The sequence below is a fragment of the Maribacter huludaoensis genome (genome assembly GCF_029350945.1).
In the GTDB taxonomy this organism is placed as follows: domain Bacteria; phylum Bacteroidota; class Bacteroidia; order Flavobacteriales; family Flavobacteriaceae; genus Maribacter; species Maribacter huludaoensis.
On record NZ_JARKMS010000002.1, the window covers coordinates 293,124 to 350,794 of the forward strand.

The 57,671-nt window shown below is 35.6% G+C and carries 49 protein-coding genes and 2 tRNA genes (1 of these 51 only partly in view); 31 read left to right on the forward strand and 20 right to left on the reverse strand.

Translation table 11 applies throughout. The features are described from left to right. Nucleotides 1-213: 213 nt before the first annotated feature. Nucleotides 214-504 (reverse strand): GIY-YIG nuclease family protein, encoded by a 291-nt coding sequence (locus tag PXC01_RS06345; RefSeq protein ID WP_276472114.1) that lies wholly within the window; start codon nt 502-504, stop codon nt 214-216. A 270-nt stretch (nt 505-774) separates the two neighbouring features. Here PXC01_RS06345 and PXC01_RS06350 point away from each other — a divergent pair, with 270 nt between their 5' ends. From PXC01_RS06350 to PXC01_RS06395, 10 genes are all read left to right on the forward strand, one after another. Further along, entirely contained in the window at nt 775-1,521 is a 747-nt protein-coding gene (locus tag PXC01_RS06350) for a cyclase family protein (RefSeq protein ID WP_276471486.1), read from the forward strand. A gap of 2 nt (nt 1,522-1,523) precedes the next feature. Continuing rightward, nucleotides 1,524-1,883 (forward strand): DUF4260 domain-containing protein, encoded by a 360-nt coding sequence (locus PXC01_RS06355; RefSeq protein ID WP_058104020.1) that lies wholly within the window; start codon nt 1,524-1,526, stop codon nt 1,881-1,883. Beyond that, entirely contained in the window at nt 1,876-2,502 is a 627-nt protein-coding gene (locus PXC01_RS06360; protein ID WP_276471487.1) for a DUF4230 domain-containing protein, read from the forward strand. Before PXC01_RS06355 ends, PXC01_RS06360 begins: the two co-directional genes overlap by 8 nt. A 54-nt stretch (nt 2,503-2,556) precedes the next feature. Next, nucleotides 2,557-2,916, forward strand: a complete 360-nt coding sequence (locus PXC01_RS06365; RefSeq protein ID WP_394332428.1) for a Dabb family protein — start codon at nt 2,557-2,559, stop codon at nt 2,914-2,916. Nucleotides 2,917-2,926: 10 nt separating this feature from the next. Then, the gene (locus PXC01_RS06370; protein ID WP_276471488.1) at nt 2,927-3,469 is read left to right on the forward strand and encodes a GNAT family N-acetyltransferase; all 543 of its coding nucleotides are present in this window, start codon (nt 2,927-2,929) and stop codon (nt 3,467-3,469) included. Nucleotide 3,470: 1 nt separating this feature from the next. Beyond that, nucleotides 3,471-3,824, forward strand: coding sequence for an MmcQ/YjbR family DNA-binding protein (locus PXC01_RS06375; protein WP_276471489.1), 354 nt, complete (start codon nt 3,471-3,473; stop codon nt 3,822-3,824). A 128-nt stretch (nt 3,825-3,952) separates the two neighbouring features. Further along, on the forward strand, nt 3,953-4,570 hold the full coding sequence (locus PXC01_RS06380; protein ID WP_276471490.1) for an ExbD/TolR family protein: 618 nt from the start codon (nt 3,953-3,955) through the stop codon (nt 4,568-4,570). A 4-nt stretch (nt 4,571-4,574) separates the two neighbouring features. Further along, complete coding sequence (locus tag PXC01_RS06385; RefSeq protein WP_276471491.1) at nt 4,575-5,057, forward strand: ExbD/TolR family protein; 483 nt, start codon at nt 4,575-4,577, stop codon at nt 5,055-5,057. Nucleotides 5,058-5,142: 85 nt separating this feature from the next. Further along, the gene (locus PXC01_RS06390) at nt 5,143-6,915 is read left to right on the forward strand and encodes a MutS-related protein (protein WP_276471492.1); all 1,773 of its coding nucleotides are present in this window, start codon (nt 5,143-5,145) and stop codon (nt 6,913-6,915) included. Between the two features lie 209 nt (nt 6,916-7,124). Then, nucleotides 7,125-8,126 (forward strand): metal-dependent hydrolase, encoded by a 1,002-nt coding sequence (locus PXC01_RS06395; RefSeq protein ID WP_276471493.1) that lies wholly within the window; start codon nt 7,125-7,127, stop codon nt 8,124-8,126. A 3-nt stretch (nt 8,127-8,129) separates the two neighbouring features. Here the strand turns inward: PXC01_RS06395 and tamL are convergent, their stop codons facing one another. The 6 genes from tamL to PXC01_RS18415 form a co-directional block, all read right to left on the reverse strand. Further along, complete coding sequence (tamL, locus tag PXC01_RS06400) at nt 8,130-10,415, reverse strand: translocation and assembly module lipoprotein TamL (protein ID WP_276471494.1); 2,286 nt, start codon at nt 10,413-10,415, stop codon at nt 8,130-8,132. Nucleotides 10,416-10,461: 46 nt separating this feature from the next. Beyond that, on the reverse strand, nt 10,462-15,438 hold the full coding sequence (locus tag PXC01_RS06405; RefSeq protein WP_276471495.1) for a translocation/assembly module TamB domain-containing protein: 4,977 nt from the start codon (nt 15,436-15,438) through the stop codon (nt 10,462-10,464). 616 nt (nt 15,439-16,054) lie between these two features. After that, nucleotides 16,055-17,158 carry a DUF4407 domain-containing protein gene (locus PXC01_RS06410; RefSeq protein ID WP_276471496.1) on the reverse strand — a complete coding sequence of 368 codons (1,104 nt, stop codon included), beginning with the start codon at nt 17,156-17,158 and terminating at the stop codon, nt 16,055-16,057. Nucleotides 17,159-17,297: 139 nt separating this feature from the next. After that, nucleotides 17,298-19,526, reverse strand: a complete 2,229-nt coding sequence (locus PXC01_RS06415; protein WP_276471497.1) for a M56 family metallopeptidase — start codon at nt 19,524-19,526, stop codon at nt 17,298-17,300. Between the two features lie 2 nt (nt 19,527-19,528). Further along, nucleotides 19,529-19,894 (reverse strand): BlaI/MecI/CopY family transcriptional regulator, encoded by a 366-nt coding sequence (locus PXC01_RS06420; protein ID WP_058104004.1) that lies wholly within the window; start codon nt 19,892-19,894, stop codon nt 19,529-19,531. Between the two features lie 87 nt (nt 19,895-19,981). After that, nucleotides 19,982-20,479: a GldL-related protein gene (locus PXC01_RS18415; RefSeq protein WP_338089451.1), complete on the reverse strand. Its 498-nt coding sequence runs from the start codon at nt 20,477-20,479 to the stop codon at nt 19,982-19,984. 171 nt (nt 20,480-20,650) lie between these two features. Here PXC01_RS18415 and PXC01_RS06430 point away from each other — a divergent pair, with 171 nt between their 5' ends. Then, the gene (locus PXC01_RS06430; RefSeq protein WP_276471498.1) at nt 20,651-21,229 is read left to right on the forward strand and encodes a PhnA domain-containing protein; all 579 of its coding nucleotides are present in this window, start codon (nt 20,651-20,653) and stop codon (nt 21,227-21,229) included. A 123-nt stretch (nt 21,230-21,352) separates the two neighbouring features. Here the strand turns inward: PXC01_RS06430 and PXC01_RS06435 are convergent, their stop codons facing one another. Beyond that, nucleotides 21,353-22,744, reverse strand: a complete 1,392-nt coding sequence (locus PXC01_RS06435) for a dipeptidase (RefSeq protein WP_276471499.1) — start codon at nt 22,742-22,744, stop codon at nt 21,353-21,355. A gap of 128 nt (nt 22,745-22,872) precedes the next feature. Here PXC01_RS06435 and PXC01_RS06440 point away from each other — a divergent pair. The 3 genes from PXC01_RS06440 (at nt 22,873) to PXC01_RS06450 (ending at nt 24,599) form a co-directional block, all read left to right on the forward strand. Then, nucleotides 22,873-22,954 (forward strand) — tRNA-Leu (locus tag PXC01_RS06440). A gap of 136 nt (nt 22,955-23,090) precedes the next feature. After that, entirely contained in the window at nt 23,091-24,296 is a 1,206-nt protein-coding gene (locus PXC01_RS06445) for a bifunctional alpha/beta hydrolase/OsmC family protein (RefSeq protein ID WP_276471500.1), read from the forward strand. Nucleotides 24,297-24,311: 15 nt separating this feature from the next. Further along, nucleotides 24,312-24,599, forward strand: a complete 288-nt coding sequence (locus PXC01_RS06450) for a DUF427 domain-containing protein (RefSeq protein WP_276471501.1) — start codon at nt 24,312-24,314, stop codon at nt 24,597-24,599. A 55-nt stretch (nt 24,600-24,654) separates the two neighbouring features. On the opposite strand, the gene PXC01_RS06455 is transcribed toward PXC01_RS06450, so the two are convergent. Then, a complete protein-coding gene (locus PXC01_RS06455) occupies nt 24,655-24,903 on the reverse strand; it encodes a hypothetical protein (protein WP_276471502.1) in 249 nt (82 codons plus the stop codon). A gap of 243 nt (nt 24,904-25,146) precedes the next feature. Between PXC01_RS06455 and PXC01_RS06460 the strand changes: the two genes are divergently transcribed. Together PXC01_RS06460 and PXC01_RS06465 are read left to right on the forward strand one after the other, a co-directional pair. Beyond that, nucleotides 25,147-27,951, forward strand: coding sequence for a helix-turn-helix and ligand-binding sensor domain-containing protein (locus PXC01_RS06460; RefSeq protein ID WP_276471503.1), 2,805 nt, complete (start codon nt 25,147-25,149; stop codon nt 27,949-27,951). 309 nt (nt 27,952-28,260) lie between these two features. After that, nucleotides 28,261-30,345, forward strand: coding sequence for a glycoside hydrolase family 16 protein (locus PXC01_RS06465; protein WP_276471504.1), 2,085 nt, complete (start codon nt 28,261-28,263; stop codon nt 30,343-30,345). An 878-nt stretch (nt 30,346-31,223) separates the two neighbouring features. Here PXC01_RS06465 and PXC01_RS06470 read toward each other — a convergent pair. Then, nucleotides 31,224-32,471, reverse strand: a complete 1,248-nt coding sequence (locus PXC01_RS06470) for a 3-deoxy-D-manno-octulosonic acid transferase (protein WP_276471505.1) — start codon at nt 32,469-32,471, stop codon at nt 31,224-31,226. Between the two features lie 90 nt (nt 32,472-32,561). On the opposite strand from PXC01_RS06470, the gene PXC01_RS06475 reads away from it, so the two are divergent. The 4 genes from PXC01_RS06475 to PXC01_RS06490 all read left to right on the forward strand — a co-directional run bounded on the left by PXC01_RS06475 (nt 32,562) and on the right by PXC01_RS06490 (nt 36,529). After that, the gene (locus PXC01_RS06475) at nt 32,562-33,716 is read left to right on the forward strand and encodes a DegT/DnrJ/EryC1/StrS family aminotransferase (protein ID WP_276471506.1); all 1,155 of its coding nucleotides are present in this window, start codon (nt 32,562-32,564) and stop codon (nt 33,714-33,716) included. Nucleotides 33,717-33,761: 45 nt separating this feature from the next. Beyond that, nucleotides 33,762-34,778, forward strand: a complete 1,017-nt coding sequence (gene galE / locus PXC01_RS06480; RefSeq protein ID WP_276471507.1) for a UDP-glucose 4-epimerase GalE — start codon at nt 33,762-33,764, stop codon at nt 34,776-34,778. A 76-nt stretch (nt 34,779-34,854) separates the two neighbouring features. After that, entirely contained in the window at nt 34,855-36,129 is a 1,275-nt protein-coding gene (locus PXC01_RS06485; RefSeq protein ID WP_276471508.1) for a metal-dependent hydrolase family protein, read from the forward strand. Between the two features lie 46 nt (nt 36,130-36,175). After that, complete coding sequence (locus tag PXC01_RS06490; RefSeq protein WP_276471509.1) at nt 36,176-36,529, forward strand: hypothetical protein; 354 nt, start codon at nt 36,176-36,178, stop codon at nt 36,527-36,529. A 15-nt stretch (nt 36,530-36,544) separates the two neighbouring features. Here the strand turns inward: PXC01_RS06490 and PXC01_RS06495 are convergent, their stop codons facing one another. Further along, nucleotides 36,545-37,648, reverse strand: a complete 1,104-nt coding sequence (locus PXC01_RS06495; protein ID WP_276471510.1) for an acyltransferase family protein — start codon at nt 37,646-37,648, stop codon at nt 36,545-36,547. Between the two features lie 36 nt (nt 37,649-37,684). After that, nucleotides 37,685-38,200, reverse strand: coding sequence for an alpha-ketoglutarate decarboxylase (locus tag PXC01_RS06500; protein WP_276471511.1), 516 nt, complete (start codon nt 38,198-38,200; stop codon nt 37,685-37,687). A gap of 117 nt (nt 38,201-38,317) precedes the next feature. Here PXC01_RS06500 and PXC01_RS06505 point away from each other — a divergent pair, with 117 nt between their 5' ends. Together PXC01_RS06505 and odhB are read left to right on the forward strand one after the other, a co-directional pair. Further along, the gene (locus tag PXC01_RS06505; protein ID WP_276471512.1) at nt 38,318-41,113 is read left to right on the forward strand and encodes a 2-oxoglutarate dehydrogenase E1 component; all 2,796 of its coding nucleotides are present in this window, start codon (nt 38,318-38,320) and stop codon (nt 41,111-41,113) included. Nucleotides 41,114-41,138: 25 nt separating this feature from the next. Further along, entirely contained in the window at nt 41,139-42,359 is a 1,221-nt protein-coding gene (gene odhB / locus PXC01_RS06510) for a 2-oxoglutarate dehydrogenase complex dihydrolipoyllysine-residue succinyltransferase (RefSeq protein ID WP_276471513.1), read from the forward strand. A gap of 40 nt (nt 42,360-42,399) precedes the next feature. Here odhB and PXC01_RS06515 read toward each other — a convergent pair whose 3' ends face one another. Beyond that, the gene (locus tag PXC01_RS06515; RefSeq protein WP_276471514.1) at nt 42,400-42,849 is read right to left on the reverse strand and encodes a retropepsin-like aspartic protease; all 450 of its coding nucleotides are present in this window, start codon (nt 42,847-42,849) and stop codon (nt 42,400-42,402) included. A 38-nt stretch (nt 42,850-42,887) separates the two neighbouring features. Here PXC01_RS06515 and PXC01_RS06520 point away from each other — a divergent pair, with 38 nt between their 5' ends. From PXC01_RS06520 to PXC01_RS06555, 8 genes are all read left to right on the forward strand, one after another. Beyond that, entirely contained in the window at nt 42,888-43,655 is a 768-nt protein-coding gene (locus PXC01_RS06520) for a TatD family hydrolase (RefSeq protein ID WP_276471515.1), read from the forward strand. Between the two features lie 27 nt (nt 43,656-43,682). Continuing rightward, nucleotides 43,683-44,708, forward strand: a complete 1,026-nt coding sequence (locus PXC01_RS06525) for an asparaginase (protein WP_276472115.1) — start codon at nt 43,683-43,685, stop codon at nt 44,706-44,708. A 71-nt stretch (nt 44,709-44,779) separates the two neighbouring features. Further along, nucleotides 44,780-44,867: transfer RNA gene (locus PXC01_RS06530), tRNA-Ser, on the forward strand. A gap of 77 nt (nt 44,868-44,944) precedes the next feature. After that, entirely contained in the window at nt 44,945-45,694 is a 750-nt protein-coding gene (locus PXC01_RS06535) for a MotA/TolQ/ExbB proton channel family protein (RefSeq protein ID WP_276471516.1), read from the forward strand. 25 nt (nt 45,695-45,719) lie between these two features. After that, nucleotides 45,720-46,151 (forward strand): hypothetical protein, encoded by a 432-nt coding sequence (locus PXC01_RS06540; protein ID WP_276471517.1) that lies wholly within the window; start codon nt 45,720-45,722, stop codon nt 46,149-46,151. A 15-nt stretch (nt 46,152-46,166) separates the two neighbouring features. Next, nucleotides 46,167-46,790 carry an ExbD/TolR family protein gene (locus PXC01_RS06545; protein WP_276471518.1) on the forward strand — a complete coding sequence of 208 codons (624 nt, stop codon included), beginning with the start codon at nt 46,167-46,169 and terminating at the stop codon, nt 46,788-46,790. A 22-nt stretch (nt 46,791-46,812) separates the two neighbouring features. Continuing rightward, on the forward strand, nt 46,813-47,295 hold the full coding sequence (locus tag PXC01_RS06550) for an ExbD/TolR family protein (RefSeq protein WP_276471519.1): 483 nt from the start codon (nt 46,813-46,815) through the stop codon (nt 47,293-47,295). 77 nt (nt 47,296-47,372) lie between these two features. Beyond that, the gene (locus PXC01_RS06555; protein ID WP_276471520.1) at nt 47,373-48,041 is read left to right on the forward strand and encodes a porin family protein; all 669 of its coding nucleotides are present in this window, start codon (nt 47,373-47,375) and stop codon (nt 48,039-48,041) included. Here the strand turns inward: PXC01_RS06555 and PXC01_RS06560 are convergent. The 6 genes from PXC01_RS06560 to pyrH all read right to left on the reverse strand — a co-directional run bounded on the left by PXC01_RS06560 (nt 48,036) and on the right by pyrH (nt 55,490). Beyond that, nucleotides 48,036-48,641, reverse strand: a complete 606-nt coding sequence (locus PXC01_RS06560; RefSeq protein WP_276471521.1) for a hypothetical protein — start codon at nt 48,639-48,641, stop codon at nt 48,036-48,038. The genes PXC01_RS06555 and PXC01_RS06560 overlap by 6 nt on opposite strands. Beyond that, nucleotides 48,641-50,098 carry an RNA polymerase factor sigma-54 gene (rpoN, locus tag PXC01_RS06565; protein ID WP_276471522.1) on the reverse strand — a complete coding sequence of 486 codons (1,458 nt, stop codon included), beginning with the start codon at nt 50,096-50,098 and terminating at the stop codon, nt 48,641-48,643. The genes PXC01_RS06560 and rpoN overlap by 1 nt, the downstream gene beginning before the upstream one ends. Nucleotides 50,099-50,136: 38 nt before the next feature. Then, nucleotides 50,137-51,570 carry an asparagine--tRNA ligase gene (gene asnS / locus PXC01_RS06570; protein WP_276471523.1) on the reverse strand — a complete coding sequence of 478 codons (1,434 nt, stop codon included), beginning with the start codon at nt 51,568-51,570 and terminating at the stop codon, nt 50,137-50,139. Between the two features lie 90 nt (nt 51,571-51,660). Beyond that, nucleotides 51,661-54,051, reverse strand: a complete 2,391-nt coding sequence (locus PXC01_RS06575; protein WP_276471524.1) for an efflux RND transporter permease subunit — start codon at nt 54,049-54,051, stop codon at nt 51,661-51,663. Nucleotides 54,052-54,182: 131 nt separating this feature from the next. After that, nucleotides 54,183-54,737 carry a ribosome recycling factor gene (gene frr / locus PXC01_RS06580; RefSeq protein WP_276471525.1) on the reverse strand — a complete coding sequence of 185 codons (555 nt, stop codon included), beginning with the start codon at nt 54,735-54,737 and terminating at the stop codon, nt 54,183-54,185. 45 nt (nt 54,738-54,782) lie between these two features. Further along, nucleotides 54,783-55,490 (reverse strand): UMP kinase, encoded by a 708-nt coding sequence (pyrH, locus tag PXC01_RS06585; protein ID WP_276471526.1) that lies wholly within the window; start codon nt 55,488-55,490, stop codon nt 54,783-54,785. Nucleotides 55,491-55,645: 155 nt separating this feature from the next. On the opposite strand from pyrH, the gene PXC01_RS06590 reads away from it, so the two are divergent. Continuing rightward, nucleotides 55,646-57,517: a M61 family metallopeptidase gene (locus PXC01_RS06590; protein ID WP_276471527.1), complete on the forward strand. Its 1,872-nt coding sequence runs from the start codon at nt 55,646-55,648 to the stop codon at nt 57,515-57,517. 83 nt (nt 57,518-57,600) lie between these two features. On the opposite strand, the gene tsf is transcribed toward PXC01_RS06590, so the two are convergent. Further along, a protein-coding gene (tsf, locus tag PXC01_RS06595; RefSeq protein WP_276471528.1) for a translation elongation factor Ts crosses the window boundary here: on the reverse strand, nt 57,601-57,671 show its 3' portion. Its footprint extends 895 nt past the window's final position; 71 of the gene's 966 nt are visible here — the last part of the coding sequence; the start codon falls outside the window, past its right edge — the gene reads right to left on this strand; it ends in the stop codon at nt 57,601-57,603.

Below are 57,671 nucleotides of genomic sequence, written 5' to 3' on the forward strand. Positions count from 1 at the left end.
CGAACACGCGAGCTTCTCGATACCCTCCTCAACGGCGGGCAATCAAATTTCCTCGTGCCTCGAAATTCACTCGAAGTGACATTGGTGCTTAAAATAAATTGTTTGTAAAGGTTGAAGTATAACGTACTGTCAGTTCGAGTGGTTTTTTATTGGAGTAAAACGGAAATGAAAAATTGTATCGAGAACAGGTTTGGAACATAAAGGTCTCTCGTTTTACCGAAATTTCTTTTTCGCAAGATTCGGTAATTTTTCATATTCCCCAGCTATCAAGGCTTTCTTCTTCGCTTTAGACCATTTTTTTATTCGTTTTTCGGTCTCTATCGCCAAATTAGGATCAGTGAATTCACAATAATAAACAAGATTTACAGGTCTTCTCTTACTTGTGTAACTATCCTTATATTTTCCAGATTGATGAGATTCTAACCTTTGAGTTAGGTTAGAAGTTATTCCGGTATAAAAGCTGTTGTCAGCACATTCTAATATATAAACATAGTAAGTTAACACATTTTCAATATACGATTTAGATAGTAACAAAAAAGTTCTCGATACAAATTTACTCGTGCCTCAAAAATTCACTCGAAGTAACATGGTAACATTAAATTAAGAAGGTGAAATAAAACGAACTGTCAGTTCGAGTGTTTTCTGCAAGAAAATGTATCGAGAACAGTATTGGAACACGATAACTGCCCTCTTCTATTATCCTTTCTTCATATACCCACAAAAAGTCGTAAATTTCTTATCTCAAAACAACCTTGTAATTTGAGCATAATTAGAATGAAAACTACCATTACCCACAATGCTAACCAATATCAAATTGACCTGTCTAAACCATTGGATATTTCTATTGCCATAACCAGTAAAAAGGATAATGTCAACGCATGGTATATTGATGCTCCCAAAATAGAACCGCATCGGGATAAGGATTTTGTGGGTAGTATTCCTGCAGGTGCCAGTACTAACTTTTATGATATTTGGTTTAATCCCCATTCGCATGGTACGCATACTGAATGTGTAGGGCATATATCAGCTGAACATCAATCTGTAAACAAATATTTACAACAGTTTTTCTTTCTAGCTGAGGTAATTACGATAACACCGATAGAGAAAAACCAAGATTTGGTCATTACTAAAGAACAGTTACAAAAAGCATTAGGGGGAACAGCTCCTAGCGCATTGGTGATAAGAACTTTGCCCAATACAGCTATGAAATTAAACCGACAGTACTCCAATAGTAATCCGCCATACATTTTAGAAGATGCCATGGTGTTTTTGAGAGAACTTGGTGTTGAACATTTACTAATAGATTTACCTTCTGTAGATAAAGAAAAGGACAACGGTGCTCTTTTGGCACACAAGGCCTTTTGGAATTTTAATGGGGAAGTAAGATTAAATGCAACGATTACAGAATTTATTTATGTTCCGGAATCGATTGTTGACGGTTCATACTTTTTAAATCTACAGGTGGCACCTTTTGAAAATGATGCCAGCCCAAGCAGACCTGTGCTTTATAAAATTGAATGATTATGAAAAATCTACTGAAATTAGAGGAACTCGCCTTAATGGTTCTTGGTATTTTTATGTTTGGTCTATTAGGTTATCAATGGTGGTGGTTGCCGGTTTTGATACTTACTCCAGATGTTTCTATGTTAGGTTATTTATTGGGTGCAAAAATTGGGGCAATGTCCTATAACCTATTTCATCACAGGGGTTTTGCCGTGCTTTTATATTTTGTGGGTATTTACTTTATGCTACCCATTGTTCAATTAATAGGTACAATTCTTTTTATACATACGGCTATGGACCGTATCTTTGGTTACGGACTTAAATACGATAAAGGGTTTAAGTTTACGCATTTAGGCGAAATAGGAAATAAAAATGGATAATATTTTTGATACGATTCTAGGTCTGGTTCTAGGGGCCATTGGTATGTATTGGCTCTTTAATTTTTTTAAGAGCAAGAAAAGTAAAGAGATAACAACACACCAATCTACCGTGTTGTTAGAAAAAATGAAAAGCGTTTGCAAATTGATCTCCGTAGAAGGCGAATTTGCCGAAATCTACAAATATGAAAATGTAAAGGATTTCATGAGTTTGGTAAGCAGTAAAAAGAAAGCACTTGTTGTTATAAAAGCGAAGGCCCATATTGGTTATGATCTAAGTAAAATACTAATGCATGCAGATGAGGGTAAAAAAACAATTATTCTTGATAATTTTCCTCAACCAGAAGTTTTGAGTATTGAACCAGAATTGGAGTTTTATGATATTAAAAGCGGATTTTTCAACTTTTTTGCACCTGATGATCTTACAAAGTTGAACGCAGAAGCCAAGAGTCACATTAGAGAGAAAATACCGGAAAGCGGATTGATGGATACGGCCAGAAAAGAAGCCTTGCAAACCGTTTTGATCATGGAAAAAATTGTGGAAACTATTGGGTGGACACTTGATTATACGGCCCTAAAAATTCCACAAAAACAAATAGAACTATTAGAAGAAAAACAGTAATTAAAAATGAATTTTAAAATGAAAAACGTAATTTGTATCCTTGTAATAACACTAATGACCACTGTAACTTTTGGTCAAAATGATGATAAAATGACAGAATTTGATGCTAATTTTTCCCATACTGTATTTTTTTGGTTGAAAAACCCTGATAATCAAGCAGACAGAACCGCTTTTGAAACTTCTTTGCGTAAATTTTTAGATAACTCTGGTTATGCGAAGACAAAATTTATTGGCACTCCTCCAAAGGCTAGTAGAGATGTAGTAGATGGTTCTTTTACCTATTCATTGATCGTAAGTTTTGATTCTGCGGAATCTCAACAAGCCTATCAAGATGAGGCTCCTCATAAACTGTTTATAGAAGAGTCGGAAAAGCTATGGTCCAAGGTAATCGTTTACGATTCCACAGGAATCTAAGATCGATATTATGGTTTTTAGAAAGGCTACTAAAGTTGATGTCGATAACATTGCAACGTTACATTCCGTAAGCTGGCAGCAAAATTATAGAGACTCCTTTAGTGATCATTTTTTAGATCATCAGGCATTCGATAATAGATTGATTGAATGGAAAAAGCGCTTTGAAAATCCGTCAGATAATCAATTTGTTGTTATAGCGGAGGAGGATGACGAGTTTTTGGGTTTTATGTGTGCCTATTTTAATCATGATGCCCAATACGGTACCTTACTGGATAATTTACATGTAAGCTTACATACTCAAGGCAAAGGTGTAGGTACAAAATTAATGGCCGCTTTAGCGGAAGAAATCCTAACGCGGAAAAGTGAAAATGGTTTTTACCTATGGGTTTTAGATACCAACGCCGCTGCGATTTCCTATTATGAAAAAATAGGTGGCGTTGCTATGGAAACTGTTGAGTCTAATGATATTGGAGATAAGACTTTTTTAAAAATCAGATATTATTGGCAAAATGCCTCAGCGTTTTTAGAAAATGTAAAAGCCAAAAAATCATAAAATGAATGTTGAAGAATACCGGGAATACTGCATAGCGAAAAAGGGTGTTACAGAATCTTTTCCTTTTGATGAGGTTACCCTGGTATTCAAAGTAATGGGCAAGATGTTCGCCTTATGTGGTTTGGATCATGTGCCTTTGCGTATTAACCTAAAATGTGATCCTGATAGGGCTATAGAACTTCGTGAAGAACATGATGGTATTATAGAAGGCTGGCACCTGAGCAAAAAACATTGGAATACGGTCTACCTTGATAGCATCTCTAAAGACTTAACAAAAGAGCTTATTGACCATTCGTACGATTTGGTAGTTTCTAAATTGACGAAAAAGATTAAGGCGGAGTTGGAGGGGTTGTAGTCGTTGTTTATTTGACTAAACATTAAACTAGTAGGTCCCATTCCCTCACCCAAAGCAACCATTCCCTCATTCTAACTTTTTAATTTATATTGGTTTGTAGTACTTAATAGTGTTTAAAACCACTGTTTATGAAAAACCATAGATTACCTCAAGAAGTAAATGCCGGGTCAATGGCAGACATCGCTTTTTTATTACTCATTTTTTTCTTGGTCACTACTTCTATAGAAAATGATGCGGGAATTAACCGTTCAATGCCTCCGGATATTACGGACAACACTGTTGATATCAAAGAGCGAAACCTTTTTGAAATCAGTATTAACGATGTTGACCTTATCATGGCTGAAGATGATATTATAAAGCCTACTAATCTTAGAGAGAAAATAATTGCTTTCATTGATAATGGGGGAATGTCAATTGAAAACGAAGGGTATTGTACATATTGCAAAGGTAATCGGCTTGCAAATTCATCAGAGAATCCGGATAAGGCTATCATTTCCATTAAAACACAACGTAATAGTAGCTATCCTGTCTATGTGTCGGTGCAAAATGAAGTAATAGGGGCTTATAATTTTCTTCGTAATAGAGAAAGTCTTCGTTTGTTCAATACCACTTATGAAACCATTTATTCTGATTATTACAATGATGAAATTAGTGAAGATCAAAAGAAGATTTTAAAAGAACGACTTGAAATTATAAGAGCGCTCTATCCGCAGAAAATTTTAGAACCAGAAACCGTAAATAACTAAGACCATGATAAAATTTAACAAATACCGATCTAGTAAAAGCTTACCTCCAGTATCAACAGCATCATTGCCAGATATCGTTTTTATTCTTCTCTTTTTCTTTATGACGGTTACCGTTATGAAGAATCAAAATTTATTGGTTGAGAATACGCTGCCAACGGCAACCGAAACGGAAAAATTGGATAAGAAAGATCGGGTGATTGAAATTTATGTAGGCAAACCTACTTCAGAAGCCAAGACCAATTTAGGTGATGAACCAAGAATTCAAATGGATAATAAATTTATTACCGTAGACGAAGTTGGTGATTATGCGCTACAAGCTTTATCGTCAATGCCACAGCATTTAAGAAGTGTGGCAACAGTTTCTATAAAAGCTGATGTAGGAGTTAAAATGGGTATTATAGAAGATTTGAAAAGTCAACTACGTATGGTGAATCTTCTGAAAATAAATTACACTACTTATGAGGGCGCCGTTACAGATAATCTATAGCAAGAAATGAGTATTATAAAACTACTTTCCATTTATAGAAACCATTTTCTAAGGTTATCTTTACCTTTTTAATAGGTTTATATGAATGAATAATTTACAAGAGTTTTATACCACTAAAGTAAACGGTTTTGAAAAACAGATCGAGGCACTGACCAAACAGTTATATACGTTCAGTATACTTCGTTTGCTTATATTTCTTGGGACCATTGTTGCCATATATTTCGCATCTGTAGATGCTAAATATGTCATTGGTGTATTATGTGTGGGTATACCGTTGTTCTTGTATTTGGTGAGCAAATACACTAATCTTAAACATCAAAAATCAAAATTAGAGGCATTAAAGGAAATTAATGCGGTAGAGTTACAGGTGTTGAATAGGGATTATTCTAACCTTCCCAACGGAAAGGAATTTGCTGACGATATTCATTATTTCAGTCAAGATATTGATCTTTTTGGCGAAGGTTCTTTTTATCAAGTTTCCAACAGAACAAAACTTGCCGAGGGTAGCTTGTTGTTGGCAGATATCTATAAGGAAAATTCCATAAATGAGATAAAGGAAAAACAAGAAGCTATTGCCAAGATAGCGGAGAAAGTAGATTGGAGGCAAGAGTTTTCAGCCATGGCAGCATTGACGAAAACAGAAACTTCTACACATACTATCGCTACTTGGTTAAAGAACTATAAGCCCTTTGTGCCAAAGGCGATGAAATTTATTCCTTCCGTATTTTCTATTATTTCAGTAACTATATTCATAGCGTACTTTTTGGATTACCTACCAGAATCAGTGTTGATAACATGGCTGGTTTTAGGGATGGTCATTGTTGGTTTGTTTACTAAAAAAGTAACCAATTTAGGTCAAAGTGCCACAAAAATGAAGTCTACCTTTGATCAGTACAATCAGCTATTGGCTATGATTGAAGAGACTGAATTCACATCAAATTTATTAAAGAGGCAGAAGGCGAATATTTTAAGTAATGGGGAGCAAAATTCTAAGGTGTTAAAGAAATTTGCTTCGTTATTGAGCAATCTAGACCGTAATAATAATCTATTGTATTTAATATTTGCTAACGGATTTTTTCTTCGTTCGTTAACCGATTGTCTGGCAGTTGAAAAATGGATCGAAGAACACGGTAAAAGCGTGGAAACCTGGTTCAATACTATCGCATTTTTTGATGCTTATAACAGTTTAGGGAACTTTGCTTTTAACCATCCAAATTTTACGTATCCTACAATTACTGATGATGAGGTGGTGTTGAATTCTAAAAACGCAGGTCACCCCTTATTGGATCCCAAGAAAAGTATCTTGAATGATATTACTATAGAGGGCGGACAGTTCTTTATTATCACAGGAGCTAATATGGCAGGTAAGAGTACGTTTTTAAGAACGGTATCCTTGCAGATTATGATGGCGAATGTTGGTTTGCCCGTATGTGCCCAAGAGGTCAGTTATTCCCCTATAAAATTAATAACGAGCATGCGTACTACAGATTCATTGACAGATGATGAGTCTTACTTCTTTTCTGAGTTAAAACGCTTACGTTATATAGTAGATGAAATACAAGTTGACCGTTACTTTATTGTACTGGATGAAATCTTAAAAGGAACCAATAGTACTGATAAGGCATTAGGATCACGAAAGTTTGTGGAACGCTTGGTGAAAAGTAAATCTACAGGGATTATAGCCACTCACGATCTTAGTCTATGTGAAGTCGCCAATGAATATAATGCGGTTAAAAACCATTATTTTGATGCTGAAATCATAGATAACGAATTGTATTTTGATTATACGTTCAAAGATGGTATATGCCAAAATATGAACGCTTCTTTCCTGTTAAAAAAGATGGGGATTATTGAGTAGCTTTTAAATACAAATACAAATACAAATACAAAAAACAAACACAAGCTCAAAATAGAAGTAAATTAGTTGTTTACAATAATGATAAGAAACGTATATATTTCAGGTATTCTATTGTTAGTAGCAACAAACAACAAAAAATGTTTGCGTTTGAACTTGTTTTTTGAGTTTGAACTTGAATATTAATTCCCCCTTTGGGGGCTAGATATCACATGGATTCATTAACACAAATAGTACTAGGGGCAGCCGTTGGTGAAGCCGTGCTTGGTAAAAAAGTGGGTAATAAGGCAATGTTGTATGGAGCTATTGCCGGTACCATACCAGATTTAGATGTTATTACGCGTTATTTCCTTGATACGGTTACAGCAACGGAATGGCATAGGGGTTTTAGTCACTCCATATTCTTTTCTGTGCTTTTTGCTCCTGTGTTCGGGTGGTTGGTCTGGAAGATAAACAGGAAAGAATCTGCTACCTGGAGAGAATGGTCATGGTTAATGTTCTGGGGATTGTTCACTCACCCATTATTAGATGCTTTTACCACTTGGGGAACACAATTGTTCTGGCCCTTTAAAACGCGGTTGGCATTTCAAAGCATTTTCGTAATAGACCCTTTATACACTATTCCTTTTATCATTTTTTTGATTATGGCAATTTTCAAAAAAAGAACTTCCGTTAAACGTCAAAAATATGTTCATTTAGGGCTTGCCATTAGTACAGCATATTTGCTATTTACCCTTGTTTTAAAAGGAATCGCTTTTCAAAGATTTGAGAATGCCTTAATGGAACAAGGTATTGTTTACAGTGATACGAATACACGCCCGGCGCCATTGAATACGGTATTATGGATGGCGAATATAGATACTGAAGATACGTATTTGATGGGAGAGTATTCTTTTTTTGATACTAAGGATGTTTCATTTTCTGCATTTCCAAAGAATCATGAACTGTTGGGTAAATGGGCGGATAATGATAAGATAGTACGACTTATTAAAATAACAGAAGGCTGGTATACCATTACAGAAAGAGAAGGGGACCTTTATTTCAATGATTTAAGATTTGGACTCATAAGTTTAGATGAAAACGAAACCCAATTTGCCTTCAGTTATAAACTGGTGCCCAATGGGGGAGATCTCATTGTGGAAGAAAGACCTAAATTTAAACGGGATGCAAAACGACTGATGACTACCCTTTGGAAGCGTATGTGGGGAAATTAGGTGTTAAAAAGGATAGCCAATAGCAAAGTTTAAGGTCATGTTATTATCGGCATTTCCAAAGAAAGGTACGTTCCATCGCTCGTTTTTAGCTTCGTACGGAATTCTTAATGGAGACGCAAGATCAAGGCGGATAACAAAGTTTTGAACATCTAATCGTAAACCAAACCCTACTCCCGCAGCAACCTCGGTAAGCCAGTCTTTTTCAAATTTACCATCTGTAAAAAGTGTTTCGGAAAAACTGCTGTTCAGTTGGTCTTCTTCTAGTTCAGAGTAATCACCGGTCAGCCACACATTACCCGCATCAACAAAAAAAGCGCCTTTTAGATAGGAAAAAAGTGGAAATCGATATTCTACATTAGCTTCTAGCTTAAGGTTACCGGATTGGTCAAAATAATCGGTAGTGGCATTTTCTGTTTCCGCATTAAAATTACCGGGTCCTAAAGAACGGATGTTAAACGCTCTAACGCTATATGGACCGCCGGAATAAAACTGTTTAACAAAGGGTAATGTTGAACTATTGCCGTATGGAACGCCCCAACCTGCATAAACACGGGATACCAAAGTGCGCTCCTTTTTCCAACGTAGGTACAGTCTTAAATCTGCATCGGCTTTTGCATATTGGGCGTATGTAGAGCCAAAAATAGTTTCTGAACCACCGCTAATAAGATTTAGCATATTACCGGCAATATCAAAGTTGGTTGAAAAGTAAATAGGAGCCTCTTTGCTAAGTTTGGATACTTCGTCATAGGTGAAACTATAGAGCAATCCTGCTATAAAACGCTGCTCAAAACTTTGACTCAAATATTCATTGTCGTCTAAAATTGCCTGAAACTCATCGGTTACATTTGATAGCCTTGAGTAATTTATGCTGATAGGGTCTAGGGTGTGGTATACGTATTGGTTTTCTTGCCAGGTATAGCCAAAAGATGCATTTACAGAACTTAAGGTAAACAATTGGCTACGCTGTAAAAAATCGTAACCTAAAGATATTTTTGTTTTAGGTACGGCATACTGGAACCTACTGGGTGAAAACGGTATGGACCTGGGTATTACTAGATCGGCACTTATACCACCTGCTATACTGCTTAAACTGGAATTACTGCCGCTTGATAATTGCGATTCATAACTAAAATTGGCGGAAACACTAAAGGTTTCACCACCGTTGAACACATTTCTGTTGGTATGGCTTAGAAGAATACCGGGACCGGTGAATCCGTTAGATTTTGATACGGCCTGTATTTCTGCCCTAATGGAGCGTTTGGTCAATGGAGCCAAGTAAATGCTTGCTGCCAATGAACCGCCATTACCATCGGTAGCCGTAGTATCCAGTTCCGTGTATTGTATGTTTACATATTTGTAACTGCCCAATGCAGATAACCTATTGCTTGTTTGTTTGGAAACATCGGCATTGTAAAGGTCGCCCTCATTGAATAATAGATAGGATTCCAAAAGCTTTGGTTTAAAGTATAGCTCATTCTGTACAAAATCAATACTGTCTATTTGGGTTACATTTTCTTCAGTTAAGGGCAGTGTGTCACCTTCAATGGTGTAATTGGGGTAAACGGTAATGGAATCAATAGTGTACGGAATTGATGCCCGCGCGGGAACATCTTTTTTTAGTCTAAGAAAAAGGTCAAATTTTCTGTTTTTATATTGATTGGTATCTGCCTCAAAAATGAGTATATCTTCTTGACTGTTGTAAAACCCTTTTTGTTTTAATCCATTGTTTAATCTTGCTCTTTCGGCCTTCAGTAAATCTAAATCAAATCTATCTCCCTTTGCCAAAGAGGTTTCCGGGAGCATTTTTTCTATTTCTTTATAAATGGGCAATGAGTCAGATTCAAGATGATAGTTTTCCAAAACATAGGGCTGCGGCATACTGGCCGTATAATTGACCGAAGCGAATTTGTCGTTGTTGACTACTTCAGAAGATGATTTGCTATAGAAGAATCCATTATTGTCCAAGCGGTTTAAAATCAATTCTTCTACACGGTCTGTATTTACTTCAGAAAAATATACCGGTTCTTCCCCAAAAGATTTATTCAGAAATTTATATAGAAACCCTGGTTTTTCTCGCTGCGCCTTGTAATGAAAAAATAGGGCAGGCTTCATGCCTAAAAATGTGGTATTCGGGTTAGGTTCAATAAGGTTTAATAATTCGGCCTTTACCTCTTTACTGTCATGTATCTCACCTTCGGAAAGTAACTCAAGCTCGGCACCGGTGTACAGTTGCTCTCCTTCAGGAATATATTTTTCAATGCCGCATGAATATATCAGCAAAAATGCCAAACAAATTAAAGTTCTATATGTGCAGTTGTTCGTTTTCAATGTGCCGTTATTCTTCTTTTTTGTTCGTGTCTTTTTTAGACGGTTTATTCTCTTTTTTCAGCGGACTGAACAATTGACTGAATTTGTTGAACTCGCGATTAAAGATAAAAGCTAAACCCGTTACTATAAGTTGACCGTCAATAATATTTTGATACTCTTGTTTTCTAAACCCCTTTAGTCTGTACGTGCCTTCTTCACTCAATAGGTACTCCAAGGTTACGTTACCGATCAATGGTGTTTCACTTTCGCTGGAATATGCACTTCCTTCAACATCTACTGCGCTACCTGCGGTAACGATCAACCGATCGTTAAATAGTCTTTTGCTGGCATTGATATTCAATTGGGTACGACTTTGGGCGCTTCCGCTTTCGTAATCCTCAAAACTGTCCAAGTCAAAACCGAACTCAAAACCTGTATTGCCCAATAATTTATTGGAAATGGAAGTAAGTTCGTTAGAAAGAACTTTGTTTACGTTGTTTCGGGCTATAGTTACAGCGCCACCACTACTACCATCACTTCCTGTGGTAGGATAAAAACGGTTAAGTGCCAAGAGCGAGAAGACCTGTTTGTTCAATTCGGATTCTTGCTCGTTCAATTGTTGAATACGACTGTACACGGCACCACCAAAGTTACCCTGCGCATTTTCTGGCATGTCCAGGGCGAAGGAGAGTTCTGGTTGCATAAGCTGCCCATCTATGTTTAAATATACCAAGAATGGTGTAGACTGTGCATAGGAGCCAGAAACACTGCTGTCCGTTCCGTAACTAATGGAAGACATTAATGAAGAAGCAGATGTCTCTATTTCATAAATAGCGGTTACGTCCATTTTGGCATCGAATGGGTCACCGCTCCATACAATACTGCTACCTTTTTGTAATTGAAATTCGCGGCTTACCAAGTTGTATAAACTGGTTCTGTAAAAGCCCGAGTTCAATTCTAGTCTGCCCGATAGTCTTATGTCTTGATTTGGATCTATGTTCAAATTCAATGTAGCGTTACCGGATGCCTGCAACTTGTCTTGGGTTTTTTCATCAAGTACAATGGTGAATTTAGCCTCGTTCCCTATTTCTAGAACCGTATTGATATCCATGCCGGCAAAGAAAGAATTCGTAGTTTCTTCATCTGATCTTGTAAGTATGGCATCAGGGTTTTCCCTGTTTACAAAAATGACAACACCGTCTCGCTCCTGAATGTCCAATTGGTCTTGAGGTACAACATAAGTTAGATCGGTAATATCGCGAATGCGTAACCTGCCATCTATAACGGGTAGTTCTAAATCTCCCTGTACTTTTACATCTGCTTTTATACTTGCAATTCCATAGACCAATTCATCATCTCCTTTTTTGGAATCTAACACTCTAAATTGATCTGTTTTCACCGTTAGGTCAAAACTTGGGTTGACAAAACTCTCTGTGTAAACGGTACCGTCTATAGTCAATGCACCTTGATTAATGTCCTCTATGGCAAAGGAATTAAAGCTTACTTCGTCTTGATCAATATCTATGAATTGATCATCTATGGTAAACGTAGACTTATAGGCCGCCAAAGCTAAGCTAAAATCATTAAAGTTTATTCTGCCCGAGTATTTTGGTTCTGCCAGGGTACCCTTTACCAATAAGCTTCCGTCTAGATAACCCTTTGCATTCGTCAATTGTTCGTATGAGAATCCTTCTATTATACTGGCTTCCAGCTTTTGAATATCCAGTTCCATATTCAGGTAGGCGGTATTTTGTTTTGCGGTATAATCTCCGGTTAAATTAAGCTTTGCACCACCGTCTTTTAGGGCGAGGTCAAAGTCATATTCTGATAACGATTTGGAAGTTGCATCAAGGGTAAGGGTGCCTAACGGATTTTGAAGTACCTGAAAATCTTTGATATCTAAATTGGCAACAAGCCCAGACGCGGTGTAGGGATTAATAATTACAAAATCGCCTTCTACCTTACCTTTTGCCAAGGCTTCATCAGGATTGAAAAAACTGAGAAATGTCTGTAACTGAAAATTCTCGAACAGGATTCCAATATGTTCCGTATCCATCTTTGGAAATGTATTGGATATCTCCATCTTTTGAGAATTTCGAGTAAAGATTACTTTTTCAAAATCTGAAAATGATTCACTGATCACTATAGAATTATCCTCTGGAATTTCCCATTGCTTTTTATTAAGGATTAAATCTTCTGGATCAATATGGAGTTTTAAAGTATCTTTTTGGAATACTAGACCAGATGCTATGTGCATGACCTGTACCGTGTCATTTTTTGAATTGAAATCAAGTAATAATTCTTTATTCTTTAAGCTACCTTCTAAATAGGTTTGTTTAAGATGAATGGGTTCGTAAATTAAATCTGCAAGGCCTGCAGAAAATTTCAGGTCTACAGAATCTCCTTTTACATAGGCATTTAAACTATCTACAGAACTACCGGCATACGATATGTGCGGTACTTTCACTTGAGCGGAAATTTTTCTCTTTTTAGAATTAAAACTGGCATCTATATTCAAGGAATCTAAATCTTCTACTCCGTTAAAAAATACTTTAGACAATACCGGTGTTGGTATTATGGCAATCGCCAGTTTTGCTTCAATAGTATCTTCGACCTCATAGACGGTGTCGTCTGTTGAGAAATAGTGTTCCAATTGTTTTTTTAATGCGTTGGTAATACGACTAGGCGATGCATTGGATGCCAACTGACCGTTCAAGAAATTACTTTGTACGGAAACGTCGGTTATGGTATCTTCAACATGTGCCTTTAGAATGATGGTTGACACTTGATATTGCTCGTTATCCGCTACGGCAATACCATCATCAATAGCGGTGTTAATCGTAAAATTGGATGGCGTGCCGGTATAATCACCATTTATATTAGCGGCAACTTTAATGTTTTCCTTTGTAAGTCCAAGCTCTTTTAAATCTGCCCCAATAATATTTGAAGTAAATTGAATATCATTGTCATTAGATGTAAGAAGCAAAGTTGCACCTGCATCCATATTCAAATTGGGGTCGTTGATATTTGCGGATATGTTACCCTTGCCATTATTTAGAATACCGTCAATATCAATCGCCTTATAACTGTAACCGCCGTATTGAAATTGCGAAATGTTACCGGTTATGTTGGCATCTAAATTGCTTGTTTCGTTACCAGAGCCATTAGCATTTATTTGCAATGAAATTTCACCTAACTGATCGTTCTGTAACAGTTGCCCTAGTTGAAGACTGTCTATAGAAACGGTACCATCAAATTTCATGATTTCCCCAAAGTCAACAAGGGCATTTATACTTGCATTCCCTTCTGGAATTTTTAGGGCCATGTTTGGTTTTACCCAGCTAGTTCCACCAGATAAGCTGCCTTCGGCTACAATGGTTTTAGGTATAGAAATTCCTAATTCCTTGGAGGATATTAATTTGTCTATAGCAGTTTTATTGCTTTTAAAGCTAATATTGTTCAAATTATAAAAAAGTATATCTGCTTGGATTAGATTTTCAATACTGCCTTTTGCCACAAGATATGTGTCTGGCCCCCATTGTATTTCTGTACTGAGATCATCAACTTTTCTTAGGTTTCCTCTTGCCTTTAAATGACCGGTAAAAGGATGTTTTGATAAGGAATCTAGATATTGATTTTGGGCAAGCTCCGGTTGAATTTTTAAGAGGTCGCCAAGCTCTAAATTTAGATCGGCAATGTTTGCGGTTAGGGTGCTTTTTTCAGGATTTTCCAATGCATCTTTCAACGAATTGAACTGTACATTAATATCTGCATTTGCAGAACTATTGTTTATTTGAAAAACGACATCTGACAGTGATGCCTTGGTATTGTTTAAGCCAGCTTTAAAGGCTAATTGATTTAAATGTATACCGCTAGGTTCTGAGAAGGAGAATTTAGAAACATCTAAATTGAACTGCTCTGGGCGATATTCTAAATTTTTGGAAAGTAGTTGTAACTGCTCAATTTTAAATGCATTGGGGTTGAAGCTTTCCGTGCTTTGCTGGTTGCCTTTTGTGGAATAACTGAATGTGTTCTTGGCAAGGTCTATATCGTTAGCCGCAATGATGAATTCCGGCCATTCAAATTCAGCTGTATTGGTGGTAGTTATTTCAGTATCTTCACTCCTTAGTTTTATATCTATTTGTGTATCATGAAGAACAAGGTCATCTGTCTCATATCTATTTTTGGATACATCTGCCAGTATTTCTGTAAGTTTAATGGTACCAAGTTTTAACTGGGTCTGTAAACCGCCTGGCTGACTGTTGTAGGTGATATTTACGTTATTTACATTAAAATCTTCCACCTCAATATGTGGTAGAGCTGTACTTGTGGTGTCTTCGGTTATTGGGAATTCATGAGATTGAACGTACTGGAGTTGGGTATTACTCAACTTAAAATCATCCAAAGAGAATTTCATGGAATTCAAGTCGAATTCCGATACGTCAATATCTAATTGACCAAGTATAAGGTTGATATCCGTTCCAAGATAGGCATCGGAATAATTCAATTTCCAATCAGTGATATCTAGGCTGCCAACATTTATATTCATGGGTTCACCAGTAGTAGCGGTCGTATCTGTCGTAGTAGTCAGTGCATCTATTAAGAACGTAAAGTTGAAAACATCTGGGTTGTTCTCCCTAATTATTTTGGCAACAACACCTTTAGATATAACATCATCAATTGAAATTTCATTTTTAAAAATGGCAGGGTATATTGGAATGTCCGCTTGTAACGATTTTGAATAGAATAGGGTATCTCCCTTAACATCTTCCAGATAAACACCTTCTATTTGTATATCACCAGAAAAGGTAATGTACAATTTGCCAACTTCTACTTTAGTATGTGTTTTGCTAGAAATATAATTGGTAACTTTAGATACAATGGCATTTTGTGCCCAAGGTGTCCGTACTATCAGGACCAAAACAAAAAATAGGAAAATTAGCCCAAGGAGAATTTTTCCAATGCGCTTTAGGTATTTTTTGAATTTCAGATTTTCGTTGGCCATAAGGAAAACAATATAATATTGAATACAGTCATTCAATCTTTAAACTAGAACATGTTACGATTCCAGCTGTGCCATAAAACCTGTAGCAATTATAAGCAGTAGGACTATGATGATCATAAGGTTGTAAAACCTTCTTTTCTTCTTCTTGGTTTCTTTAAGTGATGCCATTACTGGACAAAGTTAAATTTACCAGTATATAAAATTAGCTTATTTACTAATAAGATTATCCATAAAACATATGGGATGAATTTATCTTAGCTAATGATTCATGAAATTAGGTAAAATAAAATTAGTTCATCTACACTTTAGGTCCATTGGTCTACACTTTGTTTTATTCTGGCAATTATCAACGATTTAAGCTGCATTGATGAGGTACCTTTGGAGTGTAATTATTGACTAACTCAAAAAATTACTAGTACTCAAACAAATGAAAAAACTAATTCACACAAAAAAGTGCTTCGGTTATTTTGAAACTGTCACCGAGGAAGAAATTTTTGAAATTTGTGCCTATAATGTTACGGGTTCAGAATTAATTTTAGAGGCTGCAGTCGTGTGAAAAAGTTGTTCAGGTAGTTCCCCCAAATCAATGAAGGCCAATAGAAATATTGGTCTTTTCCTATTTTAATCCTTTGGTTTGTACATTATGGAAACTATCTGCCTGTAAGCGCAGCAATTCTTCCGCTTTTTTCTTTTTGTATCCGTATAGCTCTTCTTCACCCTTTAAATCTTCATAAATTTTTTGATTGATTTCACCATCTGTAGCAACTATTAGTTTACGTTGTGCCAACTTTTGGGCAACCCATGAAGCTAATACACTTTCTTCTTCTTCCAATTTAATGTCGTACTCACCTTTAGGAGCCATTAATTTGGCAATTATGGGCGAAGTTTCAATAGCTAAGAAGAGTAGAAATATAAAAAATGATGGCATCCATGGTAATTCATCTAGAGCCGTAATTCGTGCCATTAATCCGTCAAAACCATCAATAATAGGTTGTGAGTTTTTCACCACGTCTGCATAATCTGCATTCAATGCCGTTATTTGGGCTTCTAAATCTGTAATTTTTTCTGCATTAGCGGTCTTTAATGCCTGTAGTTCAGCAAGTGCGGCATCATGTTTTTCGCGCTTCTCCGCATATACAGGTCCTTTGCCCAATAGCTTTGTGCCGGCCGTGCCTTCTGCTTCATTGATATAAATATCATAAAGGGCATTGGTTTCTTTTTCTTTTTCGGCTATTTCAGATTTTAAGTTGGTGATGTCGTTATTTAACTGCGTTATCTTAGGTGTGTACTGTAAGGCAAGTTGATTTTTATTGGAAAGGGTAAGGTCATTCTTTTGCTCTAATAAAACCTGATTGATCTCTTTTTCAAAAATCTTCATTTCCAAAGGTTTTGAAATTACGATAGCAATGATAACGGCAAGAACTATTCGTGGTACTGCCTGTAAAAACTCTTGCCCAAAATTGCCTCGTTTTTTTATGGTCGATACTATAAAACGGTCCAAGTTAAAAATTAGAAGTCCCCAAATGAGTCCGAAAAATACGGCGGCATAGACATTGTCAAATACGGTATACAGAGCATAGCTACTTGCTATAAATGCCATTACCGCAGTAAAGAAAACTGTAGCGCCAATACCTGCGTATTTGTTTTGTTCGCCTTTAGAACATGTTTTTAAAAGTTCTGAGTCGGCGCCAGAACAAAGAATGAAGAAATTTTGAATCATGATGAAAATTCGTTTTTTGACCATCCATACGGCTGGCAAGTTGATGATGATGATGTATACTGGGTGAACGTAACTATTTTGTTTTTGGTACGTAAAAAGCCCTCGAAAAGAGGGCTTTAACATATGTTTGACGTTGTGTCTATCGTATTGTTACAGGTGCGGTAGTAATTCTTACTTCAGTCTTTCCAAGTTTCTTACGAGATTCCATGTTCAATTCTTTGTTCTTTTTAAGTATGTCGATCGCTTTATCAGACGTTATTTTTTCGCCTTCTAAATAAAATATTGCTCCTTTTTTTGCCATGTCTATAGCGTAGTCAAGAGGAGAGGGTGGAGTAGGAGGAGTGGGTGCCGTGGGACTAGTAAGTTCCATAGTCGTTTTTGAGGATGTTCCTTTTATTCCATTGATGTTTAAGTTCAAATGATTATAGGGGTCTTGATTTTCAATGATTTCTTTAATTTGATTATCTGCATAATCTGAAGAATTCGGTGCTTTTGGAGCTTTGGGAGCTGGTGGTGGCTCTGGGAAATCAGGGAATGGCTCTGCATTCTCTTTTTGCTCTTTGGACATTAATTCGTAAATATATTTTAATTGATCTACATCAGATTTCACGATGCGGATATTACCACCATCGGCTATCATACGGTTGTATTTTTTTGCAAGCTCATCATATTTTGACATTTGAACAGATGTTGCTCTTTTTTTTCTTTTATCGATTTTAGGGTTGTATTCCTGAATGTCAATAGTTGCTGCTCCGTATGCAAGTAATTCTTGCTCCACTTTCATCACTACTTCTTTGGGGCTGTCAGGTACAACCTTTATTATTGTTTTTACAATTTGTTTTCTCTGGTTAATAGTTAAATGAGAATTTATTTCAGATAAATGTTTCTGCAAATCTTCTAATTCAACTAACTCATCTTGTACAAGCAACTGCCCTTCTTTATTTATATTTACGGTTATCTTAGGGATTGTTGACTGTTCATTTTCTCTAAGTCGGTTATAGTAATTACCTCTTGAGTCAACTAATTTGTTGTTTTCAATTTTAAACGACCAATCTTCATAACCATAAGTAAAATAATAACTATTGGAACGTTTCTTAGGGTAATAACGTACAGCTTTTTTCTTTCCTTCTATAAGATCAAAAACCATATAGATATCGTATTCTGAAACAATTAATTTTATATTGTTTTGTTCACTTAACCATTTACCATTTAATTGATTTCTTAAACTATTTTTTTTACGGATAAACTTTTTTCCATTAAATTGAATCGTTTTTTCTTCCTGGTTTGTTTTGACTAAGAGTTTTTCTTTGTCAAACTCAGAGTAATAAAATTGCCCATTTATTTTTTCAAATTTTAAAATGTTATTTTGATAATTACCCGAAAGCAAATTTTCATTTTCTGCGGTAATTTTTAATATTTCTAATTCATTTTCTTCATTTAACCATTCTCCATTTATGGGGTAAGCTTGTGTATCGCTTATGAATTTTTCTTTTCTGTTTGAGAAGCTATAAAGCATGATGGTCAATACGGGCAGAATTAAAAGACTTCGAATTAAAATACCTCTTTTTGATGTTTGTTTTTTCATGATGATGAATCGTTTTTTGATTGATGAATAATTTATGGCATTTGCAATGCCAACGGATTGATGCGTGTGAAAGTTGTCGTTAGATAAGTACGACAGTAAAGTGTTTTGATAGTGTAATTGATTTTCTTGTACTTTGATTACAGCACTATCGGCTAAAAATTCATGATTGAGTTTTATACTTCTTTTGAATAGATAAATTAGCGGATTAAACCAGAATAAAACTTGTAGCAATTCAATAAAAATAACATCTAAACTATGCCACTCCTTAGCATGGGTTTCTTCATGTAATAGTACAGCGGCTGGTATACTCTTAGATTCAAATTTTTGCTTGTTCAAAAATATATAGCGAAGAAATGTATGTGGCGGTAATTCTTCTTTTAACAAGACTTTTACCAAGAAATTAAATTTAATTTGGGTATTGCGCCTAACACGGATCCATAGTTTGGCAATGTTATAAAGAAAACGAAATCCAAAAATTGCAACTCCCAAACCATAAATAGTATAAAGAATTAAGGACCAATTCATGGGCGATTCTTTCATCTCATGAACTATAGGTGTTATTTCTGGTTGTTCATTTATAGTTAAAACTTGAGTGACAGCAGGGGTTGGTTCTGCTTCTATATATTCGGTAAAAACAATCTGTGGAATTATAAGAGAAAAAATAAGCGCAGTTAATAGAAAGAATCTTTTAAAATGGTGCATACTTTCCTTTTCAAGCAAAAGTTTATAGAACACTAAAAAAATGCCCATGCATGCCGTAGATTTTAAAAGATAAATCTCCATAATTATTTCTTTTCTATTTCAACGTCTATTAATTTCTTCAATTCTTCCAATTCAGCTTTGCTTAAATTGGTTTCTTGCGTAAAAAATGATGCAAACTGACTGGCACTATCGTTGAAGAAATTTTTAATGAGTCCGTTTACATGTTTAGAGAAATAGTCTTTTTTCTTAACTAGCGGATAATATTCTCTGCTTCTGCCATAACTTTTATAGTCAATAAACTTTTTATCGGTCATCCTTTTCAACAAGGTGGCTACAGTAGTGGTAGCGGGCTTTGGTTCTGGGTAAGCATCCAATAAGTCTTTCATGAAAGCTTTCTTTTGCTTCCAAAGTATATTCATTAATTCTTCTTCCGATTTGGATAGCTGCATTTTCTACAAGTTTAGAATTTGTTCTACAAACATAGAATAAATAATTTGATTCTACAAATGTAGAGGTTAAATGCGTTTTTGGGTGTACTAAGATTTTTTAAAACCTAATATAATAGAAAGGGCAGCAGCTATAAGACCTGCGGCTAGCAGAACGTTTCCGTTTATGAATCCAAATTGCCAGTGTAGAATTTTAAATTGAGCACCAATAATAATACAAATTACCGCAATTGAATATAGAACTATGTTGATGATTTTCTTTTTTGAAGTAGGGGGCTGTTCCTCTAATGTGGAGGAATTATCATTCGAGAAAAATACATCTTTTATATAGGCAATGATGAAAATTACCAAGGCTATTCTAAAAATATAGGAAAATATATAACCATAATTTAAATGCAGAACTCTAAATAAGTAATGAAGTAAAAAGGAAATTAATAAAAATAACTTGGCATAATCTAACCAGTTTTTGATTGGTTTCTTGTAAAACCCTATAATGAAGAAAATAGCGATACCACCAACTGCTATAACCAATAATATTTCAGCATAGGGCCAATGCATTATTTTAAAGAGTATGGCAATTAATGCCATGGCAATGTTTAGTCTTAGAAATCGGTTGCTTTTTTCCTTGGTAATCAAAAGTTTTACTTCTTTGGTTTCTATGTAGAACGGCGAATAAAAGTTTTAAGTGTTTTCAAATAGGCTATGGTATGATTTGTTCCCTTTTAAAAGTTTAGATTTGCAGCCTAAAAGCAACCTAGAATGAGCGTAAAAGATAATTTAGAAGCACGTAGTGGTTCCACATGTGAATTATGTACCGGAACCAATAACTTAGAGGTTTTTGAAGTTGAACCAGTTTCTATAAGTGGGGTTGATTCTAGTATATTGGCATGTGAAACATGTCGTACTCAAATTGAAGACCCGGAACAAATGGATGCTAATCACTGGCGTTGTCTAAATGACAGTATGTGGAGCGAGTATGATTCTGTTAAAGTTGTGGCGTGGAGAATGTTATCTAGATTAAAATCTGAAGGTTGGCCCAAAGATTTGCTGGATATGATGTATTTAGAACCTGAGGTTTTAGATTGGGCAAAGGCTACGGGAGAAGGTTTGGCAGAAAGTGAGAAGATAATTCACCGTGATGTCAATGGTGTAATCTTACAAAATGGTGATAGTGTTGTATTGGTGAAAGACCTAAAGATTAAAGGTTCTAGTCAAGTAGCCAAACAAGGTACTGCAGTAAGGCGAATTTCGTTAGATAGGGAAAATGCTGAATATATTGAAGGCAAAGTGGGTCCTAACCTTACCGTAATCATCACTAAATACGTGAAAAAAATATAGTTGTTCGTTATTGGTTCTCGGCATCAATTTATCATCAAGAAAATATACTTCTACAATAAAAAACGTCTTTGTAAGCAAAGACGTTTTTTAATTTACTGTCAACTGTCAACTGTCAACTGTCAACTACTTCTTGGTCATTTCCGTAAAATATTGATAGAAATAAGGGATGGTTTCAATGCCTTTTAAGTAGTTCCATACCCCAAAATGTTCGTTAGGGGAGTGTATGGCATCACTATCTAAACCAAAGCCCATAAGAATAGTTTTACTTTTTAATTCTTTTTCAAATAGAGAGACTATAGGAATACTACCACCACTACGTTGCGGTATCGGTTTTTTTCCAAATGTGGTTTCGTATGCTTTTGATGCTGCTTGGTATGCATCAGTATCTATTGGCGTTACATAACCTTGACCTCCATGATGAGGTTTTACTACTACGGTAACACCTTTAGGTGCAATAGATTCAAAATGAGTTTTAAATAGCTCGGTAATTTCTCTCCAATCTTGGTTGGGTACCAATCTCATAGATATTTTAGCATATGCTTTACTTGCTATAACCGTCTTGGCTCCTTCCCCAATATAACCGCCCCAAATGCCATTGACATCTAAGGTAGGTCTAATGGAGTTACGTTCGTTTGTAGAATAACCTGCTTCACCATACACTGAATCAATATCCAAAGCTTTTTGATATTTTTCAATGCTAAATGGTGCTTTTGCCATTTCTGCGCGTTCTTCGGCGGAAAGTTCCTCTACCTTGTCATAAAACCCTGGAATGGTAATATGGTTATTTTCGTCATGTAAACTAGCAATCATTTTAGTTAAAATGTTGATCGGATTTGCTACGGCCCCACCATACAAACCAGAATGCAAATCACGATTAGGACCCGTAACTTCTACTTCAACATAACTAAGTCCGCGTAAACCAGTGGTTATAGAAGGGACATCATTGGCGATCATGCCCGTGTCCGATATTAAAATAACATCGTTTGCCAATTTTTCTTTATTCTCGGCAACATAAATACTTAAGTTATTACTCCCAACTTCCTCTTCGCCTTCGATCATGAATTTTACATTACATGGCAGCTGATCGGTTTTTACCATCAACTCCAATGCCTTTACATGCATGTACATTTGCCCTTTGTCATCGCAGGCGCCACGTGCAAAAATGGCTCCTTCTGGGTGTATATCGGTTTTTTTGATTACCGGTTCATAAGGTGGGGAAGTCCATAATTCCAATGGCTCGGCCGGTTGTACATCATAATGGCCATATACTAGAACGGTTGGTAGGTCTTTATTTATAATTTTTTCACCATAAACTATAGGGTAACCGGCTGTTTCATGAATTTCAACAATATCGCAACCTGCATCTTCTAGTTTTGATTTTACCATTTCCGCAGCGTTTAATACATCTTGAGAGAATGCAGGATCTGCGCTAACAGACGGTATTTTAAGTAGTTCTATGATTTCATTTAGAAATCGGTCCTTGTTTTCGGAGATATAATTCTTTACGTTTTTCATGCAATTTTTTATCTGACTTTTGATAAAAGTACAAAAAGCGTAATTTTTAAATAGCTAAAATTTAGAGAATTGATTTTTTGCATTATATTTGCACCCCGATAATCACATATCGTGATTTTGGAAAGTATGCAGGCGTGGTGGAATTGGTAGACACGCTAGACTTAGGATCTAGTGCCGCGAGGTGTGAGAGTTCGAGTCTCTCCGCCTGTACAACGAAAGCCTTTCAGGAAACTGAGAGGCTTTTTTTATGGATTTAGTTTTAAAAGGAGCATCCTAGATTTCTGTTTCTCATAAGAATTGTAAGTTTTAGTAGTTATTTACTTCTAATATTGGAGAAAGGATAGTTATGGGTTTCGAAAAAGTATCATTTACAAATTCTGAAGGAAAACAATTAGCAGCTAGGTTAGAAATACCTAATAATCAAGAAGCACATAGCTATGCCATTTTTGCGCATTGTTTTACGTGTAATAAGAATTTCTCTGCTGTTCGTAATATATCAAGGGCCCTAGTGAATAAAGGAATAGCAGTGCTCCGTTTTGATTTTACCGGGTTAGGCGATAGCGAGGGCAGTTTTGAGGACACCAACTTTTCATCTAACGTTTCTGACCTTATTTACGCATCTAAGTTTTTAGAAGTGAATTATAAAGCTCCCTCTTTGCTAGTAGGTCACTCACTTGGTGGTGCAGCCGTTATTTTTGCTTCTGCTAAACTGGAGTCCGTTGTTGCTGTTTCTACCATTGGGGCGCCATCTTCACCGGCACATGTGCAACATTTGTTCAAATCTAATGTAGATGAAATAAATGCAACCGGTAAGGCAAAAGTGAATATCGGAGGACGCGATTTTACTATCAAAAAGGATTTTATAGATGATATTGAATCTAAACCAATGAAAGAGGTCCTAAAGAATTTAAGAAAACCGTATTTGGTGCTGCATTCTCCTCAAGATACCATTGTAGGGATTGAAAATGCAAAAGAATTGTACCAGTATGCACATCATCCAAAGAGCTTTATTTCTATTGATAAGGCCGACCATCTTTTAATGGATAGTGTAGATTCTACCTATGTAGGTAATGTGATTGCAGTTTGGGCAGAGCGGTATTTGGATATTCCTAAAAGACAGTCTGTAAAAACTACGCATCAGGTGGCAGTAAGTATTGGTAATGAGGGTTTCACCTCTGAAATAGTGGCCGGTAATCATCTGTTGATTGCAGATGAGCCTAAGGATTTTGGCGGTAATGACTTTGGTCCTTCGCCTTATGACTACGTTTCATCTGGCTTGGGAGCTTGTACTGCTATGACTTTAAGAATGTATGCTTCAAGAAAAAAGTGGGACTTACAAAAGATTATAGTACATATTGATCACGGTAAAGAATATGCTCCTGATTCTCAAAATACTTCGACTATTAAAAAGATCGATACTTTTAAACGAAGTATAGAATTGTTCGGTAATTTAGACGATAGTCAAAAGAGTAGGTTAATGGAAATTGCAGATAAATGTCCTGTGCATAAAACCTTGTCCGCAACATCGGTTATAATAACAAAACTTAAATAAAAAAACTAAAATAATATGGTAAAAGCTATATGGAATAATACGGTAATTGCTGAAAGTGATGCTACGGTACAGGTTGAAGGCAACCATTACTTTCCGCCTTCCGCAATTAAAAAAGAATATTTTACAACTACGGATACACATACAAGTTGCCCCTGGAAAGGAGTAGCATCTTATTATGATATAAATGTTGATGGTGATGTCAACAAGGATGCCGCATGGTATTATCCAGAAGTATCAGAATTAGCAAAAGGTATTAAAGGGTATATCGCTTTTTGGAAAGGGGTAGAAGTGAAAGAAATCTAGCATTAAAAAAGGTCAGTGTTAAACTGACCTTTAAAATTTTATACGATTAAATCACTTACGCTGTAGCATTTTGTGGAGCCCAGTGGCTGCATGACATGCCTGGTGCTGCCTTTTGTGGGTTTGCACAATCGCTAGATTCAAATCTAATACAGGTTATACAATTGGTGTCATCCTTCAAAGCGGCTTTCATTTCAAAACTATCACAAGTATAACTATTACCAACTTTTACTCCATGAACTTTACAAGTATTCCCTTCTACTAAGTTGTCGCAATTAACGCAACTATTTCCTAATCTTATCGACATAATTTATTGTTTTACGTTCTATATAAATCTACGTTGCTAAACTTAAAAAAACAATTTAAATTGCTGTATTACAGTAGTATGTATTTAGATTATTTAAAAATAGAAGTATAGTTGAGTAACTCAATGGCTACTTTTGATATTTAGTATTCAGTGTGTCATTTTAATAGCTTGTATAATACTAGAATGTCTCCACTGACTTTAAATGCCTTATATTTAAAAGATTGAATATTGATGTTACCTTAAATGATATTTAGACTTTTTATCACTACAATAGTTCTCTTTGCACTACGCTTATTCGGGCAAGAGCTACCTCCTATTCAAAACTATACACCTATAGAATATAATGCCGGTAACCAGAATTGGTCTATGGCTCAATCTGCAGATCGGACTATATATGTAGCAAATAATGATGGCTTGTTAGAGTTTAATGGAAATTCTTGGTCATTGTACCAAATGCCTTATGGAACACCGGTAAAATCTGTTATGGCTTTTGATGACAAGATTTATACAGGTAGTTATATGGAGTTTGGCTATTGGGATCGTAATGCATACGGTAAATTAGACTATATATCCATTTCCGATCGGTTAAAAGAACCGCTTATAGAAGACGAGGATTTTTGGAATATAACACAGCTTAAAGATTGGGTGCTTTTTCAGTCTTTGGATAGGGTTTATGTTTATAATATACATAGTTCAACATTTCAAATTTTTGATGTTAGGAGTAATAATCCTAAAATATTTGAAATTGATGGTAAAATATACTTTCAAGATATAGGTAAAGGTTTTTTTACACTAGAAAATGGAGAGCCAATTATGGTTTCTGATGAGGCCGTGTTCAAGAATATAAATATTGTTGGGGCATTTAGTGTAGACAACCATATACTGGTCATAACTGAAGAAGGTTCTTTTTATAATTTAGGAAACGAAGGAATTATAGAATGGAAAATTACGTCTTTAGATGATTTTTCACTAACTAAAATTTTCAGTGCAATACAATTGCATGATGGTTCTTTTGTTTTAGGAACAATCTCAAAAGGAATATACCATTTAAATAAAAATGGGGGGGTATTAAAACATATAAATCAGGAAAAGGGAATTAATAATAATACTGTTCTTTCACTGTTTCAAGATAACGATTATAATCTCTGGTTGGGTTTGGATAATGGTATTAGTATTGTTAATCTAGAGTCGCCTTTTAGGGAATATATTGATTATGCAGGAAGTATAGGTGTAGTCTATACGGCAAAGAAAATAGATAATTTGTTATATCTAGGAACCAATCAAGGATTGTTTTACAAAAGAATAGATAGAAATGATGAATTTAAGCTAATAGATGGTACGGAAGGGCAGGTCTGGTCATTAAAGGAAATTGATGGTACCTTATTCTGTGGGCATCACACCGGAACTTATGTAGTAAGGAATGGAGAAGTAAATAAAATCTCGAGCGTGCCAGGCACTTGGGACGTTCAATCTATATCAGGTAGATCCAATTTGCTCATCCAAGGTAATTACAAGGGTCTTAGTATTCTTGAGAATGATGATGGTAATTGGAAGTACCGTAATAGTATCGTCGGTTTTGATAGCTCTACTAGATTTTTTGAAACTGTAGGCGATTATCATATATTGGTTAATCACGATTATAAGGGAGTTTATGATTTAAAAATTAGTAATGATCTTACTAGTGTTGAAAAGATAGACAGAAAAGAGTCAAAGGGAATTGGTTCTAGTTTATTAAGATATAATAACCAAATACTCTACAGTACTATTAATGGTGTTTTTAAGTATAACAAGAATAATGAGGAATTTATAGCAGAGTCTGTTTTAACGAATAACTTCTTCAATGAAGATGAGCATATTATAGGTATACTTAGGTCTACAAATAATTTTGAAAGACTTTGGGGTTTTACAAAAAATAATATAATTACGGTTTCCAAAGGACATTTAAGCAAGGAACCGCAAATGATTAAGATTCCAGTTCCAGCAGCGTTTAGGAGAACAATGGGTGTCTTAGGCTTTGAATCGGTGGTTCATCTAGGGGATGAGTTGTATTTAATAGGAATTTCTAATGGCTACATTACCTTAGATTTAAATGCTATTGAGAAAAGAGTATATGAAGTCAAGATTGGTTCTGCAATCAAAAAAATGCCAAACGATCTTGAAGATAATTTACTCATTCATGATAATCCACAAATATTATATGAAGAAAATAGTATTAGCTTTAATTATAATGTAGCCGAATATGATAAATATACGGAAGTCTATTATCAATACTTGTTAGAAGGTCTAGATGAGGAGTGGAGTAGTTGGAAACTCTCTTCAAGTGCTTCTTTTGATAATATACCTTATGGGGACTATAATTTCAAGGTAAAGGCTAAAATTGGTAATGATGTATCCAGCAATACTGCAAATTATAGTTTTACCATTTTAAGACCTTGGTATGTTTCATATTGGGCAATTATATGTTATATCATCATTGCAATGTTAACCTCGTTACTAATTCATAGAATTTATAAGAGCTATTATAAAAGGCAGCAGCTTCAATTAATAAAAGCCAATAACAAAAGATTGAAGCGTAAAAAGCTTAAGAACCAAAAAAAGATTGTTCAAATTAAAAATGAACAATTACAAGAACTTGTAGATAGTAAAAATAGAGAGTTGGCAATTTCTACAATGAGTATTATTAAGAAAAATGAATTTTTAAGTTCTATAAAGGATAAGTTGAAGGAAAGTTCAGATAATCCTCAGGTAAAATCTGTAATTAAAATAATTGATAGAAACATTAATAATGAAGATGATTGGAAGTTTTTTGAAAGAGCCTTTAATAATGCCGATAAAGATTTTTTGAAAAAAGTGAAAGGTAAACATCCAGAATTATCCGCTAACGATTTACGTTTATGTGCTTATTTAAGGTTAAACCTTTCTTCTAAAGAAATTGCTCCACTTTTAAATATATCTGTCCGCAGTGTAGAAGTTAAAAGATATCGTCTCCGTAAAAAAATGGGTCTTTCTCGTGAATCTGGTTTAACTGACTACATAATGGGTCTTTAATTTCCTCTACAAAACAAAATAATACCACAACATTACCACAACATTTTATGTTTTTGGTTGCTTTCTGTATGCTTTATTAATTAATAAGGTTTTGTTCATTCTACCCCTAAATATTGGTATTATCTATTTTTTTTAGGTTATAATTTGTATTGTATGTTTTTTGTAGTGGTAAAAATTTAGAATATGGTAATTATGTGTGTTAAATTGCTCTAGTGTTATCTTCTTGAATTGAATACAACAAAGATTGTTGTTTGAATCGCTTTTGATAATATTTAAAATTGAATAATTAACTCAACAAAAAAATTAACTATGAAAAATTTAAAGTATATCATGGTATCTTTATTTGCGGTATTAATGAGCTGTGACGGAGATGAAATTGATATTCCAGAATCGGTAATGCCTTCTAACTTAACGGTAAGCGCTCAAAATTTAGGAGAGGGTGTTTTTGAGTTTTCTGCGTCTGCGACAAATGCAAATTATTACCATTATGACTTTGGTGATGGTACTTCGGCATTAGAAACTTCTGGATTAACGACCAAAACTTATGATGAAATTGGGGATAATTCATATACGGTAACTATAACTGCTGGTTCTACGGAAGGGAAAAAGATTTCCGAAACATTGAATGTCTCCGTTTCATTGGCATTTACAGATACTGAGACTATTTCATTTTTGACCAACAATAGTTCAAAAACTTGGTTTTTAGCTGCTGCACAACCTGGGCATTTAGGTTTAGGACCTGCAAGAGAAGGAATTGATGGAGACTGGTGGTATCCTAAATGGTATTCTGCATCGGCGTTTGAAAAATGTGGTACAGATGATTCGGATTGTTTATGTGATGATGAACTAACATTTTCAGTAGATGATTCTGGAGCATTAACGTATATGTTGGATAACAAAGGGCAAACTTATTTTAATGTTGGGCACAAGGCTGTTGTAGGTGGTGCAGAAGATATTGATTTTTGTTATGATTTTGATACTACGGGATCAAAGAGCGTAGTTCTCTCAGAAGTGTCGGGTAATGTCCCAGATGATCAAACTACGGGAATTCAGATGAGTTTTTCAGATGGTGGTTTTATGGGGTATTATGTTGGCTCATCTACCTATGAAATCTTATCGATAAGTGATACTGAATTGTATGTTAGAACTTATGATACGGAAAATGCTGATCTGGCGTGGTACCATAAGTTTACATCTTCAGAAGCTGTAGAAGGTGCTGAAGAAAGCTTGGAAACTATATATACCAATTTGGTTTGGTCAGATGAGTTTGATGTTGATGGTGCGCCAAATCCTGCAAATTGGGCATATGACCTAGGTGCTGGTGGCTGGGGTAATGCGGAATCACAAACATATACCGATAAGGCTGAAAATGTAAAGGTAGAAGATGGGGTCTTGAAAATAACCGCAATAGCTGGCGAAGGTGAAGCAGCTGTTCACTATTTTGATGAAATGACTTTGGTCGATGCTGCAGGAGGTACCCAGTCTATAGAAAATTTTGAAGGTGTTGCTCCGGTTTTTACTGGTTTTGGTGGTGTGGGAACAGGTGTAATTGCCAATCCTGATGCTACTGGTGAAAACACAAGTGCTAATGTAGCGGAATCTACTAAAGCATTAGGTGCTGAAACTTGGGCAGGTTCATTTTTTGATTTATCTGCACCTGTTGATCTTGTTACTTATCCTATTATTACTTTAAAAACATGGTCACCTGCAATTGGTGCAAACATAATTTTAAAACTTGAGAACCAAGCAAACGCGGATGAGAATGTAGAGGTGAGCGTTAGTTCTTCTGTTGCCAATACCTGGGAGACATTATCTTTTGATTTTACAGGAGTTGCAGCAGGTACCTATGATCGCGTTGTGTTGTTTTTTGATTTTGGTGTATCTCCTTCTGGTGGCATCACATCCGGAAGAATAAAATCTGAAAATCTTTTTGAATTTACTTATGGTAGAGTTGAAATTAGAGCTAAACTACCTTCTTCTGGCGGTACTTGGCCTGCATTGTGGGCTTTAGGGGCTAATTTTGATGAGGTGGGTTGGCCTGCAGCCGGTGAGATTGATATCATGGAGCATGTAGGTAATAATAACAATACTATTAGTAGTGCATTACACTATCCAGGTAATTCTGCAGGAAATGCAGTTGTAGGTTCTACACCGGTAGAAAATGCTATCTCTGAGTTTCATAATTACACTGTTGAGTGGACGCCGGACAGTATTAAATTTGTTGTAGATGATCAATTGGTTCACAATAGTTTTGTAAACAATGCTACTACTCCATTTAATGCCGATTTCTTTTTAATTATGAATGTTGCAATGGGTGGTACGTTAGGAGGCACTATAGACCCAGCATTTACAGAGGATACCATGGAGGTTGATTATGTGAGAGTTTATCAATAAAATTAGTTAGTTATTTTTAAAAGGCTGTTGAATATTTTTCGGCAGCCTTTTATTTTTATGTTTCTTTAAAAAAATGAGCTTTTAAATGAATTGTAAATTTTAAGCAATCATCTTTCTAAGGTATTATAAATAAAAAATGCCCCTTGATCAAGGGGCATTTTTTTTAAAGTAATTTTTTTTCAATAAGGATTTGGTATTAAAAGATTAGACAATCCCCAAAAGGGCTAAAAAAGCTCCTACTACAACTACAGCTAAAAATGCATGCATTGCAATAACAAGCACGGATAGATAAGTCTCTACTCCGGTTTTAAAAGATAAATTGTTCATAACATTACCTACTTTAAAGTTACACTACTAAAGTTAGTTGAATTAAGCAACAATTCCATAGAAAAAGTTGTAAAACTCTCTTAAATAGATGTAAAATCCTACTTTATTGTGGTGTGTCGTTTATAAAAAATGCAATTCAGCCTAGAAATCTGTATTTCGTCGATGTCTGAATTTCAGTAATTTATAACATCACATCATCGTTTGTAAAGCTATATAGGCAATATTATTCTAAAATCTATTGAATTAAATTAAACCAATCTGCAATGCCAGCCAAGGGTACAGATAAAAGAATTATTACCAAGCAGGTAACCATTAATCTAAGAAATCCATTGAGTATTTTAACCCCTGAAGTTAATTCTTGTTTCATAATCATTGTTCTATTGTTCTGTACTCAATATGGGAGATCTAACCTAAAGTGCGGTTGAATAGGTTGGTAAAATCGATTAACGTATAGAAAATATCCTTATAAAGTATCTTTTCTATACAATAACTTGCCTTTTTTGAATTGATATAATAGGTGATAACTACGGGGGTTAATTGGTAAATGTTTGTTATTTTGAGGTGAAAACGGAGCTTAGTTTAGAAACAATTAGATTGGTTGCACCAGCTTTTTCTTGAATGTACGTAGTATTGATATTTCCAACTTTTAATCTGTAATCATTACTCGTATAACACTTGTCACTGATTTTTTGAAAGCTTTGGTAATTATGAACGGAAATGACTCCGCCAAGTGCTACTAGTTCTTCTGCCTCTGCAAATTCTTCAAACTGGGGACCTATTATTACTGGAATACCAAAAACTGCTGGTTCTAGTGTATTGTGGAGCCCGGTAGCAAAGCCTCCGCCAACATAGGCAACATCGGCATAACTGTAAATTTTTGTCAAAATACCGATGGTGTCTATGATAAGTACATCATAGTCCTTTAAAGTTGCCTTGTCCATTTCGGTATAGCGCATTACTTTTTTGCTTATGGCCCCGGTAATTTCTTGAATATGACTATTTTTAATTGTGTGCGGTGCAATAACAAACTTAATAGGCTGGTTGTTTTGGTTGATATAGTCAATAATGACTTTTTCGTCTTCTGGCCAAGTGCTACCAGCTACATAGCAATATTGTTCGTTTTTAAATAGTTTCATGAAATCTAGCTCGTTATTACGCTCTAAAATTTCACTTACCCGATCAAAACGGGTGTCCCCTGCAATGGTAACATTTGTAAGGTTACCAAAAGAACTTAATAGTTTTTTAGACTTTTCATTCTGTACAAATATATGGGTAAACTGGGTCATTGCTTTACGCATAAAACCACCGTACCATTTAAAATATATTTGATTTTCTTTAAACAATGCCGAAATTAAAAATGTTGGTATATCGTTTTTTTTCAGTTTCAATAGGTAGTTAGGCCAAATTTCATATTTAATGAATATGGCTATATCTGGGTGGGCAGCAGTTAAAAATGAATTTACTTTTGACTTGGTGTCCATAGGCAAATAGCAAATACAATCTGCTACCTTGCTGTCTTTTTTCACCTCATACCCGGAAGGTGAAAAAAAAGTAAGAAGTATTTTATGTGATGGATGTTGATCTTTTAGTTTTTCAATAACGGGCAATCCTTGTTCATACTCACCTAAAGAAGCGGCATGGATCCATATTACCTTGTCTTCTTTTGAAATTTTTTGATTGATCAAGGAAATAGTTTCTCTTCTTCCATTTACAAATAAGGATAGTTTTGTGTTTGTTAGTGCTAGGGCCTTTAAAATGGCAGAGGCACTGATGACGATAAGGTTATAGAGAAAGTACAAACTGATGCTTTTGGGCTAAATTACGTTTCTTTCCATAAAATTACTGTCGCCTGTTTCGTATTTTTGTATTGCTTCATGTAATTACAACAGATGAAAAAGATACAAATGGTAGACCTAGGTGGTCAATACCAAGAAATTAAAGATCAAGTAAATACTTCAATAACCCAAATATTAGAAACTTCGGCATTTATTAACGGACCTGAGGTGCACGCATTTCAAAAGGAGTTGGAAGAATATCTGCAGGTTAAACATGTAATACCATGTGCCAACGGTACAGATGCCTTGCAGATAGCAATGATGGGTTTGGGTTTAAAGCCGGGTGATGAGGTAATAACGGCAGATTTTACTTTTGCCGCAACAGTAGAGGTAATTGCCTTGCTACAGTTAACTCCTGTTTTGGTCGATGTTTATCCTGATACCTTTAACATTGACATTGAAGCGATCGAAAAAGCAATTACGCCCAAAACGAAGGCTATCGTTCCTGTTCATCTTTTTGGTCAATGTGCCAATATGGATGCAATTTTAGATTTGGCAAAAAAACATGACTTGTTCGTTATTGAAGATAATGCACAGGCCATTGGCGCCAAGTATCTTGCTAAAGATGGTACCAAACAGATGGCTGGCAGTATGGGTCATGTTGGTGCTACTTCTTTTTTTCCGTCAAAAAACCTGGGTTGTTATGGTGATGGTGGTGCAATCTTTACTAATGACGACAAACTGGCGCATACGCTTCGCGGTATTGTAAACCATGGAATGTATGAGCGCTACCATCATGATGTGGTTGGTGTAAATTCAAGATTAGATTCTATACAAGCGGCCGTATTACGTGCTAAATTGCCAAAGTTAGATTGGTATTGTGAAGCAAGAAGAAATGCAGCACGAGCCTATTCTAAAGCTTTTGAAGGGCAAGAGCATATTGTTACACCTGTAACGGTCAACAATTGTGGAGGTATTTGTGATGTGTGCGATTGTCACGTTTTTCATCAATACACGTTGCGTATAACAAACGGTAAAAGAGATGAATTGGCACAATTTTTAGCCAAAAATGAAGTTCCTTTTGGTATCTATTACCCAATTCCACTTCACAAGCAAAAGGCATATCTAGATGATAGATATAACGAAGCGGATTTTCCGGTTACAAATCAATTGGTCACAGAGGTATTGTCTTTGCCAATGCATACAGAGTTAGATCAAGAACAGATTGACCATATAACGCAGTTGGTTATCGGGTTTGTTAACGGGTAGTAAGTATAGTTTTCTAAATTTGATAACGTTCAAATAGTATTATAAATGAAAGTATTAGTAACAGGCGGATTAGGTTTTATTGGTTCTCATACCGTTGTAGAATTACAGAACAAAGGATTTGAAGTTGTCATTATTGATGACTGTTCAAATTCAGATGAAAGCGTTCTTGATGGTATAGAGGCAATAACCGGAAAAAAACCGGCTTTTGAAAAATTGGATTTAAAAGAAAAGCATAAGGTCGAAGACTTTTTTCAACGTTATCAAGATGTTACTGGTGTTATCCATTTTGCTGCATCTAAAGCGGTTGGTGAGAGCGTTGAAAAGCCTCTTTTATATTATGAGAACAACATAGGTACCCTAGTTTACATTTTAAAGGAATTGTGTAAAAAGAATAAAGCCAGCTTTATCTTTAGTTCTTCATGTACCGTTTACGGTCAAGCCGATAAAATGCCTATTACAGAAGATGCACCGGTTAAGGCAGCAGAATCTCCATATGGTAATACCAAGCAAATGGGCGAAGAAATCATTGCCGATACTTGTAAGGTGATACCGAATTTGAATGCTATTGCCCTACGTTATTTTAACCCAATGGGCGCACACCCTAGTGGTGAAATAGGGGAATTGCCCAAAGGTGTACCTCAGAATTTGGTGCCTTTTATTACCCAAACGGGTATAGGGTTAAGAGAAGAATTGTCGGTTTTTGGAGATGATTACCCTACGCCAGATGGTACTTGTATTAGAGATTATATTTATGTGGTTGATTTAGCTAAAGCCCATGTTGTAGCATTAGAGCGTTTACTTAATGGTAAAAATGAATCTAATTATGAGGTATTTAATGTAGGTACTGGTAAGGGTAGCTCTGTATTAGAGGCTATAAAGAGTTTTGAAAAAGTGTCTGGCAGAAAATTAAATTACAAGGTAGTAGGTAGAAGGCCTGGTGATGTTACTACCGCTTATGCAGATACAACAAAGGCAAATAAAGTTTTAGGCTGGAAAGCTGAATATAGCCTGGATGAAGCTATGAACTACGCTTGGATTTGGGAACAGAAAATACGTGACTGATTTTTTCAGGGTCTACAATATAAATAAGGGGAAATATGGCTATATTTCCCCTTATTTAATTTAAAGGCCGTCTGTTATGAAAAATTCGTTGTTTCTTTTAGTTTTGTTCGTGTTTTCAGTTGTATCCGCTCAAGATACCTATTTACAATGTGGGAAAATAGTTGATGTAGCATCTGGTAAAATCTTGTCTGAAAAAACAATAGTCATTTCAGAAAATAAGATTAGGGAGATTAGAAATGGTTTTGTTGCTGGAAGTGATGCCGACAAAACAATAGATCTAAAATCGAAAACTATTTTACCGGGCTTTATAGATATGCATGTTCATATTGAAAGCGAATCTAGTCCTTCAAGATATTTAGAAGCATTTACTTTAAATGAAGCCGATGTTGCTTTTGAGTCTACAGTTTATGCCAAAAGAACATTGATGGCCGGTTTTACCACAGTTCGTGATTTAGGTGGCTCAGGAGTAAATATCGCCTTAAAAAAAGCGATAAATAAGGGTACGGTGGTAGGACCAAGAATTTTTACTGCAGGTAAAGCACTTGCTTCTACCGGTGGTCATGCAGATCCTACTAATGGTAGAAGTAATGAACTAATGGGGGATCCAGGACCAAAAGAAGGTGTGGTCAATTCTCCCGAAGATGGTAGAAAAGCGGTACGTCAGCGGTATAAAGATGGTGCGGACGTTATTAAAATTACAGCTACGGGCGGCGTATTAAGTGTAGCTAAAAGTGGTCAAAACCCTCAATTTACCATTGAAGAAATAAAGGCGATTACTGATACGGCCAATGACTATGGTATGCTTACCGCAGCCCATGCCCATGGTGACGAAGGTATGCAAAGAGCTATTTTAGGAGGAATTAAAACTATAGAGCATGGTACATTGATGTCTGAGGAAACTATGGATTTAATGATTAAGCATAACACATTTATGGTTCCTACTATTTCTGCAGGCCAAGAGGCGGCCAGATTGGCAAAAATACCTAATTATTTGCCTCCGGTCGTTGCTAAAAAAGCTTTAGAAATTGGTCCTAAATTGAACGCTACATTTGCAAAAGCTTATAAAAAAGGGGTCAGTATAGCTTTCGGTACAGATTCTGGGGTGTCTCCCCATGGAGATAACGCTAAAGAATTTATTTACATGAATAAAGCAGGGATGCCAATTATAGAGGCGTTGCGCTCTGCCACTATAACAAATGCCATGCTTTTGGGTGAGAAAGAGTTAGGGCAGATCAAGGTGGGGTATATCGCAGATATTGTTGCTGTAAATGAAAACCCTTTAAACAATGTTGAAACACTTACGGACGTGGTTTTTGTAATGAAGGAAGGGGTGGTGTATAAACAATTGTAATAACTCCATTTTTTCTTTTCATAATTGTATCAATACGAATGATTGTATGAAGTTGAAAGTTGATAATAGTGAGCAACTAATACAGGTGGCCGTAGACGCTTTTCTAATAGTTGAATTGAAGCAGCAGGTAATTAAAGATTTTATGCTTGCGAATGTTCCCTTAAGTATGCCAAAAAATTTGGAGAATATTGCTTTTGTAGCTCTCATTCGTGAAAAGATATACTTCTTAATGATGGAGCATTTTGCAGAATATCTTAACTTAATGTATATCATAGATGTACCTGAACGTGAATTTCAGCATATAGAGATTACCGATACCGTAGATGTGGCGGATCAGGTTACATTCTTAATTTTAAAAAGAGCGTATAAAAAGGTATGGTATCGGAAAATGTACCAGTAATTTGTGTAACTGTTTTTATACTTTAATGTAAAATTCTTTTTTGTCCATAAAGTAGCCAACTAGCCAACAGGTAAGCATAACCCATAGGGCAAATAATAGAGATCCAAAGTAATCGCCAGTAGTAGCAATGAAAATATTGTTGGCTATCCAATTATATGCGGTAGTACCTTTCATGTTTATTTCTGCCAAACTAATTATAAAAAGCTCCGATAATAAATAGATAAACAAGGTGTTTCTGCCAAATACTTCAAAGAAATAAGTCCATTTTCCAGGTTTTAGTATGTCAAGAAAATATATTAAAATGGCAATAATAAATATATCAATACCGCTGGTAAGTAATACAAAAGAACTGGACCATAGCTTTTTGTTGAACGGAAGTATTAAATCCCACGCAAATCCCGTAATTATAAGAATGCCGGCAGCCATGAAGAGTTTGGCTATGGTTTCAAAATTTTGACCGCTCTTTTGAATGAATTTACCGGTAAAGTATCCGGCAATGACATTGACTATGGCAGGTAATGTACTTAATAATCCTTCAGGGTCAAAAGCCGTACCACCGTTGCCGTGATACAAATGGTCAGCTCCAATTAAAAATTTATCGAGTTTTAAAACGGCATTTCCCGTTAAGGTCAAGTCTCCAAATGCTACTAGAATAATATGATAACCTATTAGTGCTATCACACTAAAAAATAATACAGATTTTGTATTAAAATAATGGAGCAGAATAGAAGCGAACAAATAGCATAGTGCTATACGTTGTAATACGCCAAATATTCTGGTCTCGGCAATAGGTTTTAAGTTACCTTCTTCAAAAAATGGAAACCAATACATAAGAAACCCTAATAAGAATATTACCAAAAATCGTTTTAAAACTTTTTTAAAAAATGCGCTGTTTCCTAAGTTTTCGTACTTCTTCATACTAAAACTCATAGCATTGCCAACTACGAATAAAAATGTAGGGAAGACAAGATCGGTAAGTGTAAACCCGTTCCATGCAGCATGCTTTAATATTCCAAAACTGGTATCTCCGTTTCCGGGAGAGTTTACGACGATCATGAGGGCTACATCCATTCCCCTAAAAACATCCAATGAAAGATATCGGTTTTTCAGTTTGTTCATGCCGGTCGGTTTGGTTTGTTGAAGGGTAATGATATATTAAAAATAAACTCGAACAAAAGGCATTAGTGCATTGCCGTAAATACTCTTGGTGTCATCGTACAATACATCGTAACGTAGTCCAAAAGTTACATTTCTATTACTGTAACCGGCACCTATAAAGAATGCGGGTAGCCAATAATTATCTTCAATATTTATGGTCGGTGTCGTAATCGTTCTATTTATACGTAATTGCTCAAATTCTGCGGATAGTTGTATTTGTGGTAATGGATTGTATAATGATAGAACACTGCCGCCATAGGCCAATAATTTATCATTGTCAAACTTGGCATAATTAAAACTTAAACTGGCCCCAGAAGCAAATTTGTCGTTAAATTGATAAATGGCACTTGGTGCAATAGATCCATTGAATCCATTATTTGTGAACCCTAATCCAATACTTCCACCAAATCTAACGTTATTCCAGAAATCAGAATTGTTTTTTGATGCTTGGGCAAGTGTTATGGTGATATTTAACGTTGCTAACCCAATGAAAATTATTTTTTTTAAGCTCATATGACGATTTTGTTTTAAAGTTTCGTTTTTTTCAATAATACATGGCATTCTATCGTTAGATATTGTAAATGTTGTATTTTTGTTAGAAATTTATTCTAAAGATACAGAAAGTAATTCATGGATAAATATTCCTTTTTAAATACCGTTCATACCTCTTTTTTTTCAGAGTTATACGATAAGTACTTAGTAAATCCAGATAGTGTAGAGCCAAGCTGGAGAGCCTTTTTTCAAGGATTCGATTTTGGGGTTGAAAGCTCTTTAGACGAGTTGGAAATCGATGAAAATCGAACTACGGTTGTAGTAAACGGCCATTCTAGTGAAATGCCGGAATCTCTTCAAAAAGAGTTTCAGGTAATTCGCTTGATCGATGGTTACCGAAGCAGAGGCCATCTGTTTACTAAGACAAACCCCGTACGTGAACGAAGACATTACGAGCCAACTTTAGAAATTGAAAATTTTGGATTAGCTTCTTCTGATCTGGAAACTGTTTTTAATGCCGGTGACGTAATTGGTATAGGTCCCAGCTCTTTAAAAGAGATTGTTAGGCATCTACAAAGTATCTATTGCGATGCTATTGGAGTAGAGTATATGTATATTCGAAAACCAGAGCGTGTTAAATGGATCCAAGATTGGATAAACGTAAATGACAATCATCCTAATTTTGAGCCAGACCGTAAAAAACATATTCTTAAGAAGCTTAATCATGCTATATCTTTTGAAACTTTTTTGCATACTAAATACGTAGGGCAAAAAAGGTTTTCATTGGAAGGTAATGAATCATTGATACCTGCCTTGGATGTAATTGTGGAACGCGCCGCTGAAATGGGTGTGAAGCAATTTGTTATGGGTATGGCTCACCGTGGTAGATTGAACGTGCTTACCAATATATTCGGTAAATCCGCTAAAGATATCTTCAGTGAATTCGATGGTAAAGACTACGAGCAAGAGATTTTTGATGGTGATGTTAAATATCACTTAGGTTGGACGTCTGATAGAAAATCTGACAACGGTAATAAAATTAAGATGAGCATTGCTCCTAACCCATCTCACTTAGAGACGGTAGGTGCTGTCGTTGAGGGTATTGCAAGAGCAAAACAAGATGCGGATTATCAAGATGATATTTCTAAGGTTTTGCCTATTGTAGTTCATGGTGATGCTGCTATAGCTGGTCAAGGTTTGGTCTATGAAGTGGTTCAAATGGCCGGGCTAGATGGATATAAGACCGGTGGTACTATACATATAGTGGTAAACAATCAAATTGGTTTTACAACAAACTATTTAGATGCCAGAACATCTACCTATTGTACCGATGTTGCCAAGGTAACGTTGAGTCCGGTGTTACATGTTAATGCAGATGATGCGGAGGCTGTAGTACATGCATCTCTTTTTGCGTTAGAATATAGAATGCAGTTTAAGGGAGATGTGTTTATAGATTTGTTGGGGTATAGAAAATACGGGCATAATGAAGGTGATGAACCAAGGTTTACACAACCAAAATTATACAAGGCTATATCCAAGCATAAAAATCCAAGAGATATATATGCAGAGAAACTTATTCAAGAAGGTGTTATTGATAGCACTTACGTTAAGCAGTTAGAAAAGCAGTATAAGGATTCTCTTGAGGAAAAATTAGAAGATTCCCGGAAAGAAGACAAAACTGTAATTACTCCGTTCATGGCAGATGAATGGAAAGGTTTTGAGAATGTCCGTGAATGGGAGATGATGGATGCCGTGAATACTAAATTTTCTAAAACCAAATTAAATAAAATTGCCAAGGTAATAACTGCTTTGCCAGAGGGGAAAAAGTTTTTACGTAAAGTTGAGAAGTTGGTTAAAGATAGGTACAATATGTATTTTGAAGCCGATAACTTAGACTGGGCAATGGGTGAGCTCTTAGCTTACGGTTCTTTACTGGAAGAAGGGTATGCAGTTCGTATGTCCGGGCAAGATGTGGAGCGTGGTACTTTTTCTCACCGTCATGCGGTAATGAAAGTTGAAGAAAGTGAAGAAGAGGTTATTTTGTTAAATCACCTTTCTGAAAAGCAAGCTAAATTTCAGATATATAATTCACTATTGTCAGAATATGGTGTTGTAGGTTTTGACTATGGTTACGCCATGGCAAGTCCTAATACATTAACTATTTGGGAAGCGCAATTTGGAGATTTCAGTAATGGAGCTCAAATTATGATCGACCAATATATCTCTGCGGCAGAAGATAAATGGAAACTTCAAAATGGTTTGGTAATGTTATTGCCTCACGGTTATGAAGGGCAAGGTGCAGAGCATTCTTCGGCAAGAATGGAGCGTTATTTGCAACTATGTGCAAAAGATAATATGTATATAGCGGATGTAACTACGCCAGCGCAGATGTTCCATATTCTTCGTAGACAAATGAAGGCTAATTTTAGAAAGCCTTTGATCATATTTACGCCTAAAAGTTTGTTGAGGCATCCTAAAGCGGTGTCTAAGATTGCAGATTTAACTACCGGAGGTTTCCAAGAGGTAATAGATGATGAAACCGCAGATGTCAAAAAAATAAAATCTTTGGTATTTTGTACGGGTAAATTCTATTATGACCTTCTGGCGGTCAAAGAAGAGAATTCTAGGGATGATGTGGCATTGGTAAGAATAGAGCAATTGTTTCCTATTCCTGAAAAGCAAATTAGGGAGGCTATTGCCAAATATAAGAATGCGGACGATATAGTTTGGGCTCAGGAAGAACCTAGAAATATGGGGGCGTGGAGCCACCTGTTAACGCATTTTGATGAAGCTAGGAATTTTAGAGTAGTTTCTAGACGTTTTTATGCGGCACCCGCAGCGGGTAGTTCTGTACGTTCAAAAGCACGTCACCAACAAGTTATAGATTACGTCTTTGATAAGACAAAGGACAATATGTCCAAACCTAAAAAATAAAATAACATATCAAATTATAGAAAGAATGATTCTAGAAATGAAAGTCCCTTCGCCGGGAGAGTCTATCACAGAGGTAGAGATAGCGGAATGGTTAGTTGAAGATGGGGATTATGTAGAAAAAGATCAAGCAATTGCTGAGGTAGATTCTGATAAAGCTACTTTAGAATTGCCTGCAGAAGTTAGTGGTACAATTACATTAAAAGCAGAAGAGGGCGATGCTGTTGCCGTTGGTGCCGTTGTTTGTTTAATTGACACAAGTGCAGCAAAACCAGAAGGTGATTCTGGTGCAACAAGTGCTCCTAAGGAAGAGAAAAAAGAAGCCCCTAAAACTGAAAAAGCTCCACAGCCAGTTCAGGCTAAAGAAACTTATGCTTCAGGTGTTCCTTCGCCTGCAGCCAAGAAAATATTGGATGAAAAAGGTGTAGACAGTACATCTGTATCCGGTTCTGGCCGTGATGGCAGAATTACCAAGGAAGATGCTGTAAATGCAGTGCCTTCAATGGGGTCGCCAACTGGTGGAAGCCGTGGTGAGTCCCGTTCAAAACTTTCTATGTTACGTAGAAAAGTAGCTGAGCGATTAGTATCCGCAAAAAATGAAACGGCTATGTTGACCACTTTTAACGAAGTGGATATGAGTGCTGTATTTGAACTTAGAAATAAGTATAAAGAGGATTTTAAAAGTAAGCATGGTGTAGGGTTAGGATTTATGTCCTTCTTTACTAAAGCCGTAGTTAGGGCTCTAGAAATGTATCCTGCCGTTAATTCTATGATTGATGGTAAGGAAATGATTTCTTATGATTTCTGTGATATTAGTATTGCGGTATCGGGACCAAAAGGATTAATGGTTCCTGTAATCCGTAATGCTGAAAACTTAACATTTAGAGGTGTTGAAGCTGAGGTAAAAAGATTGGCGATCAGAGCTCGTGAAGGTGAAATTACCGTAGATGAAATGACGGGTGGTACATTTACTATCACTAATGGTGGTGTATTTGGTTCTATGTTGTCTACGCCAATTATCAACCCGCCACAAAGTGCTATTCTAGGTATGCATAATATTGTAGAAAGACCAATTGCGCGTGACGGAGCTATTGCGATAGCGCCAATTATGTATGTTGCATTGTCATATGATCACCGAATTATTGATGGTAAAGAATCTGTAGGGTTCTTGGTGGCAATCAAAGAAGCAATAGAAAATCCAGAAGAAATATTGATGGACAATAACGTTAAGAAAGCTTTGGAAATGTAATTTTCTAAAATTAGAATAAAGTAAAAAGCGTTGAGATTACTCAACGCTTTTTCTTTTTTAGATAAATACATTTTTTATCATAGTCAATAATAGCCTTGGACTTTTTTAGAATGTCTGCTCCTATAATTCCGTCAACAGGTTCTGCATTATGTGCCGTAAGTGCTTCGTTCACATGCTTCAGGTCAAATAATACAATTTCCAGTTTTTTAAACTTCCAGGAATTTAAATTTATCGTATTCCTTTTGGATACCAATGTTTCCATATTTGTGGCGCCCGCACCCGCCGCTTTAATTATAGATTCTTCTGAAATTAAGTTAAAATGCGCAATACGATCTAAACCTATACAGGTATTAGATGCTCCGGTGTCCAATATAAATCGTCCTTTAACAGAATTTATTTCGGCATAAATCTCAAAGTGATCGGTCGTAGTCAAAACTAAGGGAATGCGTACGTAATTTTTATCCTTCAAAAATTTTTTGAGGGTTGTCATAATTCATTTTTTTTCAAAGATAAGCCTATTTTTGCGGCATGATTATAACAGATACACATACCCATTTATATGGTGAAGCTTTTGATGATGACCGAAGAGAAGCTGTGCAGAAAGCAATTGATTTAGGCGTAAAACGGTTTTTTATTCCTGCTATAGATTCTACGTATACAGAAAGTATGTTGGCACTAGAGAAAGATTTTCCGGGGTATATGTTTTTAATGACAGGTTTGCATCCCACGCATGTGAAAGAGAATTTTGAAGAAGAGTTGGCCCATGTAGAAGAAATGTTAAATAAGCATACGTATTATGCCATTGGTGAAATAGGAATTGACCTTTATTGGGAAAAGAAGTATTTAAAAGAACAGCAAATTGCTTTTAGAAAGCAAATACAAATAGCGAAGAAGCATAAATTGCCTATCGTTATTCATTGTCGGGAAGCTTTTGATGAGGTGTTTGAAATACTAGAGGAGGAGAAAGGGGATAATTTAAGAGGAATTTTTCATTGCTTTACGGGTACATTTGAGCAGGCAGAAAAAGCAATTTCATATAATATGAAGTTAGGTATTGGTGGGGTTGTAACTTTTAAGAATGGTAAAATAGATACTTTTCTAAAAAATATAGATTTAAAACATATAGTTTTAGAAACTGATGCGCCCTACTTGGCACCTACACCTTACAGGGGTAAAAGAAATGAAAGTGCATATATTGTTAATGTTCTAGAAAAGTTAGCGGATATTCATAGTGTTTCAAATGAGGAAATAGCTTTGCTTACAACAGAGAATTCCAAAGAGGTTTTCGGAATTTAATAATTATAATAAAATGCTGTTTTGGGTATAGATAAAAGAAATATTTTATTGATTTATACAGGTGGTACTATAGGTATGATGAAAGATTATACTTCTGGGGCTTTAAAAGCTTTCGATTTCTCGCAATTAATGAGAAATATACCAGAGCTTAATCAGTTAGATTGTACGATATCTAGTTTTTCGTTCGATCACCCCATAGATTCATCTAATATGAACCCCACGCATTGGGTGGCTATTGCAGATATAATTTCAGGAAAATATCAAGATTATGATGGGTTTGTGGTATTACATGGTAGTGATACCATGAGCTATACGGCCTCTGCGTTGAGTTTTTTGCTTGAAAATCTTTCTAAGCCGGTGATATTTACAGGGTCTCAATTGCCTATAGGAGATTTAAGGACCGATGCAAAAGAAAATTTGATAACAGCAATACAAATTGCAGCATTATATAAAAATGGTAAGCCGGTTATTCAGGAAGTAGGACTTTATTTTGAATATAAATTGTACCGTGGCAATAGAACTACTAAGATAAATGCAGAGCAATTTCAGGCGTTTGCCTCATTAAACTATCCTCATTTGATTGAATCTGGTGTGCATTTGACCGTTTTTGAGGAATATTTATTGCCACAAAAAAGAAAATTAAAGCTAAAATCCCATAGAAATATGGACGATAATGTTGCAATTTTAAAAATTTTTCCAGGAATTAATAAAAATGTTATTGATGCAATTTTAAACGCTGAAAATTTAAAAGCGTTGATTTTGGAGACATATGGTTCTGGAAATGCGCCTATGGAAGAATGGTTTCTTAAGAAATTAAATAATGCTATAAAAGCAGGTGTACATATAATCAACGTTACACAGTGTTCTGGTGGCGCGGTTATGATGGGGCACTATGAGACAAGTTCCAGGTTAAAACAAATGCAAGTGATTAATGGTAAGGATATTACAACCGAGGCTGCCATTACAAAGGCAATGTACTTACTAGGCAGTGGTGTCTCCCATGAATTGTTCAAAACTGTTTTTGAAACTTCTTTACGCGGAGAGATGCTGTAAATTTAACAGTGCTTTAATTTCTTAAACCAATATTTTTTTTGTTATTTGCCCACCCTTAAAAAAGGTATCTTAGAGAGGTGGCCGAGTGGTCGAAGGCGCACGCCTGGAAAGTGTGTATACCCCAAAAGGGTATCGAGGGTTCGAATCCCTTCCTCTCTGCAAGTAAGTTTTACTTTTTTTATATTGTTTTTTTTTTATCTTTAACCCTATTAACTAACTAATTTAAGTTTGAAAAAATGAAAAAATTATTCCCAAGCCTAGCAGTCGCTGGGGCATTTGTAGCAGGTACAAATATTGTAAGTGCAAAAGTAGCAGCAGTAGCTTTGCTAGTTCAAGAAGGAGGAGCTGAAGCGGAAAGAGGATTCACTCAACTATTAAAGGAGATGTTCATTACTGGTGGTGCCGGTTTCATGGGTATCGTTCTTTTGTGTTTGATTCTTGGTCTTGCAGTTGCTATTGAAAGAATTATTTATTTGAACATGGCTAGTACAAATTCTACTAAGTTGAAACAACAAGTTGAAGACGCATTGGCATCTGGTGGTGTTGAAGCTGCAAAAGAGGTTTGTAGAAATACAAAAGGTCCTGTTGCTTCTATCTACTACCAAGGTTTGGATAGAGCTGGTGAGAGCATTGAGTCTGCGGAAAAAGCTGTTGTGGCTTACGGTGGAGTTCAAATGGGTCAATTAGAGAAAAACGTTTCTTGGTTATCTTTATTTATCGCTATTGCACCAATGCTTGGTTTCATGGGTACGGTAATTGGTATGATTGCGGCCTTCCAAAAGATTGCAGCTGTTGGTAACTTAAGTGCATCTCTTATTGCAGGTGATATTCAGGTTGCATTATTAACAACGGTATTCGGTCTTATTACGGCAATTATCCTTCAAATTTTCTATAACTATATTATCGCTAAAATTGATAGCATCGTTAATGATATGGAAGACTCTTCTATTACATTGATCGATATGTTGGTAGATCACAAAAAATAAGTATCACTTTTAATACCTAAAAATTATGCAAAAAATTATTAAAATAGCATTAATTGCTATAGGTGTATTAAGTGCTATACTATGGTATTTATTGCCAAGTTCAGATATGCCGGCAGCTGAAGCTGCTCAAAGTGGAGCTTTGAACACAATGTTTATTATTACTTACCTTTTATTGGGTGTTGCTGTTGTAGTAAGTTTAGTGTTTACATTAAAAAACTTATTTTCAAACCCACAAGGTCTTAAGAAGACGTTGTTCGTTGTTGGTGGTTTTTTATTAGTAGTTGGGGTTTCTTATGTTTTGGCTAGTGGAACGGATGTTGATCCTGAGTACGCCGCTATGACAGATGAGGGTACTATTAAGAATATAGGAATGGGATTGAATGTATTTTTTATCCTTACTATAATCGCTGTACTATCTTTAGTTATACCAGCTGTTAAAAACATGTTTAGTAAATAATAAAATAAGAAAACTATGGCTAGAAGAGCAGGAGCACCAGAAGTAAGTGCGGGTTCAATGGCAGACATAGCTTTCCTTTTACTTATCTTTTTCTTGGTAACTACTACTATTGAAACTGATGCAGGATTGGATCGTATGTTGCCGCCAATGGAGCCACCTACTGAAGCGCCACCAATTATTAAACAGAAGAACATTTTTACGGTGAATATTAACCGAAATGGTCAATTGTTGGTGGAAGATGAGATTCTTTCAATAGATAAATTGCGTGAAAAAGCAATTGCGTTTTTAGATAACGGTGGAGCACCATCAGGAAGTCCTGATTACTGTAACTACTGTAAAGGTAAACGTGATGCTGAATCTTCGGATAACCCGACAAAAGCAATTATCTCTTTGAAAAATGATCGTGAAACAAAATACAGTACGTACATAACAGTTCAGAATGAGCTAGTAGGTGCATACAACGATCTTAGAAATAGAGAAGCTAAGCGTTTATTCGGCAAAGATTATGTTGAAATGGAAGCTGAGTATTTGAACCCTGAAACTGAAGATTCCGTAAAGGAAGAACTAAAGGAGAAGGTGACTAGAATACAAGGTTTGTTTCCTCAGAAATTATCTGAAGCTGAAACTTCAAGCGAATAATTAATAAATTAAAAGTAACACTATGTCAAAATTTGCAAAGAAAAAAGATGGAGAGGTACCAGCGGTATCAACAGCTTCCCTTCCTGACATTGTATTTATGCTTTTGTTTTTCTTTATGACGGTAACCGTTATGAAGGATAGTTCCTTGAAAGTTGAAAACGTACTTCCAAATGCTAGTGAAGTTAAGAAGTTGGAAAAGAAAGATCGTGTTATCTATATTTATGTTGGGAAGCCAACAAAGGAATTTGAGAAAACGTTTGGGTCTGAGCCAAAAATTCAATTGAACGATAAATTCGCTAGTCCTTCAGAAGTTGGTGATTATATTTTAATGGAAAGAGCTAAAAAGCCTCAGGAAATTCAAAATGTATTGACTACAGCACTTAAGGTTGATAAGAACGCAAATATGGGATTGATATCCGATATTAAACAAGAGTTAAGAAAAGTAAATGCCTTAAAGGTAAATTATACTACCTATGAAGGTGATGCTTTCAATAATCTACAATAGTTAGTTAAGTAGAATATCACATTTTCAAAACGCTTCAAATTTATTTGAAGCGTTTTTTATTTCATTAACTTTACTTCATGCGTATTGTTATTTTATTTTTATTAAGTACTCTTTATACCAATGCTCAAGTTGCTAACGATAGTGTTGTTTATAAGAGATATTTAGAGGATCAGTTTTATCTGGGGTTGTCCTATAATTTTATATTGAACCATCCTGAGGGTTCTAATCAACGTAATTTATCTTATGGTCTGCAAGCTGGTATAATAAAAGATATTCCTTTAAATCGTACAGGAACTAAGGCTATTGGTATAGGAGCAGGTTTTGCGTTGAATAGTTATTACTCTAATTTAGTCGCAGATATTTCCGGTGAAACTATTTCTTATAGTATAAACGATGATATTACCAGAAGTAAGTTAGAAACACATTTATTGGAATTTCCTTTAGAATTTAGATGGCGTAACTCTACCGCAGAAGAATATAAGTTTTGGCGTTTATATGGAGGTATTAAAGCAGCGTATGTGTTAGGTGCGCGATCAAAGTATGATTTAGGGGACATTAGTAGTGGATTTAAGAATACGGACCTTAATGAATTTCAGTACGGTCTTACCTTTAGTTTTGGTTATAATACTTTTAATATTAACGCATACTATTCCTTAACAGAGTTGTTCAACGGTTCTGCTTCGGTTAATGGAGAGGTACTACAATATCGACCATTGCGGATAGGACTTATTTTTTATATTCTATAACCAGAACCTTACGGTCAATAATTGCGATAAAAGTCCAATTAAAAGACCAATTATTACTTCTATTCCAGTGTGAGCTTTTAGGGCTAATCTAGCGGTTATGATACTTCCTGTAGCTAAAATGAAAAAGCTGATCGCTATGATCAGATTGATTTCAAAATGTATGCTTAAATTAATCAAATACATTAAGAGGCCACTAACACCAACGGTATGTAGACTTACTTTAAAATTAAAAAATAGTAATAATATACACGCTATAGTAGCTCCTAGAAGTCCTGTAAAATAAAAGTATAGCTCACTAACATAATTATTAGGAATAACCTTATAAAGGATTAAAAGAAGAATAGAAGCGTGAATGTAGAGCGGATATTTTCTTTCTTGTATCGTATGTAGTGAGAGGGATTCTACCAGACCTAGATTTCTTAAAATAAAAAAAGTGATGATAGGAATAATAACCGTTAAGATGAAAATAGGTAGAATGCTGGCACTCTGTATTTCTAGTGGAGTATACTTGGGTGTTATAAGAAAGTATGCAACAGTACCACCAAGAGGTATGAAAAGGGGGTGTAGGATATATGAGATTATAGTAGAGAAAAGCTTCATTAAATTTCTTTTCTCATACGTGCTACGGGAATATTAAGTTGCTCTCTGTATTTGGCAACCGTTCTCCTTGCAATAGGATAGCCTTTTTCTTTTAAAATTGTAGCAAGTTTGTCATCCGTTAGAGGTTTTTTCTTAGGTTCGTTCTGGATAACGGTTTCTAAGATTTTCTTTATCTCTTTAGTAGAAACATCTTCTCCTTGCTCATTCTTCATAGACTCGGAGAAGTATTCTTTAATGAGTTTGGTGCCATATGGAGTATCCACGTATTTGCTGTTGGCAACCCTAGAAACCGTAGAAACGTCCATACCAATTTCATCGGCAATATCTTTCAATATCATAGGTCTCAGGTTACGCTCATCTCCTGTCAAGAAATATTCTTTTTGATATTGCATAATTGAGTTCATAGTAATGTATAAGGTCTGCTGACGTTGTCTTATAGCATCTATAAACCATTTTGCAGCATCTAACTTTTGCTTAATGAACATCACGGTATCTTTCTGGGACTTAGACTTCTCTTTTGCCTCTTTGTACCCTTTAAGCATATTGCTATACTCTCTGGATACGTGTAGTTCTGGGGCATTTCTACCGTTAAGTGTAAGCTCTAGTTCTCCTTCAGTGATTCTAATGGCAAAATCCGGTACTACGTGCTCAACAATTCGGTTATTGCCGGAATATGAGCCGCCTGGCTTAGGGTTCAATTTCTCAATTTCTCCAATGGCTTCTTTTAGTTCAGCTTCGGTAATATTATGTTTTTGAATTAATTTTTGATAATGTTTTTTAGTAAAATGCTCAAAAGACTTTCTAAGAATTTCAGTAGCTAGTTCAATACTTGGCGTAATTTCTTTACGTTCAAGTTGTATTATTAAGCATTCTTCCAAAGATCGAGCTCCAACACCTGGAGGATCTAATTCTTGGACAATTGATAGTATTCTGGTAATAGTTTCTTCATCCGTATATACGTTTTGTGTGAAGGCCAAATCGTCCATAATATCTGCGATAGGTCTGCGTATATATCCGCTTTCATCAACACTACCAACTAGGAACTCTGCAATATTCCATTCGTTATCTGTAAGATAAACAGTATTTAGTTGGTTCAATAAATATTGGTTGAACGATGTGCCTGCGGCGTAAGGAACACTCTTTTCCTCATCGTCTGAACTGTAATTGTTAGCTTTGGTGCGATAATCTGGAATTTCATCATCACTTAAATAGTCATCTATGTTGATGTCTTCTGTGTTGATGGACTCATTATCAGTCGTGTCATCATAAATATCATCATAGTCGTCAGTAGTGCTTTCAACATCCTCTTTGCCGGTTTCTAAAGCCGGATTCTCCTCTAATTCCTGTTTTAGTCGCTGTTCAAATGCTTGCGTAGGCAATTGAATTAGCTTCATCAATTGAATTTGTTGAGGAGATAACTTTTGAGATAGTTTAAATGAAAGGTGTTGTTTCAGCATTACTATATTCTAGTACTTGTAAAAGTAATTAAATCCGTTTAAAATTCGGCATTTTGCGGTGTTCTAGGAAACGGTATTACATCTCTAATATTGCCCATGCCTGTAGCAAAAAGTACCAATCGTTCAAAACCAAGTCCAAATCCGCTGTGCTCTGCAGTACCAAATTTTCTTAAATCTAGATACCACCAAAGTTCCTTTTCGTCAATGCCCAGTTCCTTAACTTTCGCTTTAAGCACATCTAAACGTTCCTCTCTTTGTGATCCACCTACAATTTCCCCTATTCCAGGAAATAAGATGTCCATGGCTCTAACCGTTTTGCCATCTTCGTTCAAGCGCATATAGAACGCTTTTATTTTTGCTGGGTAATCAAATAATATAACTGGACATTTAAAATGCTTTTCTACCAAGTAACGCTCATGTTCACTTTGTAGATCAGCACCCCATTCCTCAATTATATAAGAGAATTTTTTCTTTTTGTTGGGCTTGCAGTTTTTAAGGATATCTATTGCTTCCGTATAACTGACTCTTTTGAAATTGTTATTTGCTACAAACTTCAATTTTTCAATTAAAGGCATTTCGCTACGTTGAGCTTGTGGCTTACTTTTTTCTTCGTCTAACAATCTCTTTTCCAAAAACTCTAAATCTTCTTGACAATGCTCTAGCGTGTAAGAAATAACACTCTTTATGAAGTCTTCTGCTAAATCCATATTGGCATCTAGATCAAAAAAGGCCATTTCAGGTTCGATCATCCAAAATTCTGCTAAATGTCTAGATGTATTTGAATTTTCAGCTCTAAATGTTGGTCCAAATGTATATACTTTTCCTAAGGCCATTGCGTAAGCTTCTGCTTCCAATTGGCCGGAAACTGTTAGGTTTGTTTCTTTTCCAAAAAAATCTTCTTTATAATTGACTTCTCCTTCTTCGTTCAATGGCGGATTCTTTTCATCAAGTGTTGTTACCCTGAACATTTCACCTGCTCCTTCAGCATCGGACCCTGTAATAATAGGAGCATGGAAATAGTTGAAACCGTTTTCTCTAAAGTAGTTATGAATGGCAAAAGATAAGGTAGACCTTACACGCATAATTGCCGCAAATGTATTGGTGCGTATTCTTAAATGTGCTTTTTCCCTAAGAAATTCCAAGGAATGTTTTTTTGGTTGAATAGGGTATTCTTCAGGATCGGCCTCACCTAAAACTTCTAGAGCACTAACTTGTATCTCAACTGACTGTCCGCGTCCTTGACTTTCAACAAGTGTACCGGTTACTTTTACAGCAGCTCCCGTATTAATTTTTTTTAATAGTTCTTCATCAAAATTTTCAAAATCAACTACACATTGTATGGTGCTCAGTGTTGAGCCGTCGTTCAATGCTATAAATCTATTACTTCTAAAGGTTCTTACCCAACCTTTAATAGTGGTTTCTTGTAGTAAGTTTTTACTTGCCAGTAGTTCTTTTATTGTTGCTAAACGCATGATATTGTATTGAAAATTATAGTCCCAAATATAGGATTTTGTTGAAAAATAGAGGGCTTAAATAGCTATATAACTTGCGATGAAAAGATATTATTGGTTATTGTTTTCATCATGAGGTAAAATATCTATTTGTGGTTTTTTAAGTGTTTGTTTGTTGGCTATACTTTTTTCTAGTGATAGCAGCAGGGAAGGTAGTAAAATTAAGTTGGCCAACATAGCTAATAACAATGTTGCCGAGACTAATGAACCTAAGGCAACCGTACCACCAAAATTGGATATCACAAAAACGGAAAATCCGAAAAACAATACTATTGAAGTGTAAAACATACTTACGCCTGTTTCTCTCAATGCATTATATACTGATTTTTCAATACGCCAATTGTTTGCGGTAAGTTCTTGTCTATACTTTGCCAGAAAATGTATAGTATCATCTACCGAAATACCAAAGGCTATACTAAATACTAGAATAGTAGAAGGTTTTATAGGTACGCCTACAAATCCCATAATTCCCGCAGTAATGACAAGTGGCAATAAATTGGGAATCAGTGAAATTACGATCATTCTAAATGATCTAAAAAGGTATGCCATAAACAATGCAATTAGACCAATGGCCAAGGCAAGTGACATGATTAGATTTTTAACCAAGTATTTGGTTCCTTTAAGGAATAACAATGCACTACCTGTCATATAGACCTCATAACGTTCTACCGGGAATATTTTAGTAATATTCTCTAGTAAGCGTTCTTCTATTTCTTCCATGCGGCTGGTATTTACGTCTCGCATAAATGTTGTCATTCTGGCGGTTTGCCCGGTGCTATCAACAAATGATTTAAGCAGGTCTCCATTATTGCCAGATTTGCGGGCAACATCCATTATGAACGTGTTTTCCTGGCTGGTAGGCAATTGGTAGTATTTTGGAATACCGTTGTAAAAGGCCTGCTTGGAATATTTAACCAGGTTTACAACGGAAACAGGTGTAGAAAGTTCAGGAATCTCTTCTATTACCTCTCCAAGCTGATTCATGCGTTTAAGAGTTACAGGTTTTAAAACTCCCTTTGGTGTTTTGGTGTCTACCACAATCTCTACGGGCATAATACCTTTGAACTCTTTTTCAAAAAAGCGAATGTCATGAAAAAATTCAGCATTCTTAGGCATGTCCTCTATAGGACTGCCAGATATTCTTATTTGGTAAATACCAATAATACTAACCACCAACAAACATATAGATACAATATAAACTGTAATTCTTCTATGTCTCACAATACGTTCCATCCATTGAACAAATGCATCGATCCATTTTTTGTTCAAATGTTTTAAATGCTTTGTTTTTGGTAGGGGCATAAAGCTATAAACAATAGGTATTATTAATAGCGATAATACAAATATCCCCAAGATATTAATAGAAGCAACTATGCCGAATTCCTTCAACAATGTACTGTCCGTTACAATGAAAGTTGCAAAACCAGATGCTGTAGTAATGTTGGTCATTAAGGTCGCATTTCCAATTTTAGAAATTACCCGTTGCAGTGAAAGGGCCTGATTACCATGTTTTTTAACTTCTTGTTGGTATTTATTTATCAGGAAAATACAGTTGGGAATACCAATAACTATAATTAATGGCGGAATAAGTGCCGTAAGAACTGTTATTTCATACTGTAATAAGCCAAGTAGACCAAAGGCCCACATTACACCAATAATTACAACACACATTGAAATAAACGTAGCCCTAATACTTCTGAAAAAGAAAAAGAAAATTAATGAGGTAACACCTAGTGCCGCTAAAATAAATTTTCCTATTTCATCAATAATATTTTGCGAGTTCATGGTTCTCACATACGGCATGCCAGATATGTGAACGTCTAAATTTGTCTCTTCTTCAAATTTTTTGACTAAGGTGTTTATGTCCTGAAGAATAAAATCCTTACGTACCGATGTGTTTACAATATCCTTATCTAAATTGACAATGGTTCTAATTGTTTTACTTTCTTTATTGTAAAGTAAATTATTGTAAAAGGGAACGTCATTGAAAAGATGGTTGGTGATGCTGTCTATTTCTTGTTTAGACTTTAGTTCGCCGTTAATAAGCGGGCGCATTACAAATTCTTGTTTGTCTTTATCTTTGATAAGTTCTTTTAAGTTATCCGTTGAAATAACGAACTCCACTTCTGGGAAAGCGGCAAGTTGCTTGCTAAGCTTGTTCCATCTATTAAAATTGGTTGGTGTGAACAAAGCGCTATCACGTATTGCAAAAACAACTGCATTGCCTTCTTCACCAAATTTGCTCAGAAAATTTTGATATTGAATATTTACAGGATGGTCATCTGGTAGTAAGTTCGTTTGGGAGCTGGAAAATCGCATGTATTGCCATTGCCAACCCATAAATACCGTAAAACCGGTAATCAATAGTAAAATCAGGATTCTGTTTCGTAGAATTATGTTTGCCGTTTTTGGCCAAAATCCTTTCGTAAGTTTAGCTACCATAACTGTTTTTGCAGGTCGCAAAGGTAACTATTACCTACATCTGTTCCTAAACTGAAAAGTTTAAATTTTTTACAAAAAAATAAAGCTACCCTAATTGAGGTAGCTTTGTATCTTAATTAACATATCTATGATCAGACTTTCATGATTTCAGCTTCTTTTTTTGCCAAGAAATCTTCAATTTTCTTAGTAAATAGATCAGTTAGATCTTGAACATCTGCAGTCGCGTTTTTTTGAAAATCTTCAGAAATATCTAAATCCTTAATTTCTTTATTAGCATCTTGCCTTGCGCTGCGTACACCTACTTTGGCGTGTTCTGCTTCTGCTTTGGCTTGCTTTGTAAGTTGAATTCTACGCTCTTCTGTCAAAGGTGGAACGTTAATGATAATCATGTCACCATTGTTCATTGGGTTAAAGCCTAAATTGGCATTCATGATAGCTTTTTCAATTTCTTGAAGCATGTTTTTTTCCCATGGTTGAACAGAAATTGTTCTACCGTCCGGGGTGTTTACATTGGCTACTTGAGATAATGGAGTTTGTGACCCGTAGTAATCGACCATTACCGATGATAACATTGTTGGGCTGGCTTTTCCAGCTCTAATCTTTAAAAATTCTCGTTCCAAGTGCGCTATAGCGGCATTCATGCCTTCTTTTGTAGCGTCTAAAACAAATTGTACTTCTTCGTCCATATAATAAGTATATTATTATCTCAATAACATAAACTGTACCGAAAATTATAAGTTAACCGTTGTACCAATAGTTTGGCCGTCAACAATTTTCAATAAGTTTCCTTTTTTGTTCATATCAAAAACTACAATGGGTAGTTCATTTTCTTGACTAAGTGTAAAGGCCGTAGTATCCATAACTTTAAGCCCTTTGTTAAGCACCTCTGAGAAAGAGATACTGTCAAATTTCGTGGCGCTTTTGTCTTTTTCCGGATCAGCAGTATAAATACCATCTACACGCGTTCCTTTTAGTATAACATCCGCTTCAATTTCAATGGCACGTAATACGGCGGCAGAATCTGTAGTAAAGTAAGGATTACCTGTGCCTCCGCCAAAGATAACAACTCTTCCTTTTTCTAAATGTCTCATTGCACGTCTTCTGATGAAAGGCTCGGCAACTTCGTTAATTTTAATGGCACTTTGAAGTCTGGTCTGTACACCGTTCATTTCTAGGGCACTTTGTAATGCCAAACCATTTATTACGGTAGCCAACATACCCATATGGTCACCTTGAACCCTGTCCATACCGGTTGCTGCACCTGCTAATCCACGAAAGATATTACCGCCGCCAATTACTATAGCCACTTCTATACCTTTATCAACTACTTCTTTAATTTCTTCTGCATATTCATTTAGACGATTAGAGTCTATGCCGTATTGTTTTTCGCCCATTAAGGCTTCACCGCTTAATTTCAGAAGAATTCTTTTGTAGTGCATCTTAATTTTTTATTTGCCATCAAAAATAATGAAAATATTTGATGGGCGTAGCCAATAATTAGTTGAAGCAAAACATAAATCGTTAAGATGTTGTCATAACATATTATCTATCTTTGGTAACGTTGATTTTTAAATATTCACATATGAAGTTTTTTATGAAAAAAAATGTTTTAATTGTCGTTTTGGCATTGTTGCTTAATGCATGTGGGGCCGGTAAAGCGCTATTGTCCATTGAAAAAAGTCCTGTTATTATTTCTATTGACTTGATCAATATTGTTGATGATAAGGTGCAGGTAGTTGTAGATCCCGGTGCTTTTAGTACATCAACAGTTGTATTTAGAATTCCTAAAACTGTACCTGGAACATATAGCTCTGACAATTACGGAAAGTATATTGAAGCTTTTAAGGCTATAGATTATAAAGGTAATGTGTTAGAAAGTACAAAACTTGATGACAATAGCTGGAGTATTTCAAGCGCTGTTCAATTGGATAGAATTGAGTATTTGGTCAATGACACTTATGATACTGAAAATGATGTGGAAGATGCGGTATTTTCACCTGCTGGAACCAATATTTCCGCAGGCAGTAATTTTATGCTCAATCTGCATGGTTTCGTAGGTTATTTTGATAACTTTAAAGAAGTGCCATACGCTATCAATATAAATAAACCAGCTGATTTGGTCGCTACTACATCACTTGCTTTTACGACGGATAGAAAACCTGATTCTCAATGGGATGCCTTTTCGGCAAAACGTTATTTTGAAGTTATAGATAATCCGATTATGTATGCAAGACCGAATACTGAAACCTTTGAGATAAATGGTATTACGGTAACCTTAAGTGTTTATTCGCCAAATAATGTTTATAAGGCTTCTGATTTAAAGGAGAGGATGGTTAGTATGATGGGGGCTCAGAAGAAATTCCTTGGAGATGTAGATAGCACTAAAGAATATAGTATTCTATTGTATATGTCTGATGTTAATGTGCCTGACGCTCATGGTTATGGTGCATTAGAGCATCATACTTCAACAGTAGTTGTTTTGCCTGAAGCTATGGACATTGGTCGTTTAGAGCAAGCTATGGTAGATGTGGTTTCACACGAATTTTTTCATATCGTAACTCCATTATCCGTTCACTCAAAAGAGATTCAGTATTTTGATTTTAACGACCCTAAAATGTCAGAGCATTTATGGATGTATGAGGGTACGACAGAATACTTTGCCAATTTGTTTCAGATTCAGCAAGGTCTAATTACAGAAGAGGATTTTTACGAGCGCATGTTGGGTAAAATTACCAATTCTAAGTTTTATGATGATAGTATGTCTTTTACGAAAATGAGCAAGAATATTTTGGAGCAGCCTTATGAGCCAAATTATGCTAACGTTTATGAGAAAGGTGCTTTGATTAACATGTGTTTGGATATTATTTTGAGAGAAAAAAGTAATGGGGAGAAAGGTATGCTTTGGTTAATGAAGGAATTATCTAAAAAATATGGTACAGATGTTCCTTTTGAAGATGCTGCTTTATTCGGTGAAATAATTTCCATGACATACCCAGAAGTTGGTGCATTCTTTAATAAGCATGTTATTGGAACGACACCGATAGATTATGATGAATATTTTGCAAAAGTTGGTTTAGCTACAAAAGAGGTAGAGGAAGCAACAGGATACTTTTTTGATGGACAAGTGCCTTATATGGATGTGGATGTTCAAAACGACAGTGTGGTATTTATTCGCAAGAATATAACGTTGAATTCTTTCTTTGATGGCTTAAAATTAAAAGGTGGGGATATTTTCAGAACTATCAACGGTAAAGACATCAATCTTGAAAGTCTTAGACCTATAATAGGAGAGAGTTTTGGTTGGACACCAGAGACAGTAGTCAATATGACTGTTGAAAGAGATGGCGAATTGATTTCGGTAGAAGGTCCTGTAGGTAAACCTGTTAAAAAAGCAACAAAGGTGGTTGCTCTGGAAGGGGTGTCTCAGGAAACTGTTAAGTTGCGTAATGCTTGGTTGAAGAATTAGAATTAAGCTTAAACTTTGAAAATAAAAAAAACCGTCTACTTTTTACAGTAAGACGGTTTTTTATTGAGTTAGTTGTATTGTAATTAACCTACGGTTACACGTTTAAAACCTAGAACAGAAACATCACCATGAGATTCAACATATTTACCAACGT

What these genes read in the sequence shown, in the direction of transcription:
- PXC01_RS06465 (WP_276471504.1), top strand. Translation starts at nt 28,261, where the DNA reads ATGAAAAATTTAAAGTATATCATGGTATCTTTATTTGCGGTATTAATG.
- rpoN (WP_276471522.1), bottom strand. Translation starts at nt 50,098, where the DNA reads ATGCTGAAACAACACCTTTCATTTAAACTATCTCAAAAGTTATCTCCT.
- PXC01_RS06410 (WP_276471496.1), bottom strand. Translation starts at nt 17,158, where the DNA reads ATGATTCAAAATTTCTTCATTCTTTGTTCTGGCGCCGACTCAGAACTT.
- PXC01_RS06450 (WP_276471501.1), top strand. Translation starts at nt 24,312, where the DNA reads ATGGTAAAAGCTATATGGAATAATACGGTAATTGCTGAAAGTGATGCT.
- galE (WP_276471507.1), top strand. Translation starts at nt 33,762, where the DNA reads ATGAAAGTATTAGTAACAGGCGGATTAGGTTTTATTGGTTCTCATACC.
- PXC01_RS06590 (WP_276471527.1), top strand. Translation starts at nt 55,646, where the DNA reads ATGAAAAAAAATGTTTTAATTGTCGTTTTGGCATTGTTGCTTAATGCA.
- PXC01_RS06365 (WP_394332428.1), top strand. Translation starts at nt 2,557, where the DNA reads ATGACCACTGTAACTTTTGGTCAAAATGATGATAAAATGACAGAATTT.
- PXC01_RS06575 (WP_276471524.1), bottom strand. Translation starts at nt 54,051, where the DNA reads ATGGTAGCTAAACTTACGAAAGGATTTTGGCCAAAAACGGCAAACATA.
- PXC01_RS06545 (WP_276471518.1), top strand. Translation starts at nt 46,167, where the DNA reads ATGGCTAGAAGAGCAGGAGCACCAGAAGTAAGTGCGGGTTCAATGGCA.
- PXC01_RS06535 (WP_276471516.1), top strand. Translation starts at nt 44,945, where the DNA reads ATGAAAAAATTATTCCCAAGCCTAGCAGTCGCTGGGGCATTTGTAGCA.
- PXC01_RS06555 (WP_276471520.1), top strand. Translation starts at nt 47,373, where the DNA reads ATGCGTATTGTTATTTTATTTTTATTAAGTACTCTTTATACCAATGCT.
- PXC01_RS06405 (WP_276471495.1), bottom strand. Translation starts at nt 15,438, where the DNA reads ATGGCCAACGAAAATCTGAAATTCAAAAAATACCTAAAGCGCATTGGA.
- PXC01_RS06355 (WP_058104020.1), top strand. Translation starts at nt 1,524, where the DNA reads ATGAAAAATCTACTGAAATTAGAGGAACTCGCCTTAATGGTTCTTGGT.
- PXC01_RS06435 (WP_276471499.1), bottom strand. Translation starts at nt 22,744, where the DNA reads ATGAAAAACGTAAAGAATTATATCTCCGAAAACAAGGACCGATTTCTA.
- PXC01_RS06395 (WP_276471493.1), top strand. Translation starts at nt 7,125, where the DNA reads ATGGATTCATTAACACAAATAGTACTAGGGGCAGCCGTTGGTGAAGCC.
- odhB (WP_276471513.1), top strand. Translation starts at nt 41,139, where the DNA reads ATGATTCTAGAAATGAAAGTCCCTTCGCCGGGAGAGTCTATCACAGAG.
- PXC01_RS06350 (WP_276471486.1), top strand. Translation starts at nt 775, where the DNA reads ATGAAAACTACCATTACCCACAATGCTAACCAATATCAAATTGACCTG.
- PXC01_RS06455 (WP_276471502.1), bottom strand. Translation starts at nt 24,903, where the DNA reads ATGTCGATAAGATTAGGAAATAGTTGCGTTAATTGCGACAACTTAGTA.
- PXC01_RS06520 (WP_276471515.1), top strand. Translation starts at nt 42,888, where the DNA reads ATGATTATAACAGATACACATACCCATTTATATGGTGAAGCTTTTGAT.
- PXC01_RS06385 (WP_276471491.1), top strand. Translation starts at nt 4,575, where the DNA reads ATGATAAAATTTAACAAATACCGATCTAGTAAAAGCTTACCTCCAGTA.
- frr (WP_276471525.1), bottom strand. Translation starts at nt 54,737, where the DNA reads ATGGACGAAGAAGTACAATTTGTTTTAGACGCTACAAAAGAAGGCATG.
- PXC01_RS06495 (WP_276471510.1), bottom strand. Translation starts at nt 37,648, where the DNA reads ATGAACAAACTGAAAAACCGATATCTTTCATTGGATGTTTTTAGGGGA.
- PXC01_RS06415 (WP_276471497.1), bottom strand. Translation starts at nt 19,526, where the DNA reads ATGGAGATTTATCTTTTAAAATCTACGGCATGCATGGGCATTTTTTTA.
- PXC01_RS06485 (WP_276471508.1), top strand. Translation starts at nt 34,855, where the DNA reads ATGAAAAATTCGTTGTTTCTTTTAGTTTTGTTCGTGTTTTCAGTTGTA.
- PXC01_RS06505 (WP_276471512.1), top strand. Translation starts at nt 38,318, where the DNA reads ATGGATAAATATTCCTTTTTAAATACCGTTCATACCTCTTTTTTTTCA.
- PXC01_RS06390 (WP_276471492.1), top strand. Translation starts at nt 5,143, where the DNA reads ATGAATAATTTACAAGAGTTTTATACCACTAAAGTAAACGGTTTTGAA.
- PXC01_RS06540 (WP_276471517.1), top strand. Translation starts at nt 45,720, where the DNA reads ATGCAAAAAATTATTAAAATAGCATTAATTGCTATAGGTGTATTAAGT.
- PXC01_RS06500 (WP_276471511.1), bottom strand. Translation starts at nt 38,200, where the DNA reads ATGAGCTTAAAAAAAATAATTTTCATTGGGTTAGCAACGTTAAATATC.
- PXC01_RS06475 (WP_276471506.1), top strand. Translation starts at nt 32,562, where the DNA reads ATGAAAAAGATACAAATGGTAGACCTAGGTGGTCAATACCAAGAAATT.
- PXC01_RS06420 (WP_058104004.1), bottom strand. Translation starts at nt 19,894, where the DNA reads ATGCAGCTATCCAAATCGGAAGAAGAATTAATGAATATACTTTGGAAG.
- pyrH (WP_276471526.1), bottom strand. Translation starts at nt 55,490, where the DNA reads ATGCACTACAAAAGAATTCTTCTGAAATTAAGCGGTGAAGCCTTAATG.
- PXC01_RS06560 (WP_276471521.1), bottom strand. Translation starts at nt 48,641, where the DNA reads ATGAAGCTTTTCTCTACTATAATCTCATATATCCTACACCCCCTTTTC.
- PXC01_RS06360 (WP_276471487.1), top strand. Translation starts at nt 1,876, where the DNA reads ATGGATAATATTTTTGATACGATTCTAGGTCTGGTTCTAGGGGCCATT.
- PXC01_RS06445 (WP_276471500.1), top strand. Translation starts at nt 23,091, where the DNA reads ATGGGTTTCGAAAAAGTATCATTTACAAATTCTGAAGGAAAACAATTA.
- PXC01_RS06375 (WP_276471489.1), top strand. Translation starts at nt 3,471, where the DNA reads ATGAATGTTGAAGAATACCGGGAATACTGCATAGCGAAAAAGGGTGTT.
- PXC01_RS06490 (WP_276471509.1), top strand. Translation starts at nt 36,176, where the DNA reads ATGAAGTTGAAAGTTGATAATAGTGAGCAACTAATACAGGTGGCCGTA.
- asnS (WP_276471523.1), bottom strand. Translation starts at nt 51,570, where the DNA reads ATGCGTTTAGCAACAATAAAAGAACTACTGGCAAGTAAAAACTTACTA.
- PXC01_RS06430 (WP_276471498.1), top strand. Translation starts at nt 20,651, where the DNA reads ATGAGCGTAAAAGATAATTTAGAAGCACGTAGTGGTTCCACATGTGAA.
- PXC01_RS18415 (WP_338089451.1), bottom strand. Translation starts at nt 20,479, where the DNA reads ATGGCATTAATTGCCATACTCTTTAAAATAATGCATTGGCCCTATGCT.
- PXC01_RS06515 (WP_276471514.1), bottom strand. Translation starts at nt 42,849, where the DNA reads ATGACAACCCTCAAAAAATTTTTGAAGGATAAAAATTACGTACGCATT.
- PXC01_RS06370 (WP_276471488.1), top strand. Translation starts at nt 2,927, where the DNA reads ATGGTTTTTAGAAAGGCTACTAAAGTTGATGTCGATAACATTGCAACG.
- PXC01_RS06380 (WP_276471490.1), top strand. Translation starts at nt 3,953, where the DNA reads ATGAAAAACCATAGATTACCTCAAGAAGTAAATGCCGGGTCAATGGCA.
- PXC01_RS06550 (WP_276471519.1), top strand. Translation starts at nt 46,813, where the DNA reads ATGTCAAAATTTGCAAAGAAAAAAGATGGAGAGGTACCAGCGGTATCA.
- PXC01_RS06460 (WP_276471503.1), top strand. Translation starts at nt 25,147, where the DNA reads ATGATATTTAGACTTTTTATCACTACAATAGTTCTCTTTGCACTACGC.